At 63.4% G+C, this 57671-nt stretch carries 47 protein-coding genes (1 of these 47 running past the window's edge); 22 read left to right on the top strand and 25 right to left on the bottom strand.

Annotated features, from left to right (window positions below; genetic code table 11):
- Positions 1–34: 34 nt before the first annotated feature.
- From CCR95_RS12845 to CCR95_RS12855, 3 genes are all read right to left on the bottom strand, one after another.
- Entirely contained in the window at positions 35–1843 is a 1809-nt protein-coding gene (locus CCR95_RS12845) for an IS1634 family transposase (RefSeq protein WP_201094926.1), read from the bottom strand.
- A 152-nt stretch (positions 1844–1995) separates the two neighbouring features.
- The gene (locus CCR95_RS12850) at positions 1996–3237 is read right to left on the bottom strand and encodes an anion transporter (protein ID WP_201094928.1); all 1242 of its coding nucleotides are present in this window, start codon (positions 3235–3237) and stop codon (positions 1996–1998) included.
- A complete protein-coding gene (locus CCR95_RS12855; RefSeq protein WP_201094930.1) occupies positions 3234–3755 on the bottom strand; it encodes a DUF2269 family protein in 522 nt (173 codons plus the stop codon). The genes CCR95_RS12850 and CCR95_RS12855 overlap by 4 nt, the downstream gene beginning before the upstream one ends.
- A 456-nt stretch (positions 3756–4211) precedes the next feature.
- On the opposite strand from CCR95_RS12855, the gene CCR95_RS12860 reads away from it, so the two are divergent.
- The 3 genes from CCR95_RS12860 to CCR95_RS12870 all read left to right on the top strand — a co-directional run bounded on the left by CCR95_RS12860 (position 4212) and on the right by CCR95_RS12870 (position 8655).
- Positions 4212–7229, top strand: coding sequence for a PAS domain-containing hybrid sensor histidine kinase/response regulator (locus tag CCR95_RS12860; protein ID WP_201094932.1), 3018 nt, complete (start codon positions 4212–4214; stop codon positions 7227–7229).
- Between the two features lie 227 nt (positions 7230–7456).
- Positions 7457–7744 (top strand): hypothetical protein, encoded by a 288-nt coding sequence (locus CCR95_RS12865; RefSeq protein WP_201094935.1) that lies wholly within the window; start codon positions 7457–7459, stop codon positions 7742–7744.
- Positions 7745–7800: 56 nt separating this feature from the next.
- The gene (locus CCR95_RS12870) at positions 7801–8655 is read left to right on the top strand and encodes a GNAT family N-acetyltransferase (protein WP_201094937.1); all 855 of its coding nucleotides are present in this window, start codon (positions 7801–7803) and stop codon (positions 8653–8655) included.
- 388 nt (positions 8656–9043) lie between these two features.
- On the opposite strand, the gene CCR95_RS12875 is transcribed toward CCR95_RS12870, so the two are convergent.
- Together CCR95_RS12875 and CCR95_RS12880 are read right to left on the bottom strand one after the other, a co-directional pair.
- A complete protein-coding gene (locus tag CCR95_RS12875; RefSeq protein WP_201094938.1) occupies positions 9044–10675 on the bottom strand; it encodes a 3'-5' exonuclease in 1632 nt (543 codons plus the stop codon).
- A gap of 3 nt (positions 10676–10678) precedes the next feature.
- Positions 10679–11728, bottom strand: a complete 1050-nt coding sequence (locus tag CCR95_RS12880) for a leucine-rich repeat domain-containing protein (RefSeq protein ID WP_201094940.1) — start codon at positions 11726–11728, stop codon at positions 10679–10681.
- 400 nt (positions 11729–12128) lie between these two features.
- Between CCR95_RS12880 and phnD the strand changes: the two genes are divergently transcribed.
- From phnD to CCR95_RS12900, 4 genes are all read left to right on the top strand, one after another.
- On the top strand, positions 12129–13031 hold the full coding sequence (gene phnD / locus CCR95_RS12885) for a phosphate/phosphite/phosphonate ABC transporter substrate-binding protein (RefSeq protein WP_201094944.1): 903 nt from the start codon (positions 12129–12131) through the stop codon (positions 13029–13031).
- A 68-nt stretch (positions 13032–13099) separates the two neighbouring features.
- Positions 13100–14722, top strand: a complete 1623-nt coding sequence (locus CCR95_RS12890; RefSeq protein WP_201094945.1) for a methyl-accepting chemotaxis protein — start codon at positions 13100–13102, stop codon at positions 14720–14722.
- Between the two features lies 1 nt (position 14723).
- Positions 14724–16778 (top strand): ABC transporter ATP-binding protein, encoded by a 2055-nt coding sequence (locus tag CCR95_RS12895; protein ID WP_201094946.1) that lies wholly within the window; start codon positions 14724–14726, stop codon positions 16776–16778.
- Positions 16779–16902: 124 nt separating this feature from the next.
- A complete protein-coding gene (locus CCR95_RS12900) occupies positions 16903–18765 on the top strand; it encodes an RNB domain-containing ribonuclease (protein WP_201094948.1) in 1863 nt (620 codons plus the stop codon).
- A 183-nt stretch (positions 18766–18948) separates the two neighbouring features.
- On the opposite strand, the gene mepK is transcribed toward CCR95_RS12900, so the two are convergent.
- Positions 18949–19476 carry a peptidoglycan L,D-endopeptidase MepK gene (mepK, locus tag CCR95_RS12905; RefSeq protein WP_201094950.1) on the bottom strand — a complete coding sequence of 176 codons (528 nt, stop codon included), beginning with the start codon at positions 19474–19476 and terminating at the stop codon, positions 18949–18951.
- Between the two features lie 363 nt (positions 19477–19839).
- Here mepK and CCR95_RS12910 point away from each other — a divergent pair, with 363 nt between their 5' ends.
- Positions 19840–20517: a lytic transglycosylase domain-containing protein gene (locus tag CCR95_RS12910; RefSeq protein WP_201094952.1), complete on the top strand. Its 678-nt coding sequence runs from the start codon at positions 19840–19842 to the stop codon at positions 20515–20517.
- A 42-nt stretch (positions 20518–20559) separates the two neighbouring features.
- On the opposite strand, the gene CCR95_RS12915 is transcribed toward CCR95_RS12910, so the two are convergent.
- On the bottom strand, positions 20560–20859 hold the full coding sequence (locus CCR95_RS12915; RefSeq protein ID WP_338115395.1) for a hypothetical protein: 300 nt from the start codon (positions 20857–20859) through the stop codon (positions 20560–20562).
- A 232-nt stretch (positions 20860–21091) separates the two neighbouring features.
- Here CCR95_RS12915 and sat point away from each other — a divergent pair, with 232 nt between their 5' ends.
- From sat to CCR95_RS12935, 4 genes are all read left to right on the top strand, one after another.
- Complete coding sequence (sat, locus tag CCR95_RS12920; RefSeq protein ID WP_201094954.1) at positions 21092–22279, top strand: sulfate adenylyltransferase; 1188 nt, start codon at positions 21092–21094, stop codon at positions 22277–22279.
- Positions 22280–22593: 314 nt separating this feature from the next.
- Positions 22594–23868, top strand: coding sequence for an O-acetylhomoserine aminocarboxypropyltransferase/cysteine synthase family protein (locus CCR95_RS12925; protein WP_201095221.1), 1275 nt, complete (start codon positions 22594–22596; stop codon positions 23866–23868).
- A 35-nt stretch (positions 23869–23903) separates the two neighbouring features.
- Positions 23904–28292, top strand: a complete 4389-nt coding sequence (locus CCR95_RS12930) for a CHASE domain-containing protein (protein ID WP_201094963.1) — start codon at positions 23904–23906, stop codon at positions 28290–28292.
- Positions 28279–29199, top strand: coding sequence for a diguanylate cyclase (locus tag CCR95_RS12935; protein WP_201095226.1), 921 nt, complete (start codon positions 28279–28281; stop codon positions 29197–29199). Before CCR95_RS12930 ends, CCR95_RS12935 begins: the two co-directional genes overlap by 14 nt.
- Here the strand turns inward: CCR95_RS12935 and cysZ are convergent.
- The 6 genes from cysZ to CCR95_RS12965 all read right to left on the bottom strand — a co-directional run bounded on the left by cysZ (position 29196) and on the right by CCR95_RS12965 (position 34123).
- A complete protein-coding gene (gene cysZ, locus CCR95_RS12940; RefSeq protein WP_201094965.1) occupies positions 29196–30380 on the bottom strand; it encodes a sulfate transporter CysZ in 1185 nt (394 codons plus the stop codon). The two genes, CCR95_RS12935 and cysZ, sit on opposite strands and share 4 nt — an antisense overlap.
- Before the next feature lie 30 nt (positions 30381–30410).
- A complete protein-coding gene (locus CCR95_RS12945; protein WP_201094967.1) occupies positions 30411–30707 on the bottom strand; it encodes a hypothetical protein in 297 nt (98 codons plus the stop codon).
- Positions 30708–30760: 53 nt separating this feature from the next.
- Positions 30761–30943, bottom strand: coding sequence for a hypothetical protein (locus CCR95_RS12950; protein WP_201094968.1), 183 nt, complete (start codon positions 30941–30943; stop codon positions 30761–30763).
- A 54-nt stretch (positions 30944–30997) separates the two neighbouring features.
- The gene (locus CCR95_RS12955) at positions 30998–31717 is read right to left on the bottom strand and encodes an alpha/beta fold hydrolase (RefSeq protein WP_201095228.1); all 720 of its coding nucleotides are present in this window, start codon (positions 31715–31717) and stop codon (positions 30998–31000) included.
- Complete coding sequence (folE2, locus tag CCR95_RS12960) at positions 31714–32568, bottom strand: GTP cyclohydrolase FolE2 (protein WP_201094969.1); 855 nt, start codon at positions 32566–32568, stop codon at positions 31714–31716. The genes CCR95_RS12955 and folE2 overlap by 4 nt, the downstream gene beginning before the upstream one ends.
- A 190-nt stretch (positions 32569–32758) precedes the next feature.
- On the bottom strand, positions 32759–34123 hold the full coding sequence (locus CCR95_RS12965) for a V-type ATP synthase subunit B (RefSeq protein WP_201094970.1): 1365 nt from the start codon (positions 34121–34123) through the stop codon (positions 32759–32761).
- A 170-nt stretch (positions 34124–34293) separates the two neighbouring features.
- On the opposite strand from CCR95_RS12965, the gene CCR95_RS12970 reads away from it, so the two are divergent.
- From CCR95_RS12970 to CCR95_RS12990, 5 genes are all read left to right on the top strand, one after another.
- The gene (locus CCR95_RS12970) at positions 34294–34797 is read left to right on the top strand and encodes a hypothetical protein (protein WP_201094971.1); all 504 of its coding nucleotides are present in this window, start codon (positions 34294–34296) and stop codon (positions 34795–34797) included.
- Positions 34798–34895: 98 nt separating this feature from the next.
- Positions 34896–35750 (top strand): DUF4743 domain-containing protein, encoded by an 855-nt coding sequence (locus tag CCR95_RS12975; RefSeq protein ID WP_201094972.1) that lies wholly within the window; start codon positions 34896–34898, stop codon positions 35748–35750.
- 248 nt (positions 35751–35998) lie between these two features.
- Positions 35999–37246: a flavodoxin-dependent (E)-4-hydroxy-3-methylbut-2-enyl-diphosphate synthase gene (gene ispG / locus CCR95_RS12980; protein ID WP_201094973.1), complete on the top strand. Its 1248-nt coding sequence runs from the start codon at positions 35999–36001 to the stop codon at positions 37244–37246.
- 77 nt (positions 37247–37323) lie between these two features.
- Complete coding sequence (locus tag CCR95_RS12985; RefSeq protein WP_201094975.1) at positions 37324–37815, top strand: GlcG/HbpS family heme-binding protein; 492 nt, start codon at positions 37324–37326, stop codon at positions 37813–37815.
- A gap of 30 nt (positions 37816–37845) precedes the next feature.
- Positions 37846–38025, top strand: a complete 180-nt coding sequence (locus CCR95_RS12990; RefSeq protein WP_201094977.1) for a hypothetical protein — start codon at positions 37846–37848, stop codon at positions 38023–38025.
- 8 nt (positions 38026–38033) lie between these two features.
- Here the strand turns inward: CCR95_RS12990 and arfB are convergent, their stop codons facing one another.
- Positions 38034–38456, bottom strand: coding sequence for an alternative ribosome rescue aminoacyl-tRNA hydrolase ArfB (gene arfB, locus CCR95_RS12995; RefSeq protein ID WP_201094979.1), 423 nt, complete (start codon positions 38454–38456; stop codon positions 38034–38036).
- A gap of 128 nt (positions 38457–38584) precedes the next feature.
- Here arfB and CCR95_RS13000 point away from each other — a divergent pair, with 128 nt between their 5' ends.
- Positions 38585–39058 carry a universal stress protein gene (locus CCR95_RS13000; protein ID WP_201094981.1) on the top strand — a complete coding sequence of 158 codons (474 nt, stop codon included), beginning with the start codon at positions 38585–38587 and terminating at the stop codon, positions 39056–39058.
- A 58-nt stretch (positions 39059–39116) separates the two neighbouring features.
- Here the strand turns inward: CCR95_RS13000 and CCR95_RS13005 are convergent, their stop codons facing one another.
- The 4 genes from CCR95_RS13005 to CCR95_RS13020 all read right to left on the bottom strand — a co-directional run bounded on the left by CCR95_RS13005 (position 39117) and on the right by CCR95_RS13020 (position 43861).
- A complete protein-coding gene (locus CCR95_RS13005; RefSeq protein WP_201094982.1) occupies positions 39117–42002 on the bottom strand; it encodes a DUF349 domain-containing protein in 2886 nt (961 codons plus the stop codon).
- A gap of 205 nt (positions 42003–42207) precedes the next feature.
- The gene (locus CCR95_RS13010) at positions 42208–42840 is read right to left on the bottom strand and encodes an MBL fold metallo-hydrolase (protein ID WP_201094984.1); all 633 of its coding nucleotides are present in this window, start codon (positions 42838–42840) and stop codon (positions 42208–42210) included.
- A 36-nt stretch (positions 42841–42876) separates the two neighbouring features.
- Positions 42877–43113, bottom strand: a complete 237-nt coding sequence (locus CCR95_RS13015) for an HP1242/YdcH family protein (RefSeq protein ID WP_201094985.1) — start codon at positions 43111–43113, stop codon at positions 42877–42879.
- Between the two features lie 232 nt (positions 43114–43345).
- Entirely contained in the window at positions 43346–43861 is a 516-nt protein-coding gene (locus tag CCR95_RS13020; RefSeq protein ID WP_201094987.1) for an OmpH/Skp family outer membrane protein, read from the bottom strand.
- 371 nt (positions 43862–44232) lie between these two features.
- Here CCR95_RS13020 and CCR95_RS13025 point away from each other — a divergent pair, with 371 nt between their 5' ends.
- The 4 genes from CCR95_RS13025 to CCR95_RS13040 are packed head-to-tail and all read left to right on the top strand — an operon-like array spanning position 44233 to position 47051.
- Positions 44233–44772, top strand: coding sequence for a DUF2058 family protein (locus CCR95_RS13025; RefSeq protein WP_201094988.1), 540 nt, complete (start codon positions 44233–44235; stop codon positions 44770–44772).
- Between the two features lie 12 nt (positions 44773–44784).
- Complete coding sequence (locus tag CCR95_RS13030; RefSeq protein WP_201094989.1) at positions 44785–45531, top strand: NYN domain-containing protein; 747 nt, start codon at positions 44785–44787, stop codon at positions 45529–45531.
- Between the two features lie 12 nt (positions 45532–45543).
- Positions 45544–46320, top strand: a complete 777-nt coding sequence (locus CCR95_RS13035) for a TatD family hydrolase (RefSeq protein WP_201094990.1) — start codon at positions 45544–45546, stop codon at positions 46318–46320.
- Positions 46317–47051 carry a tRNA threonylcarbamoyladenosine dehydratase gene (locus tag CCR95_RS13040; RefSeq protein ID WP_201094991.1) on the top strand — a complete coding sequence of 245 codons (735 nt, stop codon included), beginning with the start codon at positions 46317–46319 and terminating at the stop codon, positions 47049–47051. Before CCR95_RS13035 ends, CCR95_RS13040 begins: the two co-directional genes overlap by 4 nt.
- Positions 47052–47157: 106 nt before the next feature.
- Here the strand turns inward: CCR95_RS13040 and CCR95_RS13045 are convergent, their stop codons facing one another.
- The 7 genes from CCR95_RS13045 to kdpA form a co-directional block, all read right to left on the bottom strand.
- Positions 47158–49632, bottom strand: coding sequence for a sensor domain-containing protein (locus CCR95_RS13045; protein WP_242523224.1), 2475 nt, complete (start codon positions 49630–49632; stop codon positions 47158–47160).
- A gap of 61 nt (positions 49633–49693) precedes the next feature.
- Positions 49694–51163: a cryptochrome/photolyase family protein gene (locus CCR95_RS13050; protein WP_201094992.1), complete on the bottom strand. Its 1470-nt coding sequence runs from the start codon at positions 51161–51163 to the stop codon at positions 49694–49696.
- A gap of 288 nt (positions 51164–51451) precedes the next feature.
- Positions 51452–52147, bottom strand: a complete 696-nt coding sequence (locus CCR95_RS13055; protein WP_201094993.1) for a response regulator — start codon at positions 52145–52147, stop codon at positions 51452–51454.
- The gene (kdpD, locus tag CCR95_RS13060; RefSeq protein ID WP_201094995.1) at positions 52144–54864 is read right to left on the bottom strand and encodes a two-component system sensor histidine kinase KdpD; all 2721 of its coding nucleotides are present in this window, start codon (positions 54862–54864) and stop codon (positions 52144–52146) included. The genes CCR95_RS13055 and kdpD overlap by 4 nt, the downstream gene beginning before the upstream one ends.
- A 25-nt stretch (positions 54865–54889) precedes the next feature.
- Positions 54890–55483: a potassium-transporting ATPase subunit KdpC gene (gene kdpC / locus CCR95_RS13065; RefSeq protein WP_201094997.1), complete on the bottom strand. Its 594-nt coding sequence runs from the start codon at positions 55481–55483 to the stop codon at positions 54890–54892.
- A 13-nt stretch (positions 55484–55496) separates the two neighbouring features.
- Positions 55497–57563 (bottom strand): potassium-transporting ATPase subunit KdpB, encoded by a 2067-nt coding sequence (gene kdpB, locus CCR95_RS13070; RefSeq protein ID WP_201094999.1) that lies wholly within the window; start codon positions 57561–57563, stop codon positions 55497–55499.
- A 15-nt stretch (positions 57564–57578) separates the two neighbouring features.
- Positions 57579–57671: the 3' end of a potassium-transporting ATPase subunit KdpA gene (gene kdpA, locus CCR95_RS13075; RefSeq protein WP_201095000.1), read on the bottom strand. It continues 1632 nt past the right edge of the window; 93 of the gene's 1725 nt are visible here — the last part of the coding sequence; its start codon lies beyond the right edge, outside the window; it ends in the stop codon at positions 57579–57581.

Raw genomic sequence — 57671 nt, forward strand, 5'->3', positions numbered from 1 at the left:
ACTACATTCGTGAAATTTTGTGAAACCGGACGATTCAGACAATCATTTTCTGTATCCCTCCCGGGCTGGGATCGCTGCCCAGCGCCTGGATGATCGCCAGCTGCGCCGGCTCGGCGCGGGTCGCCTTGCGCACATGCAGGGTGCGCCCGTCCGCCCGGCGGAAGGTGGCGGTCACCCGGCACTGGCCGGCGAGGCGATCGCGCAGGGTCGACCAGCGCTCGCGGATGCCGTGCGCGCGCAAGCGGCGACGGATCAGTTGCACGAACTGATAGGCCAGCACCGAGATGAACAGGTGGCCGTCGACCCGCGCCTCGGTGCGGTGATCGATCGGGCGCAAACCCAATTCGGATTTCAGGGAGCGGAACACGGCCTCCAGGTCGGTGAGCATGGTGTAGGTCCGCCACAGTTGTTCGGCGTCCCAGGTCAATTCATTGGTGCGCAGGCAGTAGACCCCGGGGTGGGTCAGCATGGTCCCGGCGACCGGCTGGCGTTCCCAGCGGATCGCCTGGGCCGTCTTGCCCGTGGCGTCCGCATCGATCTCAATGCGGTAGTGCTGTCCGACCCCGTGGCTCTTGGCCTTCAGGCGCCCGATGCGTTCCCAGAGCTTGTCGATCGCCTTGGTGGTGCGTGGCCGCGCCAAGCCGTCATGCAGGGCCTGCAAGGCGGCCTCGAAACGCTGGGTGAAACGCTCGGAGATCCCCTTCTCCTTGCCGGCCCGGCATTCGGAAAAGCAATACAGCCGCACCTCCTCACCGTCGGCGTCAAGCACCCGTTGGATGGCCAGCGCCTCACCACTGGCGGTCGTCAGCGACGTGGCCGCGGTGGCATCGAACTGGCGCTGGCGCTCGCGGCTGACCACCAGGTAGCGATAGCCCTGGGTGCGCAGCCAGAGCATGTTCTCTGCGGTCGCGATCCCGGCGTCCATCACCACCAAGGCGCCGCGCGGCGCCCCCAATCCCCGCAGCATGCCGTCCAGGGTCGTGCCCTCGCTCACCGCGCCATCGAAGGTTTGGGAGCGGCGTACAAAGCCACTGCCATCCAGCACCAGCCCCAACGTCACCAGCGGGCAGTCGCTACGCTTCTCCTTGGAGTGTCCGCGCTGCGCCTTGGGGTTGGCCGCCGCCGCCCCCTCGAAAAAAGTGTTGGTCAGATCATCGAGGGTGACCGTCCAGTCCAGCCCGAACAGGTCACTGACGCGCGTAAAGACCGTTTGTTCGATCACCGCCCGGTGCCGCATCAGCAAGTCCGCCGCCCGGTAGAACGGTGCCAAGGGGAGGGTCTCGAAGTCGACCTCCAGCCATTCCCCCAGCGCACTGCGCTCACCCAGCCAGCGGTGCGTCGCCCGTTCCGAGCCCGGCGCGGCCATGCGCCCAACCACCGCCCCGACGATCAGCGCCCGTTGCGGGCCGCTCAGCCCCAAGTCCTGAAGCAGTTCAACAAACCGCACCTCGGCCATCGCCCACAGCGCCACCGACTCCACGCCCACGCTGCGCGGGCGGCTCAACTCCAGCGAGTCGACATCGACCGCCTGGACATCGCCGCCCGCAGGGCCGCCGGTCGGCGGGGCCTCGCCCTGGCGCGCCAACAACCGGGCGAACAGCCGCTGCGCCTCCCGTTCGACGGGTCCGGCGCCGGCCAGTAAGACGCCCTGGCCGCTGCGTAACTCATCCAGCCGCGCACAGAGTGCCGGCCACTCCTCCTGGGACAGCGCGAACTGGCGGCCCAAGTTCAGCAGGGTGACCTGCCGCACCCGACCGCCCACGCGTTCGGACTGCACCAGGCGGTGGGTGGTGTAGCGCTCCCCGGTGGCGCTGTTCGTGGTGTGGGTGCGACGAATGTACATCCCGGTACTCTACGACACCCGGCACCGGTTTTACTCTTCCACTATTGAATAACTTGGCACTACATTGCGATTTTCGGCCGGCGTGTACATAAAGATCAGATGGTTAGATGCCATCTGGGGGTGTTTATCAATGGGGTTATGTTAAAGATGGGTTAGCGCATTTGCTGAACCCAGAGCGCCAGGGCCGCAATCCCCAGGGTCACCAGCGTGACCGGGATGCCGACGCGGGCATGGGTGCGCCAATCCAGGCGGATGGCGTGCTGCGCGGCGGCCTGCGCCACGATGAGGTTGGCGATGCTGCCGATCAGCAACAGATTCCCCGCCAAGGTACTGGAGAGCGCCAACAGCGGACCGCTGAGCGGATGCGTCGCCACCGGCAACAGCAGCATGACCGCCGGGACATTGGAGACCAGATTACTGAGCAGCACACTGGCGGCAAAGAGCGGGAGAGGTGCCTGCAGATCCAGCCCGGCCTGTGCCAGGTCACTGACCGCCCGCGCCGGCAGTCCCGTCTGCTGAAGCGCATGATTGACGATGAACAGACCGACGAACAGGATCAACAGTTGCCAATCGACCAGGCCCAGCATGTGTCGGGAGTGCAACCGACGGCTCGTCAGCAGCAGCCCGGCCCCGGCGAGCGCCAGCAGATCCCGTGGCCAGGGTGCCCAGAGAAACGCGGCGAAGAGGACGCCGGCGACCGTCAGCCCCTTGAACGTCTGCCAGCGGTCGAAGGCAATCCCCCGATCTTCGATGCGCTGGCATTCGCACGGTTCGCTCGGCCCGGCGGCGCGCTGCCAGTGGTCGCGACCGCTCCAGGCGATGATGCCCCAGATCGCCACCAGCCCCAGAATCACCGGGAGCGCGGCCGTGGCCAGATAGTCGGCGAAGCCCAACCGGAGCGTCTCGCCGATCAGCATGTTTTGCGGATTGCCGATGAGGGTTGCCGCCGAACCGAGATTGGCGGCGCAGGCGAGCGCCAGCAGAAACGGGATCGGATCGAGTCGGCGCCGCTGGCACACCTGGGCGAGCACCGGCGCGATGACCAGACACACGATGTCGTTGCTGAAGATCGCCGACAGGAGGGCGGCGACCGCGATCACGGCCCCCAGGAGTGCCGGCGGCGACAGCGCCGGACGGTCCAGGCGCCTGATCGTCCAGTCGTAGAAACCGCTCAGGCGCAGTTGTGCCGAGATCACCATGAAGGCAAACAGGAGGGCGAGCGTCGGCAGATGCACCGCTTGCCACACCTGATCGAGCGGGACCGCCTCGGTGGCCACGAGGGCGATGGCCCCGAGCAGCACCACGCCGGTGCGGTCGAGTTGGAGCCAGGGCAGTCCCCCGAGCAGCATCCCCAGGTAGACCAGCACGAAGACGGTGACGATGAAGGGCGTCAAGGAATTCTCAAGAGGGGATCAGGGCCGGGCGTCCGATGCGCTGCCGGCGGCGCGATCGGTTTCGCGATCATCAGCCAAAGCGCGCCCAGCAGCGGCACGATGGCCAGAATCCCCCACCCAGTCCAGCGCCGCGCGTCGCGCCAGTAGCTCGCCGGAATCTCGCCGCCGGCGGCGAAGTCGCGCGCCTGGCGTGCTTGGCGGATCTGGGCCGGGATCAGGATCCCGACCCAGAGCAGGCCCGAGAGCCCAAAGAGCACCTGCCCCCAAAGCAGCCAGCGTACCGCCAAGAGGTCGAGCCCCGCGACCAGGGCCGCCCCATAGCCGCCGAGCAGGATCAGCACGACCCCGCCAACCGTGAACCACCAGTCCGTCAGCGTCACCAACCGCTGGCCGAAGGCGACCACGCGCGGGTCGCCGCTGCGGTCGGCGGCCAGCTTCCAGACCAGCGTCACGATGACGTTGCCGACCAGCAGCACGACGCCGAGGAGGTGGAGCGTTTTCAGCAGCGTGTAACTCATGCGATCTCACCCATGGGGCCTGTCTCCCTGGTGCCTTATCACCTGTCGGTTTCCGAAACCAGCCGGAACTGCCGCTCCAGACCTGCGTAGCCAGGCCATCTTGGCCTGATATTCCAGGGCTGGAAGCCCGGGCTACGCAGGGATCGCCAGCAGTTGGACCAAACGATGCTCAAGGCCGCGAAGTCTATACCCTATTGGACGAGGATCGCCTTCATGGTGTCGTGCGGGTCTTTGATCTCGACGAACCCCCAGCGCCCGAATCGCCCGTCGTTCTTGACCGCCGGCACCCAAGCAAAATGGGAGCCCCCCTGCCGTGAAGGTCGGGGGCTGCCGATGTGTAACGAGCCTCCTTCCCATGACCGTCTGATCTTCAGCGTATGATGGGCGGTGTCGAGAGGGCGGTCGTTCATCACGGCCCGCCAGTCCAACGCAGAACACGCCTTCGGGAGGCGGCGCATGTCAACGACTGACCCCAAGAGCATCCGTGCGGGGCAAGGCTTGTCGGCTCTGGCGCATGGCGAGGCGATAATGGCCAGCGACCTGTCCAGCAAGGTGTTGGAACTCATGCCCAACGGCCTGGCGGTGTGTCGGATGTTGTTCGAGGAGGGGATTCCCTGCGACTACATCCATCTCTATACGAATCCGGCCTTCCACGCGCAAACCGGGCTGGGACCGGTCTGCGGCCAGCGGATCACGGACGTGATTCCCGGGATCCGCGAGGCCGATCCCCAGTTGTTCGAGATCTATGGGCGGGTGGCGGCGGGTGGCGACCCGGAACGCGTCGAACTCGCGATCAACGCCCTCAACAAGCGGTTTTCGATTCAAGTCTTTTGTCCGCAACCCGACCACTTCGTCGTCATTTTCGATGACATCACCCAGCGTCAGCAGGATGAGGTTCAGCTCCGCCTCCAGGCGCTGGCGCTCGATCAGATCCAGGATCATGTCACCATCACGGATCTGAACGGCGTCGTGACCTACGTCAACCGCACCCAAGTCGAGGCCGCGTTACGCGACAGTGAACGCCATTGCCGCGTCCTGTTTGACAACCTCTTCGCCGGCGTGGTGGTGCACGGCCCCGACACCGGCATCCTGTTCTCCAATCCGATGGCCTCGCAGCTCCTGGGGCTGACGAGCGCACAGCTGCGTGGCGTCACGGCCATGGATCCGGCGTGGTGTTTCATCCGCGAAGACGGAACCCGGATGCCGGTGGCGGAGTATCCGGTGCATCGCGTCGCCGCGTCCGGCGTCGCGACGCACCAGGTGATCTTGGGGATTCTCAGGTCCGACCGCAAAAGACCGACCTGGGTGCAGTGTCAAGCGCATCCCATCCTGGGGGAGCAGGGTCAAATCGAGCAGATCGTCGTGATCTTTTTCGAGATGACCGAACGCAAGCAGACCGAGGAGATCCAGACTTTTTTAGCGCAGACCAGTAGCAAGGCGACGGATGCGTCCTTTTTCCAGGCGTTAGCGCGTTTCCTGGCCGAGCGTCTGGACGTGTTTTACGTGTGCATCGATCGTCTCGAAGGGGATGGCTTGAACGCCCGTACCCTGGCCATCTGGTGCGATGGACACTTCGAGGATAACGTCACCTATGCCTTGCGGGACACGCCCTGCGGCGAGGTCGTTGGGCAGCAGATCTGTTGCTTTCCGGCCAGCGTCTGTCAGCGCTTCCCGCTGGATCCGGTGCTCCAAGAGCTGCGCGCCGAGAGCTATCTCGGGACGACGCTCTGGAGCCATACCGGCCAGCCGATCGGTCTGATTGCCGTCATTGGACGGGAACCCTTGAACCACCGCCCGCAGGCGGAAGCGATCTTAAAGCAGGTGGCGATCCGGGCGGCGGGCGAATTGGAGCGGCTGTTTGCGGAGGAATCGCTGCGCGAGAGCGAACAGCATTTCCGCACCCTGGCCAATGGCGGCGAAACGCTGATATGGACCTCCGGACAAGACAAGCTGTGCGACTACTTCAATGAACCTTGGTTGCGGTTTACCGGACGCGCGCTCGCGCAGGAAGTCGGCAATGGTTGGACGGAAGGCGTGCATCCCGAGGATTTCGACCGGTGTTTGCAGACCTATGTCACCGCGTTCGACCAACGCCAACCCTTTAGCATGAACTATCGCTTGCGCCATGCCGACGGCACCTATCGCTGGCTGCGCGATGATGGCAATCCGCGCTACGACAGCCAGGGCGACTTTCTTGGCTATATCGGGTTCTGTGTCGACATCACCGAGCAGAAAGCGGCCGCCGAGGAACTGGATCGTTACCGTCAGCATCTGGAACAACTGGTCGAGGCGCGGACCCGCGAACTCATCCTCGCCAAGGACGCCGCTGAAACGGCCAATGTCGCCAAGAGCGCCTTCCTCGCGAACATGAGCCATGAAATTCGCACCCCGTTGAATGCGATCACGGGAATGACGTATCTGCTCAAGCGCGCCGGTGTCACCGCCCAACAAGCCCAACGACTCGGCACGATCGAGACGGCGGGACGCCACCTGTTGGAGATCATCAATGCCGTGCTGGATCTCTCCAAAATCGAGGCCGGTCAGTTCGCCCTTGAGGAGGTCGAGGTCAATGTACCAACCCTCATCGCGAATGTCGCCTCGATCCTCTGCGAAGGCGCGCGCGCGAAAGGGCTCGCCTTGGTCATCGACACCCAACCGCTCCCGTCTTCACTGCGCGGCGACCCCACCCGACTCCAGCAAGCCTTGCTGAACTACGCCACCAATGCGATCAAGTTCACCGAGACGGGGACCGTCACCCTGCGCACGCGGGTTGACGTGGACCTGAGCGACCGCGTGTTGGTCCGATTTGAGGTGCAGGACACCGGCATTGGGATCGCCCCGGCCATCCTGCCCAAGTTATTTTCCAACTTCGAGCAGGCCGACAATTCGATCAGTCGCCACTATGGCGGCACCGGGTTAGGGTTGGCCATCACGAAAAAACTCGCGCAGTTGATGGGCGGAGAGGTCGGCGTGGAGAGTACGCCGGGCGTGGGAAGTACCTTTTGGTTCACGGCACGACTCAACAAAGACCCGTGCGCGACCACCGCCGTCCCCGCGCTCACGGATGCCGCCGAAGCCATCCTCCTGCGGGACTATTCGGGCCGACGGATCTTGTTGGTCGAGGATGAACCGATCAATCGCGAGGTAGCCAAAATGCTGCTGGACGATCTGGGGATGATCGTCGAGATGGCCGAGGATGGGGCGCAAGCCGTTGAGCTGGCCTGCCGCCACGAGTATGACCTGATCCTGATGGACATGCAGATGCCGAACCTCGATGGATTAGAGGCCACCCGGCGCATCCGGCAGATGCCTGACCGTTCCCTGGTGCCCATCCTGGCCTTGACCGCCAATGCCTTTGCCGACGATAAAGCGCGCTGTTTCGCGGCGGGAATGAACGATTTCATCGCCAAGCCGATCGATCCGGAAGCGCTGTTCGCGGCCCTGTTGACCTGGTTGGCGCGGTCTTCAGCCTGAGGAGTTGGCCAGTGCGGATTACCCTCCAACGTTCTCCGTCGGGGTGTTTCGGATCGTCTCGAAGGGCAGCGGTTGCGCTCCGCGGATCGCGCATCTCCAGGTGCGGGACGTGGATACGTGGCGCTGGCTCGACGTGAGCGACTGCGAGTCCCTGGAATGAGACAGCGACTGATCGCCCAATTCCCGCCCGCCTTCCCCTCGACGCCCCACTGACCCCGGAGAACATCGTGACCGGTCGCCTCGAACTCACCGTGAAGTTTACCGAACTGCCTCAGCCCCTCCCGGTCAAGGCCGGCATGAAGATCGGCATTCAGACGGACACGGCGCTGGTGGTCGCCACCCTGCCGCCAAAGGTCTGGAAGAAGCTGGAACAGGCCGCGTGCGATTGGCCGTCCTGGATCGCCTCGCTGACCGGCAAACTCGGTGCCCAGGCGGGTTCGGATGCCGGGGCTGTGGTGGTACTGGAGCAAGCGGCGGTGCAGGTGTTCGAGCGGAAGGCGAAGGGTGCGGACTAACCCATGCGCTAGCGTCGGAATCGGAGCGCGACCATCAACACAGGAGAGCTGTCCAAGTGTCCTTGACGATTCGCACCATGACCCCTGACGAGATCGGTCTCGCGCTCGATTGGGCCGCTGCCGAAGGCTGGAACCCTGGGCTGTACGATGCCGCGCCCTTCCTGGCCGCCGACCCCGAGGGTTTCCTGATCGGTTTTCTTGAAGACGTGCCGGTCGCCATGATCTCGGCGGTTCGCTATGGGAAGACGTTCGGCTTCCTGGGCTTCTATCTGGTCCGTCCGGATCGGCGCGGACAGGGGTATGGCTGGGCCATCTGGCAGGCCGCCATGGCGCGTCTGGCGGGCCGCACCATCGGTCTCGATGGCGTTCTGGCGCAACAGGACAACTACCGTCGCAGCGGCTTCCAACTCGCCGATCGGCATGTCCGCTACCAGGGGCAGGGCCAGCCCGATCCGGCTCCCGAGCCTGCCGACGGGACGCGCACGATCCCGCTGACCGCCTGGTCCTTCGCGTCGCTGGCCGCCTATGACCGCGCCTTCTTCCCGACCGAGCGTCACGCCTTCCTGCAACGCTGGATCGCGCAACCCCAGACCCTGGCGCTCGGCCTGCTGCACGGCGACCGTCTCCTCGGCTATGGCGTGCGGCGCGCCTGCCGCGAGGGCTATAAGGTCGGCCCGCTCTTCGCGGACACGCCGGACGCCGCCGAGACCCTTTTCGGTGCGCTATGCGCTCGGTTGCCGGCCAGCGACCCGGTGTTCCTCGACACGCCCGCATCCAATCCCGCTGCCATCGCCCTCGCCGAGCGCCACGGCCTGCGGCCCACGTTCGAGACGGCCCGCATGTACGCCGGCCCCGCTCCTGCGCTGGCCTCTGAGTGCACCTATGGCATCACCAGCTTCGAGTTGGGTTGATCCGAAGAGCGCCAGTTCGGCGACACCGAATCATCGGAGCACCACCGCGACCGCCATGGCTCGCGAGCTGGAAACGAACGCGGCGGTCATCGTTGGAAGGACGACCCTAAGACACCAGGGCGCCATACTCTATGAACGCGGGTGATCGCGAAGCGGGCGGGGGCGACGGTTTGGATCGCTGTTGGGTCGAGACGACGAACTTCCAGCACACAGGTCGCGTCCTGGCTGGCAGCCGACACGCGACTTGCGGTGAAGAATGCGCGTGTGTTCCGGCAGGGTCTGCATCGGCTGGCGTAAGCGCAGCATGCTCCCGGCAGGGATTTCTACCCAATCCCTAGGAACGGACTCGCGCAGAGGAAGTCAGTTCCACTCGCATCGCGGCCTCCTCTCATTCCGCGCCGAGCGCCGGTGCATCCGTCAGACCCTCGATCTCCCCGGCCAGTCGGCGGGCCTCGTCCTCCAGTGCCACGATCTCGGCGCGAATCGCCTCGGCCTGCTGTTCGGCGATGGTCTCCAGCAGCTCCGGGCGCTCCTGGCTGAGTCGATGGAGTTCATGGTCGCTGCTCTCGCGTAGTTGCGCCAGTTCCTCCAGCGTGGCGAGGAGACGCACCTGGAGGCTCTCATAGAGCTGCCGGAGCTTGGTCAGATCCGCGTCGTCGGCGAAGTCCAGACCGCCCAGACCCTGACGGGCGAGGAAAGCGTTGGGGTCGTGGGCGATCTCGCGCAGCCGCGCGATGTCGCCCTGATCGTGGGCCTGATTGATCATCTGCATCAGGCGCTCGTGGATCGCCTGCCGTTCGGGGTCGTGAGTGTAGCGGTCGGGATGATAGAGCCGCACCAGTGAGCGAAACAGCGTCTTGAGTTCGTGCGCGTCGGCCTCGCTCAGTTCGCGCCGCGCGCTGGCTTCGGCGGCGGCCTCGGCATAGTCGCGCTCGGTCTCGGCGCGCGCCCGTTCATAGTCCGACCCGAGCGCCTCGGCGGCCTCCTCGCCCTCGACCAGCAGGAGGTCGAGATAGCGGCGCCGGTAGTTGATCGCCAGCCGCAACCGGTCGCGTCGTTCGTAGTGCGGACGCAGGAGCGAAAACAGCCGCGACTGGATCACGGCCACCGCCTGATGCTCGCGCGCGGACTCCGCCTCCAGATCCGCCAGCCGGGTGCGCGCAGCCTCGATCAGTCGGTTCAGCGTCGCGCGTTCGGGGTCGCGGTACAGCACCAGACCCTCGCTATCCCCTGTCGCGGTCGCGATGACCAGGGTGGGCGCGTCGGCTGACTCGCGCCCGGCGTCGACCGCGAGCCGTTCCAGATACCAGCGGCCCATCTCGGCGCTGCGCGGATTGCTGGACCCGGCGAGCCATTCCAGCCAGGCGCGCAGCGCCGTGTCATGGCGCGCGTCCAGGAAGGGACGGCCCTTGTACTTGCCAAAGGCGAAACGGGACGGAAACCAGGTCTCGGCGGCATAGACGCGCCATGCATCCCAACTCGCCAGGCCGCGCGCCTCGGCCAGTGGGAATAAGACCTGCCGCAGCAGATCGACCACGGTTTCGACATCGCCCAGCGCGGTATGAGCACTGTGCGCGGGCAGACGGTAATACTGGCGCAGGGTCTGGAGCTTGCAGTTGCCCGCCGGGATCGGATCGAGCAGCCGTTGCGCCAGACGCAGGGCGCAGAACCCGGCCCGTCCGATGGGCGCACGCCCCAGACGCTGCCATTCCGGGCGCAACACCTGATCGAGATCGTAGCTCAGATTGTAGGTCACCAGCGGGCGTTCGCCCGCATAGTCCGCGAAGGCGTCATAGACTGCCAGCGGCGGCTCGCCGTTGCGCTCCAGGATCTCGCGGGTATTGCCATTGACCCGCGCCGTCTCGGGCGGGATCGCGACCCCATGATCGAGCAGACGCACGAAGGGCGGACCTTCCGGCTCCCAGCCGCGCATCCGCTGTGCGGCCAGTTCGACCACGTAGATTGGTTCCTTGAGGCCGGTGGTTTCGGTGTCGAGGAGGAGCCAGTGGGTGTGGGGCATGGGTTATCGCCTCTGGACCTTGAGATTGGCAGGGGTATTGAGGAGGCGGACAGACTGATCGCATTCGAGCCTGGTCAGCCCCGGCACAGGCGAGAGATCCAGCGCGGCGAGTTGATTGCGCCAGCAAAAGAGCGTAGTCAGCCCCGGCACAGGCGAGAGATCCAGCGCGGTGAGTTGATTGCCCCCGCAGCCGAGCGTGGTCAGCCCCGGCACTGGCGAAAGATCCAGCGCGGTGAGTTGATTGCCCCCGCAGCCGAGCGTGGTCAGCCCCGGTACTGGCGAAAGATCCAGCATGGTGAGTTGATTGCGCCAGCAAAAGAGCGTGGTCAGCCCCGGCACTGGCGAGAGATCCAGCGCGGTGAGTTGATTGCCCTCGCAGTTGAGCGTGGTCAGCCCCGGCACTGACGAGAGATCCAGCGTGGTGAATTGCTTGTGACCGCAATCAAGTTTGGTCAGCGCCTGCCCCGGCGAGAGATCCAGCGCGGTGAGTTGGTTGTCACCGCAATCCAGTTTGATCAGTTCAGGCGTTCGAGAGAGATCAATGTTTGTTATCTCAAAATTACGACAGACGAGGATCTGAAGCCAGGCCAGATCAGGTCGCAGTGTCTGCCTGGAATCGGACCGAGTGCCTGTCAATCCAAGCGAGCGGATCAGCAGGCCTTCCTGCCAATGCCTCGGCACAAGGGGCAGGCGCTCGAAGTCCCATGTAAGGCTGCGGATAGTGCCGTCTTCGATCACCAGGGTGATAGGATCAAAGAAATCCCAAACTGCAGGCTCCAACCTGGAATCCGCCAACTGCTTCAACACCCATTCCGGCGCCCTCCCCAGAGCCGCCGCCCAATCCAGAATCTGCCGATAATCCGGCTCGCGCAGCAGATATTCCTCGATGCGATACCGCGCCGCGCTGAGTCCCTGCGATTCGGCCCGCGCCAGCACATCGCGGGCCATGCGGGCGATGACCGGATTGACGCGCCGCCCGGTTTCGGCGGGGTCCGTGCCAGGACGCGGCACGATGGCGTTCGATCTGGAATCCTGATGCTCGTCTGAAAACATCGGCGGTAGTCTCCCTGTGGCCTGGATGGCGCAAGCCTATACCACCGTTCGCCCTGGACGCTAGATTCTACGACGACGCTCGCTCCACCGTTGGCGATGATCCTGCTTTGGCGTTGCATCCGGAGGCTACACAGCAGGTCGATATTGATCGAAGGTAACGCCCGACCTTGTCTCTTGCGGCCCCTGGCGGTTAGCTCTCGTCACTCGATTCGCTACGTCCGCTGAGATGATCCATCCACTGCTTCAAGTCGGCAGATGGCCGAGCGGCTTCGTGTCCATAGCCTTCGTCATGGGATTCACATACACTTCGCTGGGGGATGCGGCAGTCGACAATGCGCTGCACCCGCTCCATCACGCGAAGGATCCGCAACCTTCTCACTCACGAGCACGGAGTGATTCAATGAATCCGAGATTCCGCACGATCCCGAGACAACTCATCCGCCTGCCGATCATCCTGGGCTTGGCCTTTGGACTCTTCACGACCCTGGCCGCTTCGGCGGCGGAGCCCGCGGGCGACCAGGATACCCTCGTCTTTGGTACCCTCCCATTGACCAAGCCGACCAAGCTGCTCGAACAGTACAAGGGCCTGATCGACTACTACGAAAAGACCCTGGGACAACCGATCAAATTCGAGATTGGCAAGGACTACGCGGATGCCATCGCCAAGTTCCAATCCGGACATTACGACTTCGGGCTTCTCGGCCCCTCGCCTTACGTCTTCGCCACGCAGACCAGCCCCTCCGGCAAGGACAATTTCAAGCTCATCGGCACCCTGGAAACCGACGGCAAACCCTACTACAGCGCGGTCATCGTTGCCGCCATCGGTAACGACGGCATCAACTCGCTGGCCGATCTCAAGGGCAAGCGTTTCGCCTTCGGTTCGCGTCTCTCGACCCTTGCCTGCTATCTCCCCGCCGACATGCTGATTCAGGCCGGCGTGATGGATGAACTCGCCGGCTTCGAATTCATCGATAAGCACGACGCCGTGGCGAACGCCGTCAGTCTTGGACACTTCGACGCCGGCGGGATGCAGGAGAGTCTCTACAAAAAGGTGGCCGACAAAGTCAAGCTGGTCCAAAAATCGGAGCCGGTCTGGGACTTCATGATCCTCGCTCACAAGGACATGGATCCCGCGCTTTTCGAGCGGATCAAGACCGCCACGCTTGAGCTCAAGGATCCCGCGGTGCTCGAAAAGATCAAGCCCAAGGTCACCGGCTTCGTCGCAACCGACGACAGCAATTACGACAACCTCCGCGAGATCATGAAGCGCGTGGACGCCAAGCTGGGCGAGCCAGCCCTCTGACTCTCTTCCGAATGGATTCCGTCCCTGACGGGATCCATCGGACCTTCGCGCGGCAGGGCAAATCATCGATGACGATCCTTCACGCAGGCAGTTTGACCTTCCGCTTTCTGGCCTCGATCCTGGGTGTCACCGTGCTTGCCCTGGCGCTTGCGATGGTTCTCCTGCATGTCGAAGTCAGCCGCCTGAGCGATCAGCAGACGAGCCTTGCGCGCGAGGCGCTGACGGTCGAGCGACAGCAGGCGGAGACACTTCAGAGCCGCGCATTGAACACAAAGGCCGAACTGCTCGGCAAGTTCATGGCGCGCACCGCTCCGGATCTCATCCTCACCTACGATCTCGATCTGCTCGCCCGCTACCAGGCGGAGGCATCGTCCGACGCCGATATCGCCTACGCGGTCTATCTGGACCCACAGGGCGAGCCGATGGTCGACGTCGAGACCCGGATGACGGAGGCCATCGAAACCCGCTACCCTGTCGAGTCACACGGCAAGCTGCTGGGGCATGTCCTGATCGGGCTGGACCCTCGCAATCTCTTCGTCTCCAATGAGGTTGCCGCCGAGCGGATCGATACCGCCATCGCCCACGCGCAGCAGTTGGGTAACACGGGCCAGGCGCGCTTCCTCGCGATCCTGGGCATCGGCTTCATCGGGATGCTCCTGCTGCTGGCGGTGCTGTTCCGCTTCATGTTCAGGCGACAGGTGATCCGCCCGCTCAAGGACACCACGGCCCTCATTCGCGAGCTCGCCCTTGGCGGGGGCGACCTGAGCCGTCGGCTGCCGATCGCCGAAGACAACGAGATTGCCCATCTGCGACTCGCCGTCAACGCCTTTATGGAGAATCTGCAGGGCATGGTCCGGATCATCGTCCAGGATATCCTGGAGTTGTCCCGGGTCGCCGCCGCGCTGCGGGAGTCGGCGACCATCCTGGTTGATGACATGAACACGGCCCACGCGCATACCAGCCAGGTCACCACGGGCGTCGATCAGCTGCTTTCCACGATCAAACAGGTCGCCCACAGCACCCTGCAGGCTGCCGCGGCGGCCAGGGTCGGGGAGGACAAAGCGAACGACGGCAAAACGATTGTCGCCGGGGCGGTGGCGGATATTCAGTCGCTCTCCAGCGAGGTGCAAGCCGCTTCGGCCGTGATCGCCCGACTGGAGGAGGCGAGCACGCGGATTGGCGCTGTTCTCGACGTCATCGTCGCCATTTCCAATCAGACCAACCTGCTTGCGCTGAACGCCGCGATCGAGGCGGCGCGGGCGGGAGAGCATGGTCGGGGATTCGCTGTCGTCGCCGACGAGGTTCGCTCGCTTGCCGTCCGCACCCAGGAATCCACGCTCGAAGTGCGCGACATCGTTGATCAGGTGACTAACGGAACCAGAAACGCGATTGATGCCATGGAACTCAGCCAGTCCCAGGCCGGCGCCAGCGTCGCTCAATCCGAGAAGGCCAGCGCCGCTCTTGAGGCCATTCTGCAGGCAGTGCACACCATCAATGCAATGAGTAAAGAGATAGCCGCCGTGGCCGACGAGCAGGCCAGGGTTGCCGAGGTGCTCAGTCAACAAATCGTCAGCATCGACGATCTGAGTGAAAAAACCGCCGAACGCGCGCAGATCACGCATCAGACCAGTCGCGAGCTAACCGACCTCGCGGACAGTCTCCATACCCTGGTGGGTCGCTTTAGCGTCTGATATGACCGATCCCCTGCTTCAAGTCGAAGGTCTGACCACCCAGCTCGGTGCCGTCGAGCGCCCGGCGAGGGTGGTCGATGGACTGAATCTGACCATTCGCGCGGGCGAGACCTTCGCCTTGCTTGGCGAATCGGGTTGCGGCAAATCCATGACCGCGCTGTCGCTGATGCGACTCCTGCCGCCCTCGGGGCGGATCCTCGCGGGCTCGGTTCGGCTCAACGGGATCGATCTGCCGCGTCTGACCGAGACCGAGATGCGCCGCATCCGTGGCGGTCAGATGGCGATGATCTTTCAGGAGCCGCAAACCTCGCTGAATCCGGTGCTGACGGTCGGCGATCAGATCGCCGAGGCGGTGCGGGTCCATGAAGGTCGCTCGCGCGCTCAGGTGCCGGCGCGGGTCGTCGAATTGTTGCGGGCGGTGGGTATTCCGGACCCCGAGCAACGGGTTGGCGAGTACCCCCATCAGCTTTCCGGCGGCATGAAACAGCGCATCATGATCGCCATGGCGCTCGCCGGCGATCCGCGACTCCTGATCGCCGACGAGCCGACTACGGCGCTGGATGTCACCATCCAGGCACAGGTGCTGCGCCTGCTGAAGGATCTTCAGCGCGAGACCGGCATGGCCGTGCTGCTGATTACCCACGATCTTGGCGTGGTGGCCGAAACCGCCGAGCGTCTGGCGGTGATGTATGCCGGCCAGCTCGTCGAAACCGCGACAGTGGCGGATTTTTTCGCTGCCCCGGCCCATCCCTACAGCCGCCGCTTGATGGAAAGCCTGCCGAGCGCCGACAAGCGCAGTGGCCGGCTGGCCGTGATTCCAGGCCGGGTACCGCCGCTGGAGACGGTCTTTGCGGGCTGCCGCTTCGCCGATCGCTGTCCCGCGGTCATGGACATTTGCCGCCAGGAGCCGCCGCGCTGGCTGGATCTCGGCGCGGGGCGGGGCGTGCGCTGCCATCTCTGGAACAGCGGTCAGCGGTCGGCGGTTAGCGATGCGTGGTCGGAATCAGGGAGTGCGGCGGCTGTCGAACCGAGCGCGCCACGGGATGAGCCGCTCCTGCGCGCGACGGATTTGAAGGTCCACTTCCCGATCCAGCGCGGCGTTCTGCGGCGGGTGGTCGGTCATGTCAAGGCCGTGGATGGCGTCTCGCTGGAGCTGCGCGCGGGCCAAACCCTCGCCCTCGTCGGTGAATCCGGTTGCGGCAAGACCACCGCCGGCAAGGGCATTCTGCAATTGATCCCGCCCACCGGCGGATCGATCCGCTATCGCGACCAGGAACTGGTCGGACTGGGGCATCGCCGGATGCGTCCCTTCCGCAAGGATCTGCAGATTATCTTTCAGGATCCCTATGCCGCCATGAACCCCCGCATGCTGGTGGGCGACGTGATCGGCGAGGGCTTGCAGGCCCTGGGGATCGAACCGCGCCGCGCCAACCGGATGCGCCGGGTGGCCGAATTGCTGGAACTGGTCGGCATGGATCCCGAATCGGCGCAACGCTATCCGCACGAATTCTCCGGCGGGCAGCGCCAACGGATCTGTATCGCCCGCGCACTGGCGGTAGAGCCGCGGATCATCGTCTGCGACGAACCCACCAGCGCCCTGGATGTCTCGGTTCAGGCGCAGATCCTGAATCTGCTCAAGGATCTTCAGGACCGACTCGGACTCGCCTATCTCTTCATCACCCACAACCTGTCGGTCGTCGCCTATCTGGCCCATGAGGTCGCGGTCATGTACCTTGGGCGGGTGGTCGAACAGGGGCGGGTCGACGAGATTCTGGACGACCCCCGTCATCCCTATACCCGCGCGCTGCTCTCGGCGGTCCCCGTGATCGACCCGGCGCAACGGCGTCAGGTCATTCGGCTGGAAGGCGACATGCCGTCGCCGGCGCATCCTCCCTCAGGGTGTTATTTTCATCCCCGTTGCCCAGAGGCCCTCGCGGAGTGCGCCCAAGCCTACCCCGCCCGGACACGCCTGAGCGACTCGCGGCTGGTGCACTGTTTCCGGGCCGAGGTGCGAGCGGAAGCACAGAATCCATCCTGTCAACAGGATGCGTCTTGATCATCGAAAAAGTTGAAGCCACTCATTGACAACTGATTTTTGCTAGTCCGGCGCGACTGAGCGTCAAGGGCTTGAGTTGGGCGGCTCGCCGCGTCAACCAAGCGAGGATCAATCCGCCTAATCAATGTTGATTAGGTTTTTGGAACAGGTTAAACGCGCCTTGTCGATTTATCAGGCCAATCCACCCGTTGACAGTCTCGTGCTCTACAAAATCCGCCCGGCGCGGGTCGTGAGCATTGGCGAGAAGATCGAGATTGAACTCGATGGCGGGCACAGTAAGCGCGTGCGCGCCAAGGATGTCGAACTGCTCCACCCCGGTCCCTTGCGCAGCCTGTCCGAGCTGGCGCCGCAGCATGGCGAGCTGACGGAGGCGTGGGAACTCCTGGAAGGAAGCGAAACCACCCTCAAGGATCTGGCCGAACTGGCCTTCAACACCTTTACGCCCGCCACCGCCTGGGCCGTCTGGCAACTCGTCGCCGAGGGTCTGACCTTCAGCGGGACGCCGCGCGCGATCCAGGCCCGCCCCCGCGAACTGGTCGAGCGTGACCTGGCCGAGCGCGCCGCCCGCGAAGCCGCCGAGCGCGACTGGAAAGCCTTTCTGGAGCGCATGGCGGCGGCCTGTCCGGCGCCGGAAGACACCCATCGTCTGGGCGAGGTCGAACGACTGGCGCTCGGCCAGTCGGAGCATAGCCGAATCCTCGAAGCGCTCGGCCATCAACAGACGCCGGGCAATGCGCATCGGACGCTGGTGCAGGTCGGCTACTGGGACCGCAATCACAATCCCTATCCGGTGCGGTGCGGCGCCCCCACACAGGATCCGGATCTCCCGGTCCCGGCGTTGCCCGAAGAGGATCGGATCGATCTCACCCATCTGCCCGCCTATGCCATCGATGACGAAGGCAACCAGGATCCGGACGATGCGCTGAGTCTCGATGGCGATCGGCTCTGGGTGCATGTCGCCGACGTGGCCGCGCTGATCGATCCGGACAGCGATCTGGAACGTGAGGCGCGCGCGCGCGGGGCGAATCTTTACCTTCCCGAGCGGGTCGTCAACATGCTCCCGAGCGCCGTGACCGACCGGCTGGGGCTCGGTCTCCAGCCGCTCTCGCCAGCGCTGTCCTTCGGTTTTCGCTGCGGGGATGCCGGTGAAATCGACGAGATCGAGGTGTGTCGGAGTTGGGTGCGGGTCGAGCGGTTGAGCTATGACGTGGTCGAGACGCAACTGGATACGATGCCATTCGCCGCGCTCCACACGATCGCCAACCGCTTTCGGGATCGCCGCTCGGCGCAGGGCGCGACCAGTCTGGAGCTACCGGAAGTCAGCGTTCGTGTCGTTGACGGGCAGGTCATCATTCGTCCGCTGCCAAGGCTCAAGAGTCGAGCGATGGTCATGGATGCGATGCTGATGGCCGGCGAGGCGGCGGCGCGCTTTTGTCTCGACCGGGGTATCCCGATCCCGTTCGCGACCCAGCCCCCGCCCGAGAATGCCGATGAGCCGCAAGATCTCGCGGGGATGTTCGCGCGGCGACGTTGCTTCAAGCCGACCCGTCTGTCGGTCGAGCCGGAGCCCCATGCGGGCTTGGGATTGGCGCTCTATACCCGCGCTACGAGTCCGCTGCGGCGCTATTCGGATTTGCTGGTCCATCAGCAGATTCGTGCCTGGCTCAACGGTTGCGAACCGCTGTCGGCGCAACGGATCATGGAGCGTAGCGGTGAGGCCGATACCGCATCCATCGCCATTCGGCGTGGCGAACGCCTTTCGAATCAGCACTGGAAGATGTTGTTTTTACGGGATTGTCCAACCTGGAAAGGGGAGGGCGTCGTGGTTGGCCGCGAGGATCGCAAAGTGGTTCTGCTGCTTCCCGAGTTGGCCATGGAGGTCCGCGTCAGGGTCCGCGACGAGGTGGAACTGAATCAACGTCTGCGGGTTGCGGTGGCTGAGATCGACGTCGCAGAACTCGCAGCGAGCTTTCGGATCCTCGGTTAAACGGACGCGACTGCCCTATCTCATGATCTGGATCAATTGAGCCTTGCGGTATCAACGTATAACCTCGCCTAAAAAGGGAGATTAGAGGCTTCTGCGGATTGCTGGAAACTCGGGCTTGGATCCGAGTTTCCTACGCGACTCAGGACTCAAAGCGACACATCGGCTACTCGGATCGGTGTCGCTTCAAGCGCCCCAGCACCTGACCTCACCGGTATCCAGATGGACAAAATTCGAGCGCGGGTAATAGCCAACGCCGCCTTGGCCGAGTGTGACCGCTGCGTCACGAATGTGGCGGATGGACAAATCGGGAAAACGGACATCGATCGCCTGACCCGTCAGGTGCAGGCTGTTTTTTGCGACGCCACGCGAAGATCGCCGAAGCATCGAGTTGGTTGTTTGAGAACGGTAGGCGCTCAAGACATCGAAGCGGGCGTCGGGATCGCCCAGGTGGGTTTTGACATCGTACAGCAGGTCGAAGAGCTGGGGATCCATCGCGACGGTCTCGCTGGTGCGGAAATCCCGGAAGAAGTGGTTCAACTGCTGGAGCGCGCCTCGTTGGTAGCGGTCACCGATTCGATAGACCACGCTGATACGCTCTTCCGTATGCAAATGATGAAATGAAAGTTGACGTGGTCGTTCGTAGATTTTTTTCGCAAGGACGGGTGCGGACGCTAGGGACAATAATGTCCCAAGGAAATAACGTCGATTCATGTTCCCCCCGGTACATTCTAGACGTTGACTGACTTTAAGTATGTGATTATAGACATGCACATCAAGAAATCAATCAAAAATTTTCTTCGCGCAGTTTCTCAAGAAAACTTAAAGTTTTACATGAGGTAAAAAACATAAGCAACTAACGTACAAGATTTAAGAATAAGTCGCTCACGATCTACTTGATTCGACTTTAACTTGCTTAATTAAAAAGGAATTTTCCTGGAAGCAGGGATTTTATGGCCGAATCTCATCGCGTCAGGGAAGTTAAAAATCGGCCGAGCAAGACGTTCGCTTCAACGATGTCTTGGAGCGTGAATTGAACTATGATGGAGCTGTTGCAGCCTTTCTGGGAGGTAATTGATGCTTGTTGCAATACGAGCTGTTTTGACGGTTGGCCTCGTTGCTGCGCTGTGTGGAGAGCCGGCTTGGGCGGATGTCTACAAATACGTGGATGGCGCCGGCAATGTTTATTTCACCGACACGCCTCTTAAGGGCAACCGATATCGGTTGGAATGGCATCGTGAAGCGAGAAAAATGGCGAGCAAGAGTCAGCAGCAAGAGGTTGACGCCAATTTTCAGCAGTTCGTTCCGAAAGCCTCTTCAAACAAGTCGCTGTCGAAGCGCCGATCCAACTATCACAGCCTGATCCTGGCGAACGCTCGTCGTTATCGCTTGTCTCCGGGGCTTCTGCATGCCGTGATCCGCGCGGAATCTTCCTACAATCCCGCAGCCGTCTCTTCAGCGGGTGCGCAGGGGTTAATGCAATTGATGCCGGGCACCGCCGCTCGTTATGGGGTCTCGGACAGTTTCAATCCGGTCGAGAATGTTCGTGGTGGAGCAGCCTATCTGCGCGATTTGCTTGATATGTTCGATCAGGATTTGCGGCTTGCGCTCGCGGGCTACAACGCGGGGGAGGGCGCGGTGATGAAACATGGTCGCAAGATCCCTCCCTATGCCGAGACGCAGGGCTATGTACGCAAGGTTCTCCAGTATTTCCGCGACGAACAGCCCGCCAGCATCGCGATGACCGTTCGCTGAGGGCTCGTCACCCCCGATCGGCGGATTCATCTGCCTCGCCGATCAATCCTCTCCGATCACGCGTTCATCGCGCGGGGTCGAGAGGATTTTCTCCGCTTCGCCTTGTTGTCTCGCGAAAATAAGTCGGTACTCAACTCCCGTCTCGCGGGGCTCCTGCTCGCGGCGTCCGCGGACGGTCGCACGCGCGTCCTGATACTGATCGACCGTTGCGAGGTGTTCGAGTTGTCGGGGTGGGGAAATTTTGTAGACGAAGTAAGGCATGTCAAGAGAATCCATGGACTGTTGGTCTTGTACCAAGACATTGGGAGTGAGATGCGCGCCCAGGAGCCTGCCGATCTTCATCCGCATCCGGTACGGCCCACATCGGCTTTGGTCACGCGCCCAACGACGATCATCGCGCTTGAGGCAGTTTAAACAGAGTCGAGTTTATCGTAAATCCTCACTCGGATTGTGCCGCAAACCCTTGGAAAATTGTTCGATCCATAAGCAGAACCATGCCAGGACCGGCCCGCGGTCGTGCTAAGGTTCCGGCGCGTTTAACCAATATAGAGATAGCCGAGAGGAGAGACAGGCGATGATCAAACCCGTGGGTTCCGAGACCTTGAAACCACTTTTTGTCTACGACCCGGACAGCCACCACGCACTGATGAGCGAGGCTGAAACCCTGCCATCGGTCATCATCAGTTCACAGGCCGCCGGCAATGCCGTCATGATGGGCGGCGGTTACTTCAGTCCGCTCGCTGGATTCATGAATGTAGCGGATGCCGTCAGCGTGGCCAACACCATGCGCATGACCGACGGTCTCTTTTTCCCGGTGCCGATCCTCTGCCTGCTGGAAAGTGTCGCGGCCATCGGCGATGCCCGGCGGATTGCCCTGCGCGATCCGAACGTCGCGGGGAATCCGGTGCTGGCCATCATGGATGTCGCGGCCATCGAGCAGATCTCCGACGCTCAGATGAACCTGATGACCGAGAAGGTCTATCGCACCTTGGATCCAGCGCATCCTGGAGTGGCGGCCTTCAACAGCCAGGGGCGACATGCCGTGTCCGGCCCGATCCAGGTGCTGAATTTCTCCTATTTTCAGGACGATTTCCCGGATACCTTCCGGACCGCGGTCGAAATCAGAAACGAGATCGCGGAGCACGGCTGGCAGCGCGTGGTGGCCTTCCAGACTCGGAATCCCATGCACCTTGCCCACGAAGAACTTTGCCACATGGCCATGGAGCGTCTCGATTGCGACGGTTTGGTCATTCATATGCTCCTCGGGAAGTTGAAGCCGGGCGACATCCCCGCCCCGGTTCGCGACGCCGCGATTCGCAAAATGGTCGAACTCTATTTCCCGCCCAACAGCGCCATGGTGACCGGCTATGGCTTCGACATGCTCTATGCCGGGCCTCGCGAGGCGGTGCTGCATGCCTATTTCCGACAGAATATGGGTGCGACCCACTTCATCGTCGGCCGCGACCATGCTGGCGTGGGTGATTATTATGGGGCATTCGATGCTCAGGTAATCTTCGAGGAAGAAGTTCCGTCGGGTGCGATGCAGATCGAGATTTTCAAGGCGGATCACACTGCTTACTCGAAGAAGCTCAACCGAGTTGTGATGATGTGCGAGGCGCCGGATCATACCAAGGATGACTTCGTTCTGCTCTCCGGCACCAGGGTGCGCGAACTGCTCGGCAGCGGGGTGGCGCCGCCGCCGGAGTTCTCGCGACCGGAGGTGGCCCAAATCCTGATGGATTATTATCAGTCGCTGGATTGAGTCTGAGGTGACCTGAGTGAATGTCCCCGTGTTGCGAGCCGACACGGGGATTGTCGCGATGTCTGATTTGTCGTTACCGTTGTCGTTACCGTTGTCGTTGTCGTTGTCGTTGTCGTTGTCGTTGTCGTTGTCGTAATCGGATCAACGACAACGAGCGATGGCCGAAACGATGCTCGACGTCCCGCAGACCGGCCAGCCGGGGGCGGTGCCTGCATCGACAGGTCCGGCTTCCATGGCTAAGATCCGGCAGGTTCGTTGGCACGCGAAGCCGCCGCCGAGACCGGGATAACGACATGACCACCACAGGAATCGCCATGAAGATCGAAACCCTCGCCATCCATGCCGGCTTCGCGCCGGACCCGACGACCAAGTCGGTTGCCACGCCCATCTATCAGACCACCAGTTACGCCTTCGACGACACCCAGCACGGGGCCGATCTGTTCGATCTGAAGGTCGCGGGCAACATCTATACCCGCATGATGAATCCCACCAGCGATGTGCTGGAACAGCGGGTCGCGGCGCTGGAAGGCGGCGTTGGCGCGCTGGCGCTAGCCTCGGGCATGGCCGCCGTGACCGCCGCGCTCCTGACCCTCGCCCAGGCCGGCGACAACATCGTCGCGGTCTCGACGCTTTATGGCGGAACCTACAACCTGTTTGCCCACACCCTGCCACGGCTCGGTATTCAGGTGCGGTTTGCGGCACCCAACGACATCGCCGGGATGGACGCCCAGATCGACGCCCACACCCGCGCGGTCTTCTGCGAATCCATCGGCAACCCGGCCGGCAATGTCGCCGACATCCAGGCGATCGCCGACATGGCCCACGCGCATGGCGTGCCGCTCATCGTCGATAACACGGTGCCTACGCCTTATCTCTGCCGTCCCTTCGAGCATGGCGCAGATATCGTGGTGCATGCCCTGACCAAGTACATGGGCGGTCACGGCACCACCCTCGCCGGCGCGCTGGTGGATTCGGGCAAATTCCCCTGGACCGAGCATGCCGAGCGTTTTCCGCTGCTCAATCAGCCGGATATCTCCTATCACGGCGTGGTTTATCCCGAGGCATTCGGCCCGGCGGCCTTTATCGGCCGCGCCCGCGTGGTGCCGCTGCGCAACATGGGCGCCACGATCTCGCCCTTTAACAGCTTTCTGATCCTTCAGGGGATCGAGACCATTCATGTCCGCATGGATCGCCATTGCGAGAATGCCGTCGCGGTGGCCAATTTCCTCAAGGATCATCCCAAAGTGGGCTGGGTGCGCTACGCCGGACTGCCCGACAGCCCGGATTATCCGCTGATCCAGAAATACATGGACGGCGCCAAGGCGAGTTCCATTCTGTCGTTCGGCATCAAGGGCGGCATCGAGGCCGGCGCGCGCTTCATCGACGCGCTCAAGCTCACGGTGCGTCTGGTCAATATCGGCGACGCCAAAACGCTCGCCTGCCATCCGGCCACCACCACGCACCGCCAGCTCGCGCCGGAGGAGCTGGCGCGCGCGGGGGTCTCGGAGGATCTGATCCGGCTGTCCATCGGCATCGAGCATCTCGACGACATCGTGGCCGATCTGGAGCAGGCATTGGCGGCGGCGTAAATCCAACGCTCATCTCCGCGCACGGACGATCCATCATGTGGCGTGATCGCTTCCTGCTCACTCGGCTCCTGCCCTGGCTCGTGCTGGTCGCCGGTCTTGTCGTCGCTTACGCGAGCTGGTTCAACGCGCGGCAGGATGCCCTGGAGCAACTCCAGGCGGAATTTGAATATCGCGCCGACGAGATCCTGGACGGCATTCAGGATCGTCTGAGTCGCTACGAAGAGATCCTGCGGGGCACGGCGGGCCTGTTCAATGCCTCCGAGACGGTCACGCGCGAGGAGTTTCGGGAGTATGTCAACGCGCTGAATTTGCAGCAGCGTTATCCGGGCATCCAGGGCATCGGTTTCGCGCGCTGGATTCCGGCTCACGAGAAGGCCGCGCATCTCGACCGGGTCCGCCGGGAAGGGTTCCCGGAGTATCGGATCTGGCCCGAGAACGACCGCGAAGACTGGACCTCGATCCTCTATCTGGAACCCTTCGCCGACCGCAATCTCCGCGCTTTCGGCTATGACATGTATTCGGAGCCGGTGCGGCGGGCGGCCATGGAACGCGCGCGGGATCGGGGCGAACTGGCGATCTCCGGCAAGGTCACGCTGGTGCAGGAGACGGAACAGGACGTTCAGGCCGGTTTTCTGATGTACGTGCCGCTGTACGTCAAACACGCGCCGCAGGCGACCCCGGACGAACGCCGGCGTCACCTCTTGGGTTGGGTCTATGCGCCGTTTCGCATGAACGATCTGATGCGGGGCATTCTCAAGGATCACTACGAGGACATGGGTCGCTCCATGAGCCTGGCCATCCATGATGGAGACTCGTCTGCGCCGATGGCTCTGCTGTTCGCTTCCGATCTCGAAAAAACGACTGACCGGGCGGCCTTTCGCGTCGAGCGGGAGATCGAGATCGCCGGGCATCGTTGGTTCGTCGTGATTCGCTCGCTGCCCGGTTTCGACGCAAGACAACCGAGTGAGCGGGCAACCTATCTCGCGATCCTCGGCGGCGTTGGGACGATCGCCCTGACCCTGGTGGTCTGGCTTCTGGTCCACGGTCGCGCGCGCGCCCTGCGGATCACCGCCGAGCTGACCCGCGAGCTGTCGGAGAGCGAGGCGCGCTACCGTCAGGCGTTCGAGGTCAACAGCGCGATCAAGCTGATGGTCGATCCGGAAACCGGACGGATCGTCGATGCCAATTCGGCGGCGGTCGCATTCTACGGGTATCCGCGCGAGCGGCTCCTGTCGCTCTCCATCACGGACATCAATCCGCTGCCCGCCAAGTCGATGGTCCGCGGAATGGCACAGGCCGTGAGCGGAGCCAAACGGTATTTCCAATTCAAGCATCGCCTGGCCTGCGGCGATCTCCGCGACGTGGAAGTCTATTCCGGCCCGGTGACCGTCGGCGGGCGCACCCTCCTGCATTCGATCGTGCATGACATCACCGAGCGTCGGAGGATCGAGGCGGCGCTGCTCGCGTCCGAGACCATGCTGCGGACCGTCTACGATCTGGTGCCGATGGGGATCTCCATCACCGATCCCTCGGGGCATATCGTCGATTGCAACCGGGCCTCGGAAACCCTGCTGGGCATCACGCGGGACGAACATCTCCAGCGGGATTATGACGGCAGGGAATGGGCGATCATTCGCCCGGACGGTTCGCCGATGCCAGCGGAGGAATACGCCAGCGTCCGCGCGATGGTCGAACAGCGAACGGTGCGCGACGTCGAAATGGGCATCGTCCAACCCGAGGGTGTCACCTGGATCTCGGTCAGTGCCATGCCCTCCAATCATCCCGACTATGGGGTGGTTATCGCCTTCGTGGATATCACGGAGCGCAAGTGGGCGGAAGAGACGCAGCGTCAACTTGCCGAACGCCTGCGACTGGCGACCGAGTCCGGCGGCATCGGGGTGTGGGAGTGGGACTTCGGCGACAACCATCTGATCTGGGATGCGCGAATGTACGCCCTTTATGGCCGGCGGGAGGAAGATGGCGTCGTTTCTTATGCGGACTGGCGGGGCTGGGTACATCCCGAGGATCTGACTCGAACCGAGGCGAGTCTCGAACGCGCGCGGCAAGAAGGCGATCTGTTTCGGGAGTCATTCCGCATCGTCTGGCCGGATGGCACACTACGCTTTCTCGCGGCCTCCGGCAAAGCGATCCGGGATGCGGCGGGCAGACCCCGCCGGATGATCGGGGTGAATCGGGACATTACGGAACGCCGGCGGGCCGAAGTGGAATTGCGCGAGAGCGAGGCGAAAACGCGCGCCATTATCGACGCCTCGCCGGTGCCCCTGGCCATCGGCTATGCGATGCGCGACATCACCTATCTGAATCCGGCCTTCGTCGCGACCTTCGGCTATACGCTGGAAGACATTCCGACCTGGGCGGATTGGCGGCGCCTGGCCTATCCCGATCCGAATTATCGCCACTGGATCGAAAATCTCCTGTCCGAAGGTCTGGCAAGGATTCAGTGCGAAGGCGGATCGTTCGAGCCGATGGAACTGAACGTCCGCTGCAAAGATGGCCTGATCCGCACGGTGGTCATCGCCCGGGCCGCGCTGCCGGGTCAATCCTTCGAGGACGTACATCTGGCGACTTTCCATGACGTGTCCGAACTCAAGCGGGCGCGCGAACTGGCCGAGGAATCGGCGCGGATCAAATCCGAATTCCTGGCCAACATGAGCCATGAAATCCGCACGCCGATGAATGCGATCATCGGCTTGTCCCAACTGGCGCTGGATAAAGCCTTGTCTCCCGACGTGCGCGACGATCTGGAGACGATTCACCGCTCGTCGCGGAGTCTGCTGCGGATTCTGAACGATCTTCTCGATTACTCGAAGATCGAGGCGGAGCGGATGACCATCGAGCAGGCCGACTTCGATCTGGACGAATTGCTGAAAACGCTCCAGGCGTTGTTTGCCTTCGCCGCCGAGGAAAAGGCGCTCGCTTTTCGGATCGAGGTCGCGCCCCAGGTTCCCCGTCGTTTGATCGGAGACGCACTGCGTCTGCAACAGGTGCTCGCCAACCTGCTGGGCAACGCCATCAAGTTCACGGAGCAGGGCGGGGTTTTGCTGCGGATCACCGCGCTTGCGGTCGACGAGACGCAGGCCCGGTTGCGCTGGCGGGTGGAAGACAGCGGGATCGGGATGTCGCCGGAAACGCTGTCCGGTCTTTTCCGGCCCTTCGCCCAAGCCGACGGATCGATCTCGCGACGCTTCGGCGGCACCGGCCTGGGGCTGGTCATCAGTCGTCAACTACTGTCCTTGATGGGCGGCCAGTTCGAGGTTGAAAGCAGTTCCGGCATCGGAAGCGTCTTCGCGTTTGACTTGACGCTGGAACGGGCCGCCGCGCCCGCGTCCGACCAGGAGACGCCGCCCTGGAGCGGCTGGACTGGCGCGGAGCGCCGTCACCCGCTGGCGGGCGCGCGGGTCTTGATCGCTGAAAACGACCCCGTCAACCAGCGAATCACCCGGCAATTGCTGGAGCGTTCGGGCATCGAGGTCGCCTTGGCCGAGCATGGTGAGGCGGCGCTGGACCGGCTGGCGAGCGAACGCTTCGATGCCGTCCTGATGAACGTGCAGATGCCGGAGATGGATGGGCTGACCGCCACCCGGCGGATTCGCGAGAACGCATCGCTGGCGGCGTTGCCGGTGATTGCCTTGACCGCGGGCGTGACCGCCGGGGAACGCCAGCAGGCGATGGACAGCGGAATGAACGATTTCATCGGCAAGCCGATCCATCCCGACGAACTGCTGACGACGCTCGCGCGCTGGATCCTCGGGCCGGACGCGAGCGACCTCGGTGCCTTCGACACCCCGGCCGCGCCTTGGATGCCCGTGTTGCCCGGATTCGATCTCACCGATCTCGCGATCATCTTGGAGGATCGAGCGTCCGTGATCGATCTGCTGCGCCAGTTCGCCGAGACGATTCGCGACGATCTGGACGGGATCGGGGGCGCGCTCGCCGCCGGTGATCTTCAGCGGACCTGTCAACGTCTGCATCAGCTCAAGGGCGTCTCCGGCAATGTCGGCGCCATCGAACTGGCGGCGGCGGCGGAGCGGCTTGACACCGCTCTCGGAGAGGGGAATGATCCGACACCCGCGCTGGAAGCGTTGCGTCAGGCGTATGCCCGAGCATTGGACCAGATCGCGGCACTCACCGACGAGCCGCCATCCGCCGACGCGACGGACGCGTCCTCCGAGGCGCTGGTGGAACTGGCGAGCCGAATCAAGGCGCTGCTGATTGGGATGGACTTGATCCCCGATCAGCTGCTGGAGGAACTGGAGGCGACGGTGCCAGCCCGCGACGCGGCGCTCTACCGCGCCTTCAGACGCCAGGTTGATCAGATCGACTACCGGAAGGCGAGAGCATGTCTGGAACAGTTGATTCATCGCAAGCAGGGATCCATGGACACCGATGATGACAGCCAATGAGACGATTCCCGTTGTATTGATCGTCGACGACGTACCGACCAATATCAAACTGCTCGCCAGTGCGCTGCGGCAGGACTACCGGGTCAAGGTCGCCAGCCGTGGCGAGGACGCGCTGCAAGGCGCGCGGCTTGAGCCCCAGCCCGATCTGATCCTGCTGGATGTGATGATGCCGGACATGGATGGCTACGAGGTGTGCCGGCGCCTGAAAAGCGATCCGGTCACCGAGTTCATCCCGGTGATTTTCATCACGGCCCGGGATACGGACGAGGATCAGGAGCTGGGATTTAACCTGGGCTGCGTGGATTACATCACCAAGCCGTTTTCGGTTCCCATCGTGAAGGCGCGCATCCGCACCCACCTGCGACTCAAGCGACAGGCCGACGCGCTGGAAAGACTGTCGCACATCGATCAGCTCACGGGCCTGGCGAACCGCCGCCAGTTGGCGACCACCTTCGAGATGGAATTGAAGCGCGCGGCGCGCGAGGGCATGCCGCTCTCGATCCTGATCGTCGATATCGATCATTTCAAGGATTACAACGATCACTATGGGCATGGCGCGGGCGATGTCTGTCTGCGCCAGGTCGCCTCGTCCTTAATGAACAGCCTGTCCCGGCCAGGGGATCTGGTCACCCGCTACGGCGGAGAAGAGTTTGTCGTCATTCTGCCCATGATCGACAGCGCCGCCGCCTATGCACTGGGCGAACGACTGCGCGAAAACATCGTGCAACTGAACATCCCTCACGCCTTTTCGAGCGCCGCATCGGTGGTGAGCGTCAGCATCGGCGGAACCACGGCGGAACCCCTGGTCGACGCCGACTCGCCCGAGAGTCTGCTGGAAAGGGCCGACAAAATGCTCTACCGCGCCAAGGAAATGGGGCGCAATCGGACGGTGTTGACGACGACTTAACTCATCAAAACCTGCTTGGCCTCGTTGACTTTCGCGGCCAGATAATCCGACCCGCCGCGATCCGGATGTAGTCGTTGCATCAGCCGCCGATGCGCGGTCTTGATTTCCACTGGCCCGGCTTCCAGAGCAATCCCCAGGATGGCGCGCGCCTCATGGCCGTCCATGGGGGATGCTTGAGGTTGGGGCGCGGCTTCGGGCCGATGTCTTGGCGGCGGTTCGTCGATCCGATGGCCGCGTTCGCGCGACAGATACACCTCCAATGCCTCGGCCGATTCTGCGTCCGTGAGATAACAGGTACGCAGCAGTTCCAGCAGATCCTCGGTCGCGGTTTGTTCAAGCGCCTGGCCCTGCAAGGGTCCGGCGAGAATCTCACCGCTGATCCGCCCCGAAAGATGATTGATCGCCAGCAGGACATAGCGGGTCGCGACCTTGGACTCATGGGGTCCCTGATAGTTGGTCGCATCCTTGAACTCGCGCACCCACATGGCGGTCGCGCCCGCGACCGCGCTCGGCATCAGCAGAAAATTGAGCACGGGGATCATGCCCATGCCCGCCGCTGCGGCGCCGAAGCTCAGGCTGAGCGTCCGTCGTCCGCGCAGCCGGCGGCGCATCTCGCGGAATTTCAGACCGTGATTCCCCATGGGGTAGTCGCTGTACTGGACGACTAAAATCCAGGCAGTATAGAGAAACCACAAAACAGGTCCGATCACGGGAACGAACAGCAGAAGCAGAAAGGGGATCGCCCAAAGCAGGGCATAGACAATCTTCCCGAGCTCGTCGAGAAGGGTCGGAATCAACTCCGCGAGTAGCCGTGCATAATCGTTCTCCTGCTCCAACGGCTGGCCAGTCAGGACCAGTTCGACCTTTTCGGCCAGCAGACTGTTGAATGGCGAGGCAATCAGGTTGGCGACCAGGCTGAAGCCGTAAAACACCAGCACGAGCAGCAGCAGAACGAAGACCGGCCAGAGGATCCAGTCGAGCCAGCTCAGCCAACTCGGCACGCTGGCTTCCAGGCTTCCCATGAGCCGCTCGAACTGGGTGACGCCGACATAGAGGGCGCCGGAGAACACCAGGATGTTGACCAGCAGCGGAATCAGCACGAAGCGCCGCAGTCCGGGGCGGGCAATGAGCCGGAGGCCCTCGAACAGATAGCCCGCGCCAGAGATGGAGTGGTTAACCATGGGTTGCTTTGCTCTTGATGAAGGGTTCGCTCACGAAACCGACAAAACCTCGGCAAGAATGTCGGCAATCTCGTCGATTTCATCGATGATTTGCGCGGGTGCCTGGCCTTGGATCGCGAGATTTCGGATCAACGTCACGAGCGGCGCCATCCGTTCCAGATGGCGCACCGTCTCCCAACTCATTGCTTCGTCGGTGTGAAACAGCAGTTTATCCCAACCTGCGAAACCGGCCTGCTCGACGAGCGTCGCCCGCAAACATTCCCAGGCACCCTGGAGATCGGAGAGGAGCGTTTTTTCGTAAGCGGTCGGTTCGATGAAAAAGCTCATGGTCCCGATGCGATGGCTTGAGTGGGCAAACGCCTCGCGTCTCAAGACGCGGCTTAGGCGCGATCCTTGGGTGAGGTCAGCATGCCCAGGAGCGTTGCCGCGAGACTGAAAAATCGGAACAGCACCTTGAATCCCCATTCGGCGATCAGGATGCGCGGGTTATTGTCCTCGGCCTGAAGATAGTCAGTCGCGGTTTGGCGATGTTCGGCGCGCGGTACGTTGTTATTGCCTTGCATGATCGGGTTTCTCGTCGGTTGGTGTTCGGCTTGATGAAGAACGATCACAAAAAATTATAAGAGATCGGCCAGAAGATCGGGAGATTCCAGCAGCGGATTGTGGCCGATACCCTCCAAGACTCTCAGATCGGTTGTCGGACGGCGTTCCGCGACCTGACGCGCGATGCGCAGAAATTTGCTGTCTTCTCCGCCCACGATCCAGCGCAACTGTCCCGGAAAACGTATCAGATCATCCCAGGTGCTGGGCATCTCCGCCAATCCCAGCCGTTCCAGGCAACTCGCCAGACCCTCGGCCCGTTGGTTCAGGCGGCATGCCCGCTGTCGGTCAAGGACCGAGCGCGGCAGATGATCTTGGGTGGCAAAGAGCGGGAGCTTCTCCCAGCCCTGGACGAAGGCCTCGATCCCCTGCGTCCGCAGGAGTCGAATCCACAGCCGATCGGCCTCGCGTCGCTGTTCTCGGAGCCGGGGATCCGTGAGTCCCGGATGGGCGGAAAGGATGGTCGCGGCACGGAAGCGTTCCGGGGCGGCCTGGATAAGCCCCAGCGCGATCCGTCCACCGAACGAGTAACCGACCACACGCTCGATGCTGGTTGGCAGTTCCTGGAGAAGGGCATGAATCTCGTCGCGAAAGGTTCCGCGCGGATCGCCCCTGCGGCCGTGACCGGGGAGATCGATTGCTAGCCGGGCGCGATCCTGGCCGATCAGCGTTCGCCAGTCCTCCGCGCAGCCGGTGAAGCCATGTAGCAGCAGGCAATCCGGCGAAAGTTCGCTCAGCGCGCTGTCCCAGCGACGTTGGACTCGCGCGTCTTGTCCCGTTCGATCAGGGCATAGGCCGAATGGTTGTGGATGGACTCGAAATTCTCCGCTTCCACGACATAGGCCGCGATGCGTGCGTCTTCGTTCAGACACTTGGCAACGTCGCGCACCATGTCCTCGACAAATTTGGGATTGTTGTAGGCGCGTTCGGTGACGTACTTCTCGTCGGGCCGTTTCAGCAGGCCGAAAAGTTCGGAGGATGCCTCCCGTTCGATCATCTCGATGATCTCTTCGAGCCAGATGAAGCCCTGAGTGCGCACCTGAACCGTCACATGGGAGCGTTGATTGTGCGCGCCATAGGCCGAGATTTTTTTGGAACAGGGACAAAGGCTGGTGACCGGAACCAGTACCTTGATCTCCAGGGTCGGCTGACCGTGGCGGATCTCGCCGATAAAGGTGACGTCGTAATCGAGCAGGCTTTCGACCCCCGAGACCGGTGCCTTTTTATTGACGAAGTAGGGAAAGCGCATCTCGATATGTCCGGCCTCGGACTCCAGGAGTTGCGACATCTCGGTGAGCATGTCCTTGAACGAGTCGACGCTGATCTCGCGCTCGTGGTTGTTCAGGATCTGCACGAAGCGCGACATGTGCGTGCCCTTGAAGTCGTGCGGGAGGTACACATACATGTTGAAGTTCGCGACCGTGTGCTGTTCGGCACCGCCGCGTTCACGCACCCGTACCGGATGGCGGATGTCCTTGATACCGACCTTGTCGATGGCAATGCGGCGGGTATCGGCGCTCCCCTGTACGTCGGCGATATCCGTGCCAGCGAGGGTTGCACGGCAGTTGGGTTCGAGCGCTTGCTCCATGGGTTACTTCCTCGACGGGTCGTCAAGCTGTCTATCGTCGCTTAACTGGGGGCTGACGGGTAAAAAAACAGCGTGAAAGGGTATTGTGGGGTGTTTCGGTCGCGCGGACTCGTCGGTCATTGTGCGCCGTTTCCGGCCATGGCCAGGCAACGGTCACGGGAACCGACAGGGGCAATCGCCGATTCGGCGGCTATGCCGCCATGTTCGACAGCTCGGCGTCGAGTTTCGGGAAGTATTTTTCGATCAACGCTTCTTTCATCAGTAGTGTCTCGGGCTCGAAGCACTCGGCCAGGGTCTGCCAGCAGAGATCCAGGGCCTTTTCGAGCGGCAGACTGATCTCGATGCTCATGAAGCGCTCGCGGAAGAGTTGTCCGAACTTGAGCAGTTGGAGATCGAAATCCGATAGCTCGAAGGCCATCGCCTGTTTCTGTTCGGCATCCCGGGCGCTGGAATAGAAGCGGATCATGGTGTTCATGATCTGGCCGTGGTCCTCGCGGGTGACCTTGCCGATCACATGCTGTTTCAGGCGCGATAGCGAACCGAAGGGGTCCAACTCGCCATTGTGCAGATAAAATTGACCCTCGGTGATATAGCCGGTGTTGTCCGGAACCGGATGGGTCACGTCGTCGCCCGGCATGGTAGTGACGGTGAGAATGGTCAGCGAACCGCCATCTTTATAGTCGGCGGCCTTCTCGTAGCGGCGCGCCAGTTGCGAATAGAGATCGCCCATGTAGCCGCGGTTGGAAGGCACGGCCTCCATGGCGATGCCGACCTCCTTCATGGCGTCGGCATAGGCGGTCATGTCGGTGAGCAGCACCAGCACCCGCTTGCCTTCCTCGACCGCGAACTTTTCGGCCACCGCGAGCGCCATGTCCGGAACCAGCAGACGTTCGACCACCGGATCGGAGGCCAGGTTGACGAACATCACGGTACGGGCGAAGACGCCAGCGTCCTCGAAGCGGCGCAGAAAAAAATGATAGTCGTCGAAAATCAGTCCTAACCCGCCGAAGACGACAATGTCCGCATCGGCCTGGATGCCGATGCGCGCCAGCAGTTGGTTGTAGGGTTCGCCGGCGACCGAGAAGATCGGGATTTTCTGACTTTCCACCAGCGAGTTGAAGATGTCGATCATGGGCACGTCGGTGCGGATCATCTTGGAGGCAAGCAGCCGCCGCGCCGGATTGACCGAGGGACCGCCGATCGGGAGCTTGGGATCCTGCGACAGGTCGGGGCCGGTATCCAGCGGCTCGCCGTCGCCACGGAACACGCGCCCGAGGATGTTCGACGAGTAGGTGACCCGCATCGGATGCCCGAGGAAGCGCACGGAAGCCTCCGTTGACAAGCCCTTGGTACCGGCGAAGACTTGCAGGGAGACCATGTCGCGATCCAGCTTGATCGCGCGCGCGAGCGAGGTGAATCCGCCTGGATCCTCGACCAGCGCCAGATCGTCGAAAGCGACTCGTGCCTGCTCGTTCGCCGAGGGCGGCACGCGAACCTTCAGAATGTCCCCGACGATTTCCAGTACCTTGGAGTAGCGGGCTAGGGTTTGAGCCAATGTACCGAACCTCGGAATGAATCTCTGAGGACATTGTATACATTGGCGGAGAAGTCGGACAATAGATCTCATGGCGATCGGTGACGTGCACGTATCCTGTACAGGCATGGGACCGAGAGAAGTCGGACCTGCACCTTGCTCACTGAATCATTGAACGAGACGGATGAAAAATGCGAATACTTGCGATAATTTCCGGTTCGATCCTGGCGTTGGCCGTTACCTCGATCAGTGCACGGGAGGTGATCACGGCCAGTGACCAGCCGACGAAGCCAGTCGACTCTGCCAGCGCTGACCCGGTTGGAGCGCAGGAAACCCGCGAGACGGGCGGCGGCCAGTCTTCAGCCGACATTCCCGCTCGTTTAAACAATCCAGGCGCGGCCAACCCCGGTGTTGAGCCGCCGATGCCTGAGTCGATTCAGGCGGATATCGAGAAGCCACTGGATCCCACGCGCATGGGATCCGTCCCGACAGGGGATGGCTCCGGGGCGGTGCCGATGCAACCCAGCCCGGATCCGTTCATGGCGCCGCGGCAGAAAAGCTCTCCGACTCGGCTGACGTCCCGCCTGATGACATCCAAGCGATCGCTGCTCACGACCCGTCTCGGCAGCTCGGCAAAGGGATCGAAGGAACCGACCGTTCGCCAGAAAGGGCTGCGCAGCACATTAGACGATTGATCCGCAAAGTAGAGGGTTGGCGCGATCGCCCAGCGCCTCGATGGAGATTTCTTGATGACCGCATCCCGCAACTCCGCCGACCCCAAGGGGTTGGCGCAATGAGTTTCCTTGACAAGATTCACGCCTGCAACACTTGGAATCCGCGGGACTTCCTGCCCTTTCTGCTGGATGGCGAACGGATTGGCAGTCTCCGTCCGGGCGCCGCCGAGCAGCTCCGGCGTTGGCCGGCGCAGTTCCGAGTCGCAACCGACGCGGTGCACTGGTCCGGCGCACCCGCTGATTTCACGGGACGGACCGCTGTGCTGGCGGAGGTGGTCCAATGTCTCGCGGAGGAGGGGGTAGTCAGTCATCTCCATGGTGAGCCGTATCCGGTCACCGCCGGACATCGGGAGCAGGCGCGGTGTCTGATCGATCGCGCCAGCGCGCCGTTTTTTGGCATACGCGCGTTCGGGCAGCATCTGAATGGGTTTGTGCGCACTCCGCACGGGATCGAGATGTGGATCGGTCGACGCTCGGCGGATCGTCGTCTGTACCCTCGGTGTCTCGATAATCTGGTCGCCGGCGGCCTTCCCCATGGACTCAGTCTGTCTGAAAATCTTCGCAAGGAATGCGCGGAGGAGGCGGGGATGTCGGGCGCGCTGGCCGATCAGGCCGTGGCGGTCAGCGCCGTGACGTATTGCCGGGACTCGGAACGGGGACTGAAGCCCGATGTCATGTATTGCTACGATCTGGAGTTACCCGAGGATTTCGCGCCCCGCTGCACGGATGGCGAGGTAGAGACCTTCTACCGCCTGCCCGTCGAGGAAGTGCGCGATTTGGTCCGCGACACGGGGGAATTCAAACTCAATTGCAATCTGGTGATTATCGATTTCCTGATCCGTCATGGCCTGCTTGCGCAGAGCGACCCAGAGTATCTGACGATACTCCGGGGGCTACGCGCGGATTTGCCCTAGTGCTTCGCTGCTCAAGTTCCGAGACCGGGGCATTGTCGTTGTCGTTGTCGTTGTCGTTGTCGTTGTCGTGCTCGTTGTCGTGATCGTGATCGCGGTCTCGACATGGCGAATATTCGATTACGACAACGACAACGACAATGACAACGACCTGAGACGGTCTTGGGGCTTTCGCACAGTTGCTCTAGGCAGGCAAAAACCATCTAAAACTGTCAAAATAGAACTTTCATCGTATTTGCGGGAAAGGCACCATGAGCCCAGTTCGACAACCGATCAAAAGACGCATCACCGTTCCCGTGGCCATTGGCCCAGTTACCGTCGGCGGTCTGGCGCCGATCCTGGTTCAGTCCATGACCAACACCGACACCGCGGATGTGGACGCCACGGTACGTCAGGTGGCCGATCTGGCGCGGGCTGGGTCGGAGCTGGTGCGGATCACGGTTAACCATGAATCGGCCGCGCGCGCGGTCCCGGCCATCCGCGAGGCGCTCGACGCCCAGGGTTGCGGCGTCCCGCTGGTGGGCGACTTCCATTTCAACGGACATCGTCTGCTGACCGATTATCCCGAGTGCGCGCAGGCGCTGGCTAAATACCGCATCAATCCGGGCAATGTCGGCACCGGCGAGAAAAAGGACAGTCAGTTCGCGACCATGATCGAACTGGCCTGCCGCTACGGGCGGCCGGTACGTATCGGAGTCAATTGGGGCAGTCTGGATCAGGATCTGATCGTGCGCCTGATGGACGACAACGCCCGTTCCGCCGCTCCGCGCGAGGCCGAACAGGTGATGCACGAGGCCATGGTGCAGTCGGCCATCTCCAGCGCCGAGCGTGCCATGGCGCTGGGCTTGCCGAAGGATCGTATCATCCTGTCCTGCAAGATGAGCGGCGTACAGGATCTGATCGCGGTCTACCGCAAACTGGCCGAGCGTGGCGACTATGCCCTGCATCTCGGCCTGACCGAGGCCGGCATGGGTTCCAAGGGGATCGTCGGCTCGACCGCCGCGCTGGCGGTGCTGCTGCAGGAAGGCATCGGCGACACCATCCGCGTTTCGTTGACCCCGGCCCCCGGCGAGGCGCGCACCCGCGAGGTGGTGGTGGCCCAGGAAATTCTTCAGACCATGGGGCTGCGCGCCTTTGCGCCGATGGTCACCGCCTGTCCGGGCTGCGGTCGCACCACCAGCGATACCTTTCAGCATCTGGCGCAGAATATTCAGGGTTATCTGCGCGAGCAGATGCCGGCGTGGCGCACGCAGTACCCTGGCGTCGAGACCATGCAAGTGGCCGTCATGGGTTGCGTGGTCAATGGTCCCGGCGAGAGCAAGCATGCCAATATCGGCATCAGTCTGCCGGGCAGCGGCGAACGACCGTCCGCCCCGGTCTATGTGGATGGCGAAAAAGTGACGACGCTCAAAGGCGAGGGAATCGCCGAGCAGTTCAAACGCATGGTGGATGAGTATATCGAGGCTCGCTATGGTCAAGGACCACGGGCTGGAAACTGATCCGGCGGTCGGCGTTGCGTGCGCCTCCGCCAGCTTAAGCCTTTTGCTCCAATGGCAGACATCATGAGGAAATCAAGATGAACAAGCGTTTGATGGCAGGCTTGATCGCGTTCTGCGTGGCGGCACCGGTGCTGGCGGAGGATCCGTTGACGGTGCCGCTCAAGCGGTTGTCGCTCGATGCGGCGACCGCCGTGGCCCAGGGCGCGATTGCGGCCTGTCGCGAGAAAGGGATTCAGATCGCGGTGACGGTGGTCGATCGCGAGGGTAACGTTCAAGTTGCCCTGCGCGACACCATCGCCGCCCCGATCACGCTCAACATCAGCCGTATGAAAGCCTTTACCGCCGTCAATTTCAATGCCGCGACCTCGGCCATGGCGGCACGCGCGGAGTCGCCGATCGGACGCGTAGAGGGGTTGGTGATGTCGGCCGGCGGCGTGCCCGTGCTGGTGGGTGGGGCCGCGCTGGTCGCTGGTGTGGGCGTCAGTGGCGCGCCGGATGGGGCGGATGACGAAGCCTGTGCACTAGCCGGGCTCGCCCGGATCCAGGACGATCTGGATATGGCCCTGTAGACTGACACTCTAAAAGCCGGAGGTTTCCCCATGCGCTTGATCGATGCCGAGGCGGCCATCCTTGAGGATTTGAAGGAAGAAAGCGAGATCATCGCCGAGAAGCGCGTTGCAGGTATCACGGTCTATACGGCCCGACACCCGACTCTTGGCAAGCTGGTGCTCGTCAAAGCGCCAAATGGCTCGGGGGTTTTGGTCGAGGTTGACAATTAGGCCGATCTTCAGTCCTCGCCTGGCCGAGTCGTCCGCAGTCGTTTGTTGGTGCCCGTGCGGCGTTTTGCTTCGAGGCGTCGTTCTTTCGATGCCTTGGTCGGGCGAGTGGCAATGCGCGGTTTGGGACGATGCGCGGCCTGCCTGAGTAGCGCCGCCAGACGCTCCCGCGCGTCCTGGCGGTTGCGCTCGCGGGTGCGAAATCGATGCGCCTCGATCATGAGCACTCCCGACGAATCCACCCGCCTGCCGCCCAGTCGCAACAGCCGCTGTCGCACGTCCTCCGGTAGCGACGGCGATCCCGCCACATCAAACCGTAACTGCACCGCGGTCTCGACCTTGTTGACATTCTGCCCGCCCGGTCCGGGCGAGCGGGTAAATTGTTCCCGCAATTCGGACTCGTCGATCTGGATGCGGTGGTTAATCTGAAGCATGCAGGCCATTCCTGGAATTCTTGCGCCAGCCGAGGATGTTTTCAGCGTGGCGAAAAGACCGCTATCGCTCGTTATACTTAAAAGTGCGTCCGACGTGGACAATACGCGAACAATCAGCGAGGTGCGCGATGGAAACCGGGGATTACAAACATCTGTTACTCGCCGTGGATTTCGAGCGGGAGAGCGCGCCCGTCGTGGCCCGCGCCCAAGGTTTACGTCGTCTTACCGGCGCGCGGCTGACCTTGCTGCATGTCATCGAACACATTCCGCCGGCCATGGAGTACATGACCCTGGGCTATTCCGGCGAGATCGCCTTGCCGGAGAACCACGAGCTGGAGGCCGAACTGATGGCGGTTGCCATGCGCCAGATGGACGTTTTGGGCGAGCAACTCAATGTCGCGACGGTCGATCGGTTGATCCGGATTGGCTCGACCGGACATCTCATCGATGAGGTCGCGGCCGAACTGGACGCGGATCTGGTGGTGCTTGGAAGTCACGGGCGTCACGGCCTGTTTAGCGTATTCGGGTCAACGGCGCGAACGGTACTGCGTCACTCCAAATGCGATGTTCTGTGCGTCAAAATCGACGAAAACAATGCTTGAACACGGAGGGGTTTAGGTTGAAGGTCCGCGCACTGACCGTCATTCAGCACAGACCCGGCTAAACAGCCGCCGTTTCGCGTGTTCGCCGGGGCTCCAGGGCGTGGCGAACCCGCTCGAAGCGTGCGTTCAGACTCTCGTTGCGAGGCGCTGGGCCACACAGATACCACTTGTGCAGCAGTTGGTTTGCGCCCTGGAGCGGATCCTCCTCGCCCGCGGCCATGCGTTCGGCAAGCCTTGCAACCTGGAACTCCAGTCGTTGTTGCGCAAGCTCCGGCGGCGATTCCACGCCAGCGATGATCTCCAACTGGAGGCAAAGCCGGCTGCGTTGCGAGTCGTTTTCCGCAAAACGACGCTTGAGTTCGGCCAGTCGCGCGGGATCCTGCGCGGCGTCGAGCGCGTATTCGAAACGTGCCGACAGCGCATGACTTACCGGCAGATCTTGTTGCAATTCGCTCCACAAGTGTCGCGCGGCGGCGGGATCGATCGCTTCGGAGGTCGCGCCGAGCGCACTGAGCTCAAGCCGTTCGCAGAGTTCAGCCTGACGCTGCACGAGATCCAGCACGGCTTGCCGTTGCTGGTCCTCGCCCGCGCGAATGCGTTGCTCCAGTTCGTCGCGGCAGTCGTGCCATTGACGCGCCAATTGGCTGGCGGACGGGCGGGGGACCGGAAGTGCCTGGGCGGTGCGCCAGCGCTCGTCGAGTTCCCGCAGCCCGGCGGCCAGTCGTTGCGGATCGGCGTCGCTCGCGGCCAATGCCCGTGCCTCGGCGCAGAGGTTCTCGCGAGTGGCGAGATGGTCCTTGAGTTCGTTCGTCTGAGCCTCGTACAGCGCGATCCGCCGTTCGAAGACGGCGTCGCAGGCCGCACGGAAGCTCTGCCAGAGTCTGTTTTCGTCTTTCTGGCGCGCCGGGACCGTCGTGCGCCATTCGCGTTGCAGCGCCTTGGTCTGTTCGATGGCGGCGTCCAGGTTGGGGGCATCGGCGAGCGCCCGCACGCGTTCGATCAAGTTGCGTTTGTGCGCCTGATTGAGCTTGCGTTCAGTCTCCAGGCGCTGATCGAGCTGTTTGAGCGATTGGTGAAAGCGACGCTCCAAGGCTTTGCGATGGCGACCCTCGGTCTCTCCGATGTTGGCCCAGGTCTGACGGGTCTCACGCTCGGCTCGCAGAATCCTTTTCCAGTCCACGCGATCCCAATCGACCTTGCTTAAAAAATCTTCGATCTGTTGGCAGACACTCTCGCGCGCGGACCGGTTCGACTCGCGCTCGGCGGCCCGGGCCTCCATAAAGGGACGGCAGCGCGCATAGACGGACTCCGAGGCGGCGTGGAAACGTTCCCAGAGCGCCTGGTTGGCGGGCGAGCCGGATTGGTCGAGTCCCTTCCAGTCCAGTTGCAGTGTGTGCAATTGCTCGGCCAGCGCCGCGAGCGGCAGCTCCTGTTCAATGAGCGCTTCCATGTTCGCGCACAGCCCCTCGCGATGCTGATCCGCGCCCCAGCGGCGCCAATGCTGAAGTTCGCGCAGTTGGGGGGCGAGGATGCGCAGACGGCTGGCAATCTCGGTCGTGGCTTCCTTGGGCAATTCGCTCGCCTGGATCAGTTCGAGTCCGGCTTGCAGGCTTTGGTAGAGTGGATCGGCTTTTTTGAGTTCGCCGGCCGCGAGACGGGTCTCCAGTGCGAGCAGCCGCTCCGGAAGCTGTTGCAGGCGTTGCTCGGCGTGCCGGCGCTGCTGGTCGAGCCGGGATTCGAGCCGTTCGGCCAGCGTCAGAAAATCCCGTGTCACCTCCGATTCGGGCTGCCGTGCCACCAGTGTGCGACCCTGATCGAGGAGCGCCCTGGTCTTGCGATGATCTGGCGTCCTGGTTTCGTCGAGGAGTCGTTGGGCGCGCGCGACCGTCCGCCGCAGACTTTCGACATTCTGACGTTGCTCCGTCAGGGCTTGCCGCACGGTATCCGCGGTTTGAATGAGCGCTCGATAGCGTTCATTGAGACGACGTTGCTGGGGATCCGCAAGGGCGGGAAGCGCGTTCCAGGCCATGTCGATCCGCGCGCGCAGCGCGTCGATCTCGCTTTCCCCGGTCAGGTTGACAACGTCAGACAATTCGTCAAGCAACGCCTGGCGCTCCGCTCGCACCGCATCCAGGGCCTCATGTCGCGCGATCTGGTTTGCGCTCTCTTGACGATCGTCCGCATGGGCTGTCAGAAAACGCTCGCGCTCGGCTTGATAACGTGCCTGCAAGTCGGCATCGCCCTCTGTCTCGGCGGCGAGCGACGCCCATTGGCGATCCAGATGTTCCAGGATCGCGCGATCCTGGCTCCAGTTGCCCAGACGTCCCAGTCGCTCGGCCTTGGCGCAGAGATCCTCGCGCTGGTCGCGAATTCGCTGTGGCAGCTCTTCCCGCTCGGCGATCAGGCGCAGCTTGTCGCGTGCGATGCGATAGACGTTTTTATCTTTTTTCCCGATCTGTCGAGCGACGAGTTCCAGTCCTGCCTTGTCGTTCAAACGCTCGACCGCAAGGCCGCGGTTCGCCGCCAGCGAATCCTGCACGGCACATTGAGCCAGCACCGTCGGAGATTGAATCCGAATGAGCGCGGCGCGTCGAATTTCGGGGGCGTTGGCCTGGATGGCGATCTGCTCGACGAGCGCAAGATCCTCGATTTGGGACAACTCGCCAATCCGCTCCGCGAGTGGGATTTCCTCTTGATCGCCTTCGCACAGCAAGTGGCGCAAGCGCGCGGCGGCGGTTGCGCGCACTCCGGCATCGGCGTCATCGCTCAGAAGCTGGCGAAGCAACGGGAGATTCTGGAGTTGGCGTGCCGCGTTGCATCGTCTCTCGGGGTCCGCGGGATGCTGCGCCTGTTCGGCGAGGACTTCCTGGTTCTTGGAGACGACGGCCTGTTTGGTTTCGGCCGCGGCCTGTTGTCTTTTTTTGAGGAATCGCTCGAATAGCATGTCAGCTCCGTCATTCGTTGCTTACAGCCCAACATTGTACCCGAGCGAACGGCTGTGTTTGCGCCAGACAGCGCATACCCAGCAATTTTCAGTTCGAGCGCCGTTTAGCCTCCTCTGCCAAGCGGTGTCCGCGCGGCGACGGGAATGCTGGAGAGCCCTGTGATGGAGCGCCGGTCTTTCTCGGTCCTCACGCCTCTTTAGGCGGCTAGCCCCGAACGTATGGATTGGCGCGTCGTTCGTGTCCGATGGTGGACATGGGGCCATGCCCCGGAATGAAGCGGACATCGTCGCCCAGCGCGAAGAGTCGCTGTTGAATCGAGTCGAGCAGTTGCTGATGATTGCCGCGCGGAAAGTCGGTGCGCCCGATGGAGCCCCGAAAGAGCACGTCGCCGACCTGCGCCAGTCGGTTCGCGGCGTCGACGAACACCACATGTCCGGGGGTGTGCCCCGGACAATGCAGCACTTCCAGCCGTTCCTCGCCGACGCTGACGGTATCGCCCTGTTGCAGCCATTGGTCCGGCTCGAAATCGCGTACAGGCGGAAATCCGAACATCTGACACTGGGCCGGTAGCGCATGGATCAGAAAGGCGTCGTCGGGATGCGGCCCGACAATGGGCAGACCGAGCCGCTCGGCAAGATCGCCGCTCGCGCCCACATGATCCAGATGACCGTGGGTCAGGAGGATGCGTTCGGGCTCAAGGTTCAACTCGGCGATCAGTGCGAGGATGCGATCCGGTTCGCCGCCAGGATCGATAATGGCGGCGCGCCGGGTGCGTTCGCACCAGAACAGGGTGCAGTTCTGCTGGAACGGGGTGACGGGCAGGATGCGATAGTCCACGTCGATTTGGCATTCAGACAGTCATTGGAGACCGGCTCAGGCGCGCAGCATCAGATAGAGAGAGTCCTTGAGAAGAAGACGTTTTTTCTTCAGTTCCTCGATGGTTTCATCGGCGACCGGGGTTCCGAGTTCCTCGATGCTCCGCACGCGGGCATCGAGTTCGTCATAGTCGTCCATGCGTTGCGCGAACTCGGGGTTCGCGGAGCGGAGTGCCGCGATCTTGTTTTCCAAATCCGGAAATTCATGGAGCAGGTCGTGCGATTCGCCGAGCATGGTGTCGCTTCCTCTTCAGGGGCGACCGCCGCGCGGAGTGCGCGGACAGTCGGGATGGTTGGTCGACATTGATTGGTTTGGGCGCCAGAAACGGGACGCCGAACGTCCGAAAAGTATACTCCAGGACGCGGGATCCGAAATAGTCCGGTCACATTCGAGCGCATTCCTCCAATCAATCGCGCCCCTGGATGACGGGCATTGTTGGTGCGTTGGCTCGGTTTTGACTGAACTTCTATTTCGTCCTGGTATCCAGTTCCGTGATCACCTCTGCGCTGATCTCAAGTGAATCGTCGAGGTAGAGCATACCCGCCATGCTACGTTCTACCACCATGCCAAGCTTTTTCCGTTTCGCCACGGCGTTGACCGCCTCGCGCGCGGGCACGATGATTTCCCGGCCCTTTTCTTGCTGCACTTTCATTAGTTCCTGCTGAATCGGCAGCGTTTTTTTCTGATAGTCCTCGATGCGGGCTTGGATCTCCTTTTCCTTCTTGGCGAGTTGGTCCTTGCTCATCAGCGCCTTATCGCGCTCCAGCGATTGTTGCATGGTCTGGATCTGCTTTTCGTCTTCCGCGAACTGTCTGGCTTTCGGCTCGAACTCTTTGCGCAATTGTTCCTGTAAACGCTGACCGAGCTTGCTTTGCTCCAGAACTTTCTGCATGTCGACGTAGCCGACGCTGGTGTTGTTGGCCGCAAGTGTCGGCAGAACCATGAAGAGGGAAAGCGCGAGGAACAGAATCGGACGGGGCATAGAATGGCACTCCGAGAGAATGGCTTGAGGTTGGGGATGAAAACATCGAGGGTTGGTCCGGGCACGCGGGGCACGGACGAATCCATCGGGGTTTGCGATTGTAACCATGCCGGGCGTGTGACGACAGAATTGTCTGACGTCTAAACCGCGTCCCTGCCAAGGACCGCGGATGCGCCAAACGTCGATCTCACTCGACACGCAGTCTTTCGCTCTGGACGCGGTTTAAACGTCGTTAGCGGTTGCCTGGCGGATCGGAAAAAATCGGTGAGTCGACGATGCCGGGCTTGCGTCAAGGTCACGCCTGTCGGATGCTCTCAATCGTTTATTCCCGGTTCGCCATCACTCAAAATTTCATTCCGGAGAACCTCATCGTGGGTAATTCACTGCAAGACCAGCTCCTCAAGGCCGGCCTGGTCGATCAGCACAAGCTCAAGCAGTCGCGTTCGACGCAACACAAACAAGGGAAGCAGGCCGGAAAACGCGGTCCTCACGTCGATGCCGAGGCGCGTCAGGCGGCCGAGCGGGCACGCGTCGAGAAGGCCGAGCGCGACCGCGAACTCAATCGCCAGCGTCAGGAAGAGGCGGCGCTGCATGCCGCCGAAAACGAAATCCGTCAGTTGATCCATGCCAACCGGGTGGTCCGCGACGGCGGCGAACTGGTCTACAACTTTACCGATGGGGCAACGCTCAAGCGCATCTATGTCAACAAAGAGCAACACGCCAAGCTGGTCTCCGGGCGGCTGGCGGTGGTGCGTCAGGATACCTTCTACGAAGTCATTCCGGCCGAGATCGTCGAACGGGTGCGCGCCCGCGACGCCAGTCTGGTGCTGGTCTTCAACCAGCCGACGGCGCAACCGGATGCCGACGATCCCTATGCGGAGTTTCAGGTTCCCGACGATCTCATGTGGTAAGGGAGCGCGTCCATGTCCGACCCCATCAATCTCAAGCTCGCGGTTCTGATCGACGCCGATAATGCTCAGGCGAGCATCGTCGAGGGCCTGTTGGCCGAAATCGCGAAATATGGCACCGCCCATGCCAAGCGAATCTATGGCGACTGGACCCTGCCCAATCTGGGCTCCTGGAAAGATACCCTGCTGCGCCATTCGATCCAGCCCATGCAGCAGTTTCGCTATACCAAGGGCAAGAACGCCACCGATGGGGCCATGATGATCGACGCCATGGACCTGCTCTACTCGCGCAACTTCGACGGTTTCTGCATCGTCTCCAGCGACAGCGACTTTACGCGCCTCGCCTCGCGTCTGCGCGAGTCCGGTATGACGGTCTACGGCTTCGGCGAGCAGAAGACGCCCGAGCCCTTCGTCGCCGCCTGCGATAAATTCGTCTATACCGAGGTGCTGCGCGAGGACGTCGGCGGCGACGCTACCACCCGCAAGAGCGGCAAGGAACTCAAGCGCGATCCCAAGCTTGTCGCCCTGCTGCGCAACGCGGTCGACAGCGCGGCCGACGATACCGGCTGGGCCGGGCTCGGCATGGTCGGCACGGCCATCGCCAAGCGCAGCCCGGAGTTCGACTCGCGCAATTACGGATATGCCAAGCTGAGCGGTCTGCTCAAGGCGATGCAACTGTTCGATCTGGAAGAACGCCCGGTCGGGCGGGGGCCGAACAAAGCGCTCTATGTGCGCGATCAGAAGACCGCGGCCGGGGCCTGAGTCCGGTTCACGATGGAATTGATCGACACCCACTGTCATCTGGATGTGCCTGAATTTTCCGTCGACCGCACGGCGGTCAGACAGCGCAGCGGGTCAGCCGGCCTGGTGGGGATCGTCATTCCGGCGATTCATGCCGATGGCTGGCCGGATTTGCTGGCGCTGTGTTCTGACGGATCGGCGATTGGCCCGGCGCTCCATCCGGCGCTGGGGCTGCATCCGGTCTATCTGGACCGGCATCGCGAGACGGACATCGCTGCCTTGGAACGGGCGGTGGCGGACGCCCGGCCCGTGGCGATCGGCGAGATCGGGCTCGATTATGTTGTCCGCGAGCTGGATCCCACGCGCCAGCAGACCCTGTTCGAGGCCCAGTTGGAGATCGCCCGGAGCGTGGGGCTGCCGGTACTGCTGCATGTCCGCAAAGCCCACGACGAGGTGCTGGCCACCTTGCGCCGTCTCCCGGTGATCGGCGGGATCGCCCATGCCTTCAACGGCAGTTTGCAACAGGCGCGACAGTATCGGGATCTGGGGTTCAAACTCGGCTTCGGCGGCATGCTGACCTTCGAACGCTCCACCAAACTTCGACGTCTGGCCGCCCAGGTTCCGCTGGAGTCCATCGTGCTGGAGACGGACGCGCCCGACCTGACGGTCGCCGCGCATCGGGGCGAACGCAACAGCCCGGAATATCTGCCGGATGTGCTCGCGGCGCTCGCCCGCGTCCGCGACGCCGACCCCGGCGATCTGGCCGCCCTCACCACGGCCAATGCCCGCGCGGTGCTGAATCTTCCATGAATTCTGAATTGCCCGCCGACGCGCATCTCTGGGAGCGCACCCGAATCCTGGTCGGCGACGACGGGGTGGCAAGACTGCGCGCGAGTCATGTGCTGCTCGCCGGGCTGGGCGGGGTCGGCTCCTTCGCCGCCGAGGCGCTGGCGCGCGCGGGCGTCGGGGCGCTGACGCTCGCCGATCATGACCGGGTGGTGCCCTCGAATCTGAACCGTCAACTGGTGGCCCTGGCATCCACGGTCGGACGGCGCAAGACCGAGGTCATGGCGGAGCGGATCGCCGACATCAATCCGGCCTGTCGGCTGACCCTGATCGAGGAATTCCTGCCGGCGGAGGGGATGGAGTCTCTCCTGGCCGGCGGGTTCGATCAGGTGGCCGATGCCATCGACAGCCTCAACAGCAAGCTCGCGCTGATCGAAACCGCCGTGCGTCTGGGCGTTCCCATTGTCAGCAGCATGGGCGCTGGCGGGCGTCTCGATCCGACTCGGGTCCAGGTTGGCGACCTGATGGATACCCAGGTCTGCCCACTGGCGCGCGAGGTTCGCAGCCGTCTGCGCCGGCGCGGGATCGGGCGCGGCGTCACCGTGGTCTGGTCCGACGAGTCTCCCATGCCAGCCTTGTCCCCCGAGGCGACTGATCGCGGTCGGCCACGCGCGGTCAATGGCACCCTGAGTTATCTGCCGTCGTTATTCGGACTGATGCTGGCGGGGGTCGTGGTGCGGCGTTTGCTGGCGTAACCTGTCGTTGGCGTTCAAGGGGCCGTGATCGGCGTTGGGGGCGATGGGTTTTGTGAGTAGGGATCGGCGTAGAGACAAGGCAATGCCTTGTCTCTACATGGGCGAATTATGTCCAACCATCGCCTGAAGCGCCTGGCCGCGCTCGTTCCCGCGTCCACTCCGGCAGATCCGCGGGAGGCATCGGTCGGGCATAGAAATAGCCCTGACCAAGACAGCAGCCCTCGGCGAGGAGCAGTGCCCCCTGGTCCTGAGCTTCGATGCCCTCCGCCAGTACCTCCAGTCCGAGCGTGGCCCCCAGGGTGATGATGGCGCGTACGATATCGAGGTCGCGCCGGCTGGTGCCGATGTCGCGCACGAAGGAGCGATCGATCTTGAGCTGGTCCACCGGGAGTTGTTTCAGCCGCGATAGCGACGAGTAGCCGGTGCCGAAGTCGTCGATGGCGAGACTGATCCCGTCGGCCTTGAGTCGCTCCAATTCCTCGATGATTTGGCTGGCGCAGCGTTCCATGGCGACGCCCTCGGTGATCTCCAGCCCCAGATGCTCGGCGGGCAGGCCCGTTTCGGCGAGAATCCGTTGCGTGACGCGATGCAGGTCGCCGCGATGCACTTGCGAGTGGGCGATATTGACATAGACCCGCCCAAAGGCGATGCCCGCATCGAGCCACTGCCGCGCCTGCGCGCAGGCGCTGTGCAGCGCCCATTCGCCGATGGCGGCGAGACTGCCGCCTTCCTCGGCGATCTCGATAAAATGTCCCGGCAGCAGGAATCCCAGCTCGGGATGCTCCCAGCGGATCAGGGCTTCAAGCCCGATCAACTCCCCGGTGTCGAGCCGGATCTGCGGCTGATAGTGCAGCCGTAATTCGCCGCCCTTGACCGCGCGACGCAGACCGTTCTCCATCATGGCGCGGTGTTGAACGTTCTCGGTGAGCTTGTCGGTGTAAAAGGCGTAGCCATTGCCGCCGGCCTTTTTGGCCTGGCGCAGCGCGAAGCCGGCGTTGCTCAACAGGGTGGCGCTGTCCTCTCCGTCGCGCGGATAGAGCGCGACCCCGATGCTGGCGGTGATGAAGAGGTCGCGCCCGCCGATCTGGAAGGGCTGGACGATAGCGTGCAGCAGTGTCTCGGCGACCCGCCCAGCGTCCGCGTCGTCGCGGATGTCTTCGAGGATGACGGTCAATTCGTCGCCGCCGAAACGGGCGACGGTATCGTCGCGACGCACCCGCTCGCGCAGACGCTCCGCCACGGCGCGCAACAGCCGATCCCCGCCGGGGTGTCCCAGGCTATCGTTGATGCCTTTGAAACGATCGAGATTGACGAAGAGCACCGCCAGTTGGTCGCGATCGCGCGCGGCGCGTCGGATCGCATGCTCCAGACGCGAGTCGAACAGCAGACGATTGGGCAGCCCGGTGAGCGCGTCGTGATGCGTGAGGAAATCGAGCCGTTCCTGCGAATGCTTGGCCTGACTGAGATCGGAAAAGACCCCGACAAAATGCGTGGTCCGCCCTTGTGCGTTGGCGACCCTGGTGATCTGGAGCAGAATCGGATGGAGACTGCGATCCTGACAACGGATCGAGACCTCGCCGCGCCACTGACCGCTCGCGGTCAGCGAGCGGCGGATGGCTTGGAAAAAGGCCGGACGGTGGCGTCCGGATTTGAACCTTGACAGATACTGGCCGACGAGCGCCTCGCGCGGGTAACCGGTCAGTTCCAGGCAGGCGCGATTGACTTCGAGAATGCGCGAGCGGGCGTTGGTCAGATAGATCCCCTCGGCGGTGCTGTCGAAGACCGTGGCGGTGAGACGCAGGCGTTCCTCGGCGGCCCGGATATCGCTCAGATCCAGATCGACGCAAAACATTTCTTTGCGACCCGCGCTGTTGCACTGCATCACATGGCTGGAGAAGACGGTCACGGGCGAGCCGTCCTTGCGCCGCAGCGTCAATTCGCCCGCTGGAACCGGAATATCGCGTTCCAGCCAGTCTATCACGGCGGCAACCACGCCCCCGCGCATCGGTTCCGGGATGATCAGATCCTCGAGGCGTCGTCCCATGGCCTCTTCACGGCGGTAGCCATAGATGCGCTCATTGGCGTCGTTCCAGAAGGTGACGCGGCGTTCCTCGTCATACCCCTGCACCGAGATCGCGGGCAGTTGCTCCAGAATGCCGCGAAAACGCGCCTCGCTCTCGCGCAGCGCGGCCTCCGCCCGCAGGCGCTCGCCGGGGTCGTTCAGCGTGATCAGCAAGAGATCGGTTCGTTCGACCGCCAACCGGCATGCGCGGACTTCCAGAGGGTTGCCGTTAGGCACCGTGGCGAGGCAGACCCGCTCCCCCGCGTCCTCGCGCAGGGCTCGCAAGGACCAGTCCGAGGGCCAGAGGGTCAGGGATTCGACTGACTCGCCGAGCAGACGGTCCTCGTCGGTCGCGAGCAAGGCGCAAGCGACGGCGTTGGCCAGGAGAATCCGACCGTCGCGGGCGTCCGCCGCGAGCAGTCCCTCGCGACTTGCATCCAGCAGGCCGCGCAAGAGCCGAGAGCGTGCGTCAAGCGGGGCGAAAGTCGTGACATCCATCCTGATCCGAGACTGCTTCATCGCTGCGATCCTTTAGGCTGCGTGGACGGTCATGCTCCGTCGAGACGGGGGAAGCGTCTGTCTACTCGAACGCCGTGACCGGTGGATTCGGCCGGTTTCCCTTGACAGTGCCCCAGGCAGCGAGCGCCTCCTGGCGCGAGATGGCAAGGTCCACGATGGGTAGAGGATAGTGACTTCCCAGCCGGATGTCAGCCGCCTTCAGGATTGGCGGGGGCGCTGTCCAGGGCTGATGGATATATTGGTTCGGGAGACGCGCCAGCTCCGGGCACCAGCGGCGGACATAGCCGCCATCCGGATCGAAGCGCTCGCCCTGACGCACCGGATTGAAGACGCGGAAATAGGGGGCCGCGTCGGCGCCGCAGCCGGCGGTCCACTGCCAGCCCTGCGTGTTGCTCGCCAGATCGGCATCCACCAGCGTGTCCCAGAACCAGCGCGCGCCCGACTGCCAGGGGAGCCGCAGATTCTTGGTGAGCAGGGAGGCCACGACCATCCGCACTCGATTGTGCATCCAGCCCGTGTGCCAGAGTTCGCGCATCCCGGCGTCGACCAGCGGGATGCCCGTGCGACCGCGCTGCCAGGCGTCGAGCCGTTCTGCAGCCCCATCGGTGCGCCAGGGGAAATCCGCAAAGCGCGGATCCAGCGGTTCGGCGGGTGTCTGGGGGAAGTGATACAGCAGGTGATAGGAAAATTCGCGCCAGCCGAGTTCGCGCACGAAGGGCTCGGCGGGTTCGGCTGTGGGGTCGCCGAAGCGCTCGACGATCATGGCCAGCAGGCGACGGGGGCCGATCTCGCCAAAGTGCAGATGCGGGGAAAGTCGGGAGGTGCCGGGCGCGTCGGGCCGGTCGCGTGTTGCGCCATAGTCCGCGACGCGGGTATCGAGAAAGGCGTTGGCGCGCGCCAGCACGGCGGACTCGCCGGGCGTCCAGGTCGCACGCAAGCCTTGGTCCCAGGGGATCGTCGGCAAGAGGCCCAGATCCTCCACCGACAGACCGCCAACCGGAGCGACGCCGGCGGGGAGCGACTCCGGGGCCGGCTCGGGTCGGATGCCGGAGAGTTCCTTGACGCAGGCGCGCCAGAAAGCGCTGAAGACCCGGTAAGGCTGGCCATTTCCATTGGCGATTTCCCACGGCTCGAACAGCAGCGCAGCGTTGTGGCTCTCGCAACGCAGACCGTCCGATCTGAGCGCCTGTTTGATCCGGGTATCGCGCTCGCGCGTGACCGGATCGTAGAGGCGGTTCCAGGACACCCCGATTGCGCCAGTGGCCGCGACGATGCGCCGCAGTTCGGTCAGGCTATCCCCGCGCGCGATCCAGAGACGGCCGCCGAAGCGTTGCAACGATTCATCGAGCGCCAGCAGACTGCCGTGCAGCCACCAGCGGCTGGCCGCGCCCGGCGCCCAGGGCGCTTCCTCGTTGGGCGCGTGGATGTAGACCGGCACGATCCGCGCGCCAGTGCTCAGGGCGTGGGTCAGCGCCGGGTTGTCGTCGAGACGCAGATCGCGGCGAAACCAGAGGAGAATGGTTTGAGGCATGCATGTTGCGCTCGGTGTGGGGAAGACGTGGGTCGGCCGGCCCGGCAATTCCCCGGCATGTTCCTGGAGCCAAAACTTCCAATCAAGCCAAGAACGGCGGAGAGCGCGTCATGGTCGATTTAGGAATCACGTTCAATTGGCGGTTTTTCCGCCTGCGGTTCTAAAAAAGTCGACAGGTGACGGGATCGCCGACGGGCACAGGGGGCGAGCCTCGGGCAAGGCGTACAGGATGCCTTACTGGGTGCCCATCAGGATAGGCCGGGATTGCGGCTCCCTTTGGTCTCAAGGTTAGGGAACGAAGCGATAGCCGATTCCGGTCTCGGTGACGAGATGTCTCGGGATTGACGGATCGGCTTCGATCTTCCTGCGTAGCGCGCCCATATAGACGCGGACGTAGTGGCTTCGTTCCGCGTAGGCCGGCCCCCACACCTGCTTCAACAGTTGCCGGTGCGTGAGCACGCCATGCGGATGGGTGGCCAGATAGACGAGCAGGCGGTATTCAATCGGCGTGAGATGCACGGAATTCCCCGCGCGCTCGACCATCCGGCGTGCCAGATCGATACGAATGTCGCCGAAGGCGATGAGGTTGTCTGGAGGCGTTCCAGTGGTGGCTTGACGACGCCGTTGGGCGCGCACCCGCGCCATCAGCTCGGCCACGCCGAAGGGCTTGGTCAGGTAGTCGTCGGCGCCGGCGTCGAGGGCCGCCACCTTGTCGGTCTCGGTCGTGCGGGCCGAGAGGACGATGATGGGGATGTCCGACCAGCCGCGCAGCTCGCGGATGAAATCCAGTCCATCGCCATCGGGCAGCCCCAAGTCAAGCAGCACCATCAGTGGCTGGGCGGTTGCCGCCTCCAGCAGCGCCTGGCGCACCGAAGCGGCTTCGATCGCCCGGAACCCTTCGGCTTTCAGGGCGCGACATACGAAGCGACGAATCATGGGCTCGTCTTCGATCACCAGGATGGCTGCCGTGGTGTCAGTCGTCATGAGGATTCGCAAGAAACGGCCGCCTCATCCAGGAGGTCCACCGTGGGGGGATTGCCGCGCGGCAGGGTGACGACGAAGCGTGCGCCCCCGCCGCCGCGGGCTTGCACGCGGATGGTCCCGCCATGCGCCTCGACGATGGCGCGGCAGAGCGATAACCCGAGCCCCATCCCCGACATCGCTTGCGCTTCGTGCCCGCGTTCGAGAGTCTGGAGGACGGCCTCCGCTTTGTCCGATGGCAGGCCGGGGCCGGCGTCCTCGACCCAGAACTCGACCTGATCGGCGGATGGCATGGCGGCGCCGATGCCGATCGCGGTTCCGGACGGCGTGTACTTGGCCGCATTGTCGAGCAGGTTCACCAGGAGACGCTCCATGAGCATGGCGTCGAGTTCCAGCAAGGGTAAGTCCTCGGGCAGGTCCACGCTGACGCGATAGTGCGCGAGCACTGACTGGAGCGCCTTGAGCGCGCTGCCCACTACTTCTTCCAGTGGCTGCCACTGGCGGTTCAGCAGGACCGTTCCGGAGCGCAGGCGCGCCATGTCGAGCAGGTTGTTGGCAAGGGTCGTCATCCGCCGTGCCTCATCGCGGATCTCGGCGGCGATGTCGGCCTGATCGGGCGTCAGCGACGGGCGGGCGATCAGCAGCGAATCGGCCAAACCGACCAGAACCGTGAGCGGCGTGCGCAGATCATGAGAGATCGCCGAGAGAAAGGCGTTGCGCAGGCGCTCGGATTCCATCTTGAGGGTCGTGGTCTGGGCGATCTCGACGTAATGCACCCGTTCGACCGCGATCGCGATCAGCCGCGCAAAGGTATCGAGCAGACGCCCCTGCTCGGGTGTCATGACGTCCGTCGGGTCGCGCGGTTCGATGGCCAGCACGCCCCGGATGCGCATTGGCGCCTTGAGCGGGACATACAGCAGCGGGCTCCCCGGCAGGGTGTCGGTGCCGCAACCGGCCTCGGCCTCGTGCTCGAAGGCCCATTTTCCGATGCCCAGGTCAACGGGCAGATCGGCTGGCGCGGGCAGCACCTGCTGACCGAGTTCGGCGCCCTCGTTCGCCAGTATCAGGACCGCGCGCGCACCGAACTCGGCCGCGGCGAAACGCTGGCCGATCTCGGCGATCTGTTGCGGTAGCAGCGCGCCCGAGAGATCGCGCGCGAGCTCGTAGAGGGCGCGCGAGCGGCGCTCCCGCCGGCTCGCCACGCGCGCCTGATAACGCATGCCCGTGGTCAGGTGGGCGGTGATCAGTCCGACGCCGAGCATCACGGCGAAGGTGATCAGGTACTGTACGTCGCTGACCGAGAGCGAAAAGCGCGGCGGGACGAAGAGCAGATCGAAGGCGACGACGTTGATAAAGGCCGCCATGACTGACGGCCCCAGCCCGTAGCGCGCCGCGACCACCACGATCGCGAGGAGAAAGAGCATGGCGATGTTGGCAAGCTCGAAGACGGAATGCAGCGGCGAGGCGAGCAAGGCCGTCGACGCACAGATGAGCAGGCTCATCGCATAGGACGACCAGGGCGCCTTGAAGCGTTCGCGCCACGAGGCGTCGCTGCCCCCCTTGACCGGGGAGGGCGCGCGCGTCTCCTCGTGGGCCACCAGGATGACCTCGAGATCCGGCCCCTGGCGGGCGATACGATCGGCGACCGATTGGCGCCAGGAACGCCAGGCGCGGACCCGGTCGCGTCCAACCAGGATCCGAAACAGGTTGTGACCGCGGGCGTATTCCACGATGACCTCGACCGGATCGGCGCCGGACAGGGTCGCGGTCTCGGCCCCGAGTTCCTGCGCGAGCCGCAGACGCGCGAGGATGCGCTGGCGTTGGCGGCGCGGCAGACGCTGCAGGGCCGGCGTCTCGACATAGAGCGCGTGCCAGGGCACGTCATCGCGCGCGGCGATGCGCGCGGCGCTGCGGATCACGCGCTCGGCGTTTTCGCCGGGGCCGACGCAGGCCAGCACGGTTTCGCGGGTCTGCCACACGGCCGAGACCGACTGGTCGCGCCGGTATTCGAGCATCTGCCGATCAACGCGGTCGGCGGTGCGCCGCAGGGCCAGTTCGCGCAGCGCGATCAGGTTGCCCTTGCGAAAGAAGTTCTGGATCGCCCGCGCCGCCTGATGCGGCAGGTAGACCTTGCCCTCCTTCAGCCGTTGCAGCAACTCGTCCGGCGCGAGATCGACCAGGACCACCTCGTCGGCGGCGTCGAAGACGTGATCGGGCAGGGTCTCCCAGACCCGGATACCGGTGATCCCGCCGACGATGTTGTTGAGCGTCTCCAGATGCTGGACATTGAGCGTGGTATAGACATCGATACCGGCGGCCAGCAGCTCATGGACGTCTTGCCAGCGTTTGGGGTGACGCGAACCGGCCAGGTTGGAGTGGGCCAGTTCATCGACCAGGATCAGCGCCGGGTGACGGGCCAGGGCGCCGTCCAGATCGAGCTCGCGCATCCGCCGCCCGTGGTAGTCCACCTCCTTGAGCGGCAGACACTCCAACCCTTGGAGCAGGATCTCGGTCTCCCGGCGACCGTGGGTCTCCACCAGACCGACGACGACATCGACCCCCTGCTCGCGCTGTTGATGGGCCGCGGCGAGCATCGCGTAGGTCTTGCCGACACCCGCCGAGGCGCCGAAAAAGACCTTGAGCCGCCCGCGTGCCGCGCGAGCCTCCTCGGCGACGATGCGCGCGAGGAGCGCGTCGGGGTCCGGACGCTGGTCGTTCATGTCCGCTCTTCTCCTGGGTGACGGACTAGGGGGTGCTGGGTTCGACCGGGGCGAGAAGGTCGAGCGCCCGATTCAGCGCGAGCACGTTGACGCGTGGCGCGCCGAAGAGACCGAAGTCGGAGCCCTGGGTATGCGCCTGAACGAGCGCCTCCACCTGCTTGGGATCGAGTCCGCGCCGGCTGGCCACGCGCGCCACCTGATAGGCCGCGGCGGCGGGGCTGATGTGCGGGTCCAGACCGCTCGCCGATGCCTGAACCAGATCGCCGGGGATGGGTAGATGATGGTCCGGGTTCGCCGCCTTGAGCGCGGCGATGCGTCCCTGGACGGCCTCCACCAGCGTCGGATTCAATGGTCCCAGATTCGAGCCGCCCGAGGCGGCGCCGTTATAAGGTCCACCGGCAGTGGCCGACGGCCGTCCCCAGAAATCGTTGGGATCGGTGAAGGATTGGCCGATCAGGGTCGAGCCAACCGGTCGACCTTCCTCGAAGATAAGGCTGCCGCGCGCCTGTTCGGGGAACAGAACCCGCGCTATCCCGGTGACGGCGAGCGGGTAGAGGGCGCCGGTCAGGAGCGAGAGCAGGACGAAGATGCTGACGGCGGGACGGATCAGTGTGTTCATGTTGGCATGCTCCTCAGGCAAGACCGCTCGCGGCGATCAGGAGGTCGATCAGCTTGATCCCGATGAAGGGCGCGACGAGTCCGCCGAGACCGTAGATCGCTAGATTGCGCCGTAGCAGGGCGCCAGCGCCCGTGGGCCGGTAGGTCACGCCTCGGAGTGCCAGCGGAATCAGGGCGACGATGATCAGGGCGTTGAAGATGACGGCGGAGAGGATTGCCGAGGTGGGACTGGCGAGCCCCATGAGGTTGAGCGCCCCGAGCTGCGGGTAGGTGGTCACAAAGGCCGCCGGGATGATGGCGAAATACTTGGCGACATCGTTGGCGACGCTGAAGGTCGTGAGCGCGCCACGGGTCATGAGCATCTGTTTGCCGGTCTCGACCACCTCGATCAGCTTGGTCGGGTTGGAGTCCAGATCGACCATGTTGCCGGCCTCCTTGGCGGCCTGGGTGCCGGTGTTCATCGCCACCGCGACGTCGGCCTGGGCCAGCGCCGGGGCATCGTTGGTGCCGTCGCCGGTCATGGCGACCAGCCGCCCCTCGGCCTGATACTGGCGGATCAGTGCCAGCTTGGCCTCCGGCGTGGCCTCGGCCAGGAAGTCGTCGACCCCGGCCTCGGCGGCGATGGCGGCGGCGGTGAGGCGGTTGTCGCCGGTGATCATGACGGTGCGGATGCCCATGCGCCGCAGCCGCGCGAAACGCTCCTTGATCCCGCCCTTGACGATGTCCTTGAGTTCCACCACGCCCAGCACCCGCTTCCCCTCGGCCACCACGAGCGGTGTGCTGCCGCGTCGCGCGACCGCGTCGACGCCTTGCAGCACCCCCGCCGGAAAGTGCCCGCCGATGGCTTCGACGTGCCGGCGGATCGCATCGACCGCGCCCTTGCGGATCGGTATCCCCTTTGCATCCACCCCGCTCATGCGTGTCTGCGCCGAGAAATGGATGAATTGCGCCTCCAGCGTCTGCAGATCGCGCTCGCGCAGGCCGAACCGCTGCTTGGCCAGCACCATGATGCTGCGCCCCTCCGGCGTCTCGTCGGCGAGCGAGGCCAGATGCGCGGCACTCGCCAGCTCGCGCTCGCTCACGCCGTCCGCCGGGAGGAAGGCCGATGCCTGCCGGTTGCCCAGGGTGATGGTGCCGGTCTTGTCCAGCAGCAGCACATCCACGTCGCCGGCCGCCTCGACCGCGCGACCGGAGGTGGCGATGACGTTGGCCTGCATCATCCGGCTCATCCCGGAGATACCCACGGCCGAGAGCAGCCCCGCGATCGTCGTCGGGATGAGGCAGACCAGGAGTGCCACCAGGGTGGTGACGCTGACCGGCGCGCCGGCCCCAGCCGCCGCGACGCCGAAGATCGAGAAGGGCAGCAGGGTGACGGTGACCGCCAGGAAGATGATCGTCAGGGCGACCAGCAGGATGGTCAGCGCGATCTCGTTCGGCGTTTTCCTGCGCCTCGCGTTCTCGACCATCGCAATCATGCGGTCGACGAAGGTCTCGCCAGGGTTGGCCGTCACGCGCGCCAGGATCCAGTCCGAGAGCACGCGCGTCCCGCCGGTCACGGCCGAGAAATCGCCCCCGGCCTCGCGGATGACGGGTGCCGACTCGCCGGTGATGGCGGACTCGTCGACCGAGGCGACGCCCTCGATCACCTCGCCATCCGCCGGGATGGTTTCGCCGGCCTCCACCAATACCAGATCGCCGCGCCGCAGATCGGTGGCGGGAACCAGGGACCATTGGTCGCGTGCCGCTCCAGGCACGACACGCTTGGCCTGGGTCTCCTGTTTCAGTCCGCGCAGGGAGGCCGCCTGCGCCTTGCTGCGCCCCTCGGCCAGCGCCTCGGCGAAGTTGGCGAACAGCACGGTGAACCACAGCCAGAGCGTGACCGCGAGGATATCGCCCGCCGGCGCCTCGCCGGATCCCGCGAGCGCCTGCAGCCAGAGCAGGGTCGTCAGCAGGCTCCCGATGTAGACGACGAACATCACCGGATTGCGCCACTGGACCGCCGGATTCAGCTTGCGCAGTGCATCGAAAATGGCCGGACGCAGCAGCGCCGGGTCGAACAGGGTCAGCGTTTGGCGTGACATGGTCGTCTCCCCCGATCAGCGCGCGGACTGGAGCATGAGATGCTCGACCACCGGCCCCAGGGCCAGGGCCGGGACATAGTTCAGGGCGCCGACCAACACGACAGTGCC

This window comes from Thiocystis minor, assembly GCF_016653465.1.
Lineage (GTDB): Bacteria > Pseudomonadota > Gammaproteobacteria > Chromatiales > Chromatiaceae > Chromatium > Chromatium minus.

Excerpts from the sequence above, each read along its gene's own strand:
- CCR95_RS12845 (WP_201094926.1), bottom strand. The coding sequence starts at position 1,843 with ATGTACATTCGTCGCACCCACACCACGAACAGCGCCACCGGGGAGCGC.
- CCR95_RS12855 (WP_201094930.1), bottom strand. The coding sequence starts at position 3,755 with ATGAGTTACACGCTGCTGAAAACGCTCCACCTCCTCGGCGTCGTGCTG.
- CCR95_RS12860 (WP_201094932.1), top strand. The coding sequence starts at position 4,212 with ATGTCAACGACTGACCCCAAGAGCATCCGTGCGGGGCAAGGCTTGTCG.
- CCR95_RS12875 (WP_201094938.1), bottom strand. The coding sequence starts at position 10,675 with ATGCCCCACACCCACTGGCTCCTCCTCGACACCGAAACCACCGGCCTC.
- CCR95_RS12880 (WP_201094940.1), bottom strand. The coding sequence starts at position 11,728 with ATGTTTTCAGACGAGCATCAGGATTCCAGATCGAACGCCATCGTGCCG.
- phnD (WP_201094944.1), top strand. The coding sequence starts at position 12,129 with ATGAATCCGAGATTCCGCACGATCCCGAGACAACTCATCCGCCTGCCG.
- CCR95_RS12890 (WP_201094945.1), top strand. The coding sequence starts at position 13,100 with ATGACGATCCTTCACGCAGGCAGTTTGACCTTCCGCTTTCTGGCCTCG.
- CCR95_RS12895 (WP_201094946.1), top strand. The coding sequence starts at position 14,724 with ATGACCGATCCCCTGCTTCAAGTCGAAGGTCTGACCACCCAGCTCGGT.
- CCR95_RS12900 (WP_201094948.1), top strand. The coding sequence starts at position 16,903 with ATGTTGATTAGGTTTTTGGAACAGGTTAAACGCGCCTTGTCGATTTAT.
- mepK (WP_201094950.1), bottom strand. The coding sequence starts at position 19,476 with ATGAATCGACGTTATTTCCTTGGGACATTATTGTCCCTAGCGTCCGCA.
- CCR95_RS12910 (WP_201094952.1), top strand. The coding sequence starts at position 19,840 with ATGCTTGTTGCAATACGAGCTGTTTTGACGGTTGGCCTCGTTGCTGCG.
- CCR95_RS12915 (WP_338115395.1), bottom strand. The coding sequence starts at position 20,859 with ATGAAGATCGGCAGGCTCCTGGGCGCGCATCTCACTCCCAATGTCTTG.
- sat (WP_201094954.1), top strand. The coding sequence starts at position 21,092 with ATGATCAAACCCGTGGGTTCCGAGACCTTGAAACCACTTTTTGTCTAC.
- CCR95_RS12925 (WP_201095221.1), top strand. The coding sequence starts at position 22,594 with ATGAAGATCGAAACCCTCGCCATCCATGCCGGCTTCGCGCCGGACCCG.
- CCR95_RS12930 (WP_201094963.1), top strand. The coding sequence starts at position 23,904 with ATGTGGCGTGATCGCTTCCTGCTCACTCGGCTCCTGCCCTGGCTCGTG.
- CCR95_RS12935 (WP_201095226.1), top strand. The coding sequence starts at position 28,279 with ATGACAGCCAATGAGACGATTCCCGTTGTATTGATCGTCGACGACGTA.
- cysZ (WP_201094965.1), bottom strand. The coding sequence starts at position 30,380 with ATGGTTAACCACTCCATCTCTGGCGCGGGCTATCTGTTCGAGGGCCTC.
- CCR95_RS12945 (WP_201094967.1), bottom strand. The coding sequence starts at position 30,707 with ATGAGCTTTTTCATCGAACCGACCGCTTACGAAAAAACGCTCCTCTCC.
- CCR95_RS12950 (WP_201094968.1), bottom strand. The coding sequence starts at position 30,943 with ATGCAAGGCAATAACAACGTACCGCGCGCCGAACATCGCCAAACCGCG.
- folE2 (WP_201094969.1), bottom strand. The coding sequence starts at position 32,568 with ATGGAGCAAGCGCTCGAACCCAACTGCCGTGCAACCCTCGCTGGCACG.
- CCR95_RS12970 (WP_201094971.1), top strand. The coding sequence starts at position 34,294 with ATGCGAATACTTGCGATAATTTCCGGTTCGATCCTGGCGTTGGCCGTT.
- CCR95_RS12975 (WP_201094972.1), top strand. The coding sequence starts at position 34,896 with ATGAGTTTCCTTGACAAGATTCACGCCTGCAACACTTGGAATCCGCGG.
- ispG (WP_201094973.1), top strand. The coding sequence starts at position 35,999 with ATGAGCCCAGTTCGACAACCGATCAAAAGACGCATCACCGTTCCCGTG.
- CCR95_RS12985 (WP_201094975.1), top strand. The coding sequence starts at position 37,324 with ATGAACAAGCGTTTGATGGCAGGCTTGATCGCGTTCTGCGTGGCGGCA.
- CCR95_RS12990 (WP_201094977.1), top strand. The coding sequence starts at position 37,846 with ATGCGCTTGATCGATGCCGAGGCGGCCATCCTTGAGGATTTGAAGGAA.
- arfB (WP_201094979.1), bottom strand. The coding sequence starts at position 38,456 with ATGCTTCAGATTAACCACCGCATCCAGATCGACGAGTCCGAATTGCGG.
- CCR95_RS13000 (WP_201094981.1), top strand. The coding sequence starts at position 38,585 with ATGGAAACCGGGGATTACAAACATCTGTTACTCGCCGTGGATTTCGAG.
- CCR95_RS13005 (WP_201094982.1), bottom strand. The coding sequence starts at position 42,002 with ATGCTATTCGAGCGATTCCTCAAAAAAAGACAACAGGCCGCGGCCGAA.
- CCR95_RS13015 (WP_201094985.1), bottom strand. The coding sequence starts at position 43,113 with ATGCTCGGCGAATCGCACGACCTGCTCCATGAATTTCCGGATTTGGAA.
- CCR95_RS13020 (WP_201094987.1), bottom strand. The coding sequence starts at position 43,861 with ATGCCCCGTCCGATTCTGTTCCTCGCGCTTTCCCTCTTCATGGTTCTG.
- CCR95_RS13030 (WP_201094989.1), top strand. The coding sequence starts at position 44,785 with ATGTCCGACCCCATCAATCTCAAGCTCGCGGTTCTGATCGACGCCGAT.
- CCR95_RS13035 (WP_201094990.1), top strand. The coding sequence starts at position 45,544 with ATGGAATTGATCGACACCCACTGTCATCTGGATGTGCCTGAATTTTCC.
- CCR95_RS13040 (WP_201094991.1), top strand. The coding sequence starts at position 46,317 with ATGAATTCTGAATTGCCCGCCGACGCGCATCTCTGGGAGCGCACCCGA.
- CCR95_RS13045 (WP_242523224.1), bottom strand. The coding sequence starts at position 49,632 with ATGAAGCAGTCTCGGATCAGGATGGATGTCACGACTTTCGCCCCGCTT.
- CCR95_RS13050 (WP_201094992.1), bottom strand. The coding sequence starts at position 51,163 with ATGCCTCAAACCATTCTCCTCTGGTTTCGCCGCGATCTGCGTCTCGAC.
- CCR95_RS13055 (WP_201094993.1), bottom strand. The coding sequence starts at position 52,147 with ATGACGACTGACACCACGGCAGCCATCCTGGTGATCGAAGACGAGCCC.
- kdpD (WP_201094995.1), bottom strand. The coding sequence starts at position 54,864 with ATGAACGACCAGCGTCCGGACCCCGACGCGCTCCTCGCGCGCATCGTC.
- kdpC (WP_201094997.1), bottom strand. The coding sequence starts at position 55,483 with ATGAACACACTGATCCGTCCCGCCGTCAGCATCTTCGTCCTGCTCTCG.
- kdpB (WP_201094999.1), bottom strand. The coding sequence starts at position 57,563 with ATGTCACGCCAAACGCTGACCCTGTTCGACCCGGCGCTGCTGCGTCCG.